Genomic DNA, 57,671 nt, shown 5'->3' with positions numbered 1-57,671 from the left:
CCTTGCGCTCCACGGCCCGCAGATCCCGCTCCTCCGGGTCGTACGTCAGCACATCCCCGCTGCCCAGATAGACCAGCTGGAGCCGGCGCGGGATCACCCCGCGCAGCCGCCACACCACCAGCGCGTAGAACTTCATCTGGAACAGGGCCTCGCCCGCGTACTGCGGCGCGGGGGCCTTGCCCGTCTTGTAGTCCACGATCCGCACATCACCGGTGGGAGCGATGTCGATCCGGTCGATGATTCCACGGAGCGTCAGCCCGGACTCGAGCTCCGTCTCCACGAACAGCTCGCGCTCCGCGGGCTCCAGACGGGTCGGATCCTCCAGCGAGAACCACTGCTCCACCAGCGTCTGGGCCCCCGTCAGCCACTCGGCCAGCCGGTCCGGCGCCGGAGTGCCGTCCTCCTCCTGGAACAGCTCCGCCAGCTCCGGCTTGGCCGCCAGCAGCCGCTCCCACTCGCCCGGCACCATCGACCGGGCCCGCGGCGCGGTGCGGTCGGCGGCCGGGGCGTCGAAGAGCCGCTCCAGCACCGCGTGCACCACCGTGCCGCGGGTGGCCGCCGCGCTGGGCTTCTCCGGCAGTTTGTCGATCACTCGGAAGCGGTACAGCAACGGGCACCGCATGAAATCGGCCGCCCGTGAGGGTGACAACGAGGCGGCGGGGCCGGACTTGGGCGGCCCGTCGGAGGGTTCGGCCTTCCCGGTGGTGGTTCCCGTGGTGGTTCCCATGGCGAAGACCCTACGACCCGCCACCGACAGCCGGACGCATACCATCGACGTTCGAGCCCCCGGCACTGCATGATCGTGGGGACCGTATCAAAAAGAGGGGTGCGAGCGAGCATCCGACGAGGGGACACCGTGGACAACAGCGGGCAGCGGCAGTCCGACAACGGGGAATCGGACCGCGCGACCGAGCCCGAGGGCGGCAAGCAGCCGCGCCCACGCGACGTGGGCGGCGGCTTTCTCATGGGCCGGCCCTTCGGCGTGCCCGTCTACGTCTCGCCCAGCTGGTTCCTGGTCGCCGCCCTCATCACCTGGGTCTTCGGCGGCCAGCTCGACCGGGTGCTGCCAGAACTCGGCGCCGCCCGCTATCTGGTCTCGCTCTTCTTCGCGGTGGCCTTCTACGCCTCGGTGCTGGTGCACGAGCTCGCCCACACCGTGGCCGCGCTCCGCTTCAAGCTGCCGGTGCGCCGGATCCAGCTCCAGTTCTTCGGCGGGGTCTCGGAGATCGAGAAGGAGACCGAGACCCCCGGCCGGGAGTTCGTGCTCGCCTTCGTCGGCCCGCTGCTCTCGCTCGTCCTGGCGGGCGTGTTCTACCTCGGCATGATGGTCGTGGAGCCCGACACGGTGCCCGGGGTGCTGCTGGCCGGGCTGATGATCTCCAACCTGATCGTGGCCGCGTTCAACCTGCTCCCCGGGCTGCCGCTGGACGGCGGGCGGATGCTGCGCGCCGTCGTCTGGAAGATCAGCGGCAGGCCCATGACCGGCACCGTCGCCGCGGCCTGGAGCGGCCGCGCGCTCGCCGTCGCGGTGCTGGTCGGACTGCCGCTGCTCACCCAGGCGGGCGGACTGGGCGAGGAGCCCAAGAGCTTCGGCAGCGTCGACTCGCTCACCGACGCGCTGCTGGCCGCCATACTCGCCGCGATCATCTGGACCGGCGCGGGCAACAGCCTGCGGATGGCCCGGCTGCGGGAGCGGCTGCCGGACCTGCGTGCCCGTACGCTCACCCGGCGCGCCGTCCCCGTGGCGGCCGACACCCCGCTCTCCGAGGCGCTGCGCCGGGCGAACGAGGCCGGGGCCCGGGCCCTGGTCGTGGTGGACGGCCACGGTGCCCCGACCGCCGTGGTGCGCGAGGCGGCCATCGTGGGCGTCCCCGAGCACCGCCGCCCCTGGGTCGCGGTCAGCGGTCTCGCCCAGGACCTCAAGGACGGTATGCGGGTCTCCGCCGAGCTCACCGGCGAGGAGCTGCTGGACACCCTGCGGGCCACCCCGGCCACCGAGTACCTGGTGGTCGAGGAGACCGGCGAGGTCTACGGGGTGCTCTCCACGGCCGATGTCGAGCGCGCCTTCGTGGCGGCCATGGCCAGGACCCCCTCCAGCCCCTCCTGAGGCCCCCGGGCGTGGTCCGGGCACGGCGAAGTGCCCGGTAGGCTGTTCACATGTCCGAACCGACCGGTGCCGCCCGCCGTCGCGGGCCCTTCCAGGTCGGGGACCAGGTCCAGCTCACCGACCCCAAGGGACGCCACTACACCTTCACGCTCGAATCCGGGAAGAACTTCCACACCCACAAGGGTTCCTTCCCCCATGACGAGCTGATCGGCGCCCCCGAGGGAACCGTCGTGCGTACCACGGGAAACGTCGCGTATCTCGCGCTGCGCCCCCTGCTCCCCGACTATGTCCTGTCCATGCCACGCGGTGCCGCCGTGGTCTACCCCAAGGACGCGGGGCAGATCCTGGCGATGGCCGACATCTTCCCCGGCGCACGTGTCGTCGAGGCGGGCGTCGGCTCCGGCTCGCTCTCCACCTTCCTGCTGCGGGCCATCGGCGACCAGGGCATGCTGCACTCCTACGAGCGCCGGGCCGACTTCGCCGAGATCGCCGCCCAGAACGTCGAGCGCTACTTCGGCGCCCCGCACCCCGCCTGGCGGCTCACCGTCGGCGACCTCCAGGACAACCTCAGCGACACCGACGTGGACCGCGTGATCCTGGACATGCTCGCCCCCTGGGAGTGCCTGGAGCCGGTGTCCAAGGCGCTCGTCCCCGGCGGCATCCTGTGCGCGTACGTCGCCACCACCACCCAGCTCGCCCGCACCGTGGAGGCCATCCGCGAGCACGGCACCTTCAATGAGCCGTCGGCCTGGGAGACCATGGTGCGCACCTGGCACGTGGAGGGCCTCGCGGTACGGCCCGACCACCGCATGATCGGCCACACCGGCTTCCTGCTCACCGCCCGCCGGCTCGCGGACGGCGTGGAGCCCCCGATGCGCCGCCGCAGGCCCGCCAAGGGCGCCTACGGCGAGGACTACGTGGGCTGGGGCACCGCCAAGGACTCCGGCACTGCCAAGGACTCCGGAGCCGCCGGGGACACCGGCACTGCCAAGGACGCGGGCGCTGTCAAGGACGCGGGCGCCGCCAAGGACACCGGCCAGGACGCCCCCTCCGGCGACGCCTGACGGCCGTCCGGGACCCGTCCGGCGGCCGTCTGAGGCCCGTCCGACGGAAACCGGCGCCGCAACGGCTCGGCGCGGCCACCGAATTCCCCGTGCTAGGGCGGTGGCCGCGCCCCTGTGAGATGTGGCACCATGCGGGTCATCTCCCGCCTCAGCCCCTCACATGGAGTCATCCCGCGTGCAGTCTCTGGGCCCGGATCTCGCGCACACCCAACCCCGTCCGGTGCACTGGGTGGCGACCGCGGCCGCCGTCGCCGCCGTCATCGCCGGAGGGTCGTTCTTCCAGCCCTCGGACGCCAAGGCCACCACGTCCACCACCGCCTCCGCGCCGGGCACCGGGGGGCTCCCGGCCGCCAAGGCGCCCGACCCCCGCGCCGCGGACTATCCGATGAACTGCGGACGGGCCCGGCCGGACGTCATCGACCGGGGCTCGGCGGACCTGGACGGGGACGGGCGGCCGGAGACCGTCGCCGTGGTGCGCTGCCCGACCGCCTTCGGCACCCCGCCCAGCGGCGTCTATGTGCTCTCCCGGCCGACCGGCCGCGCGGGCGCCGCGCCCCGTGTGGTGGCCACCTTCGTGGATCCGAAGGAAGGGATGAGCGTCAGCGATTTCGCGGTGCGCGGAAAGAAGGTTTCGGCCACGTTGCTGGGATACTCGTCGGCCAAGGTCCCGCGGTGCTGTCCGGATCTCCAGCGCAAGGTCAACTGGCAGTGGCGGGACGGAAAGTTCGTATTGAAGGCGCTGCCGGTTCCGGGGAGTGTGTGAGCGGTTACTCGCGGTGGGTCACTCCGCGTCGGGTCCGTAGACCTCGACCCGGTCCGTGACGCGGCGTACATGGATGCAGTCGCCGGGGCACTCCTTGGCGGAATCCCTGACCTCGGTGAGCAGGGCCAGGGGGACCGGGGTGGTCGCGCCCTTGTCCTGCAACAGCTCATCGTCGGCGCTCTTGACGTAGGCTAGACCGTCGATGTCGAGTTCGAAGACCTCGGGAGCGTACTGGGCACAGATGCCGTCCCCGGTGCACAGATCCTGGTCGATCCAGACCTCAAGACCGCCGAGCTCCTCGTTCCGCACGGTGTGCCGCCTCCTGTTCCTTCGATACGCGATTCAACAGTGTCTAAATATCGCCAACCCTGACGGGTGTTGACCGTGTCGACGATACAACCGCTCGCTTTCCGATGTTGTTGGGTGGGTATTCACCTGGCGTGAGGGAGTGCGCAAGGGTGAAGATCGGACACACGCCGACCGGGTTTGTGATCTAGGGGTTTCAACCCGCACCGGCCCAGGTAGGGTCAGGAAGCGTCCAGCTCCCCTTGGAGGAGGTGAGGACCGTGGCAGCCCACGACGACGACATCAACCGCGGCATCCGGCCGGGGCGGGGGTCTGACGACCCTGCCGGTCAGGTTGCCTATCTCGAGCAGGAAATCGCCGTCCTGCGCCGCAAGCTCGCCGACTCTCCGCGTCATACGAGGATTCTCGAAGAGCGGATCGTCGAGCTGCAGACCAATCTGGCGGGAGTCTCCGCACAGAACGAGCGGCTCGCGAACACACTCCGTGAGGCCCGCGACCAGATCGTGGCCCTCAAGGAGGAGGTCGACCGGCTCGCACAGCCGCCGGCCGGTTTCGGGGCCTTTCTACAGGCGAACGAGGACGGTACGGCGGACATCTTTACCGGGGGCCGTAAACTCCGGGTGAATGTCAGCCCAAGCGTCGAGCTCGACGACCTCAAGCGCGGCCAGGAGGTCATGCTCAACGAGGCGCTCAATGTGGTCGAGGCCATGGAGTTCGAGCGCGCCGGGGACATCGTCACCCTCAAGGAGGTCCTTGAGGACGGCGAGCGCGCCCTGGTGATCGGGCACACCGACGAGGAGCGGGTGGTGCGGCTGGCAGAGCCGCTGCTGAGCACCACCATCCGGCCCGGTGACGCCCTGCTGCTCGAGCCCCGGTCCGGCTATGTCTACGAGGTGGTACCGAAGAGCGAGGTCGAGGAGCTCGTCCTCGAAGAGGTCCCGGACATCGACTACAACAAGATCGGCGGTCTGGGAAACCAGATCGAGCTGATCCGCGACGCGGTCGAGCTCCCGTATCTCTACCCCGACCTCTTCAAGGAGCACGAACTGCGGCCGCCCAAGGGTGTGCTGCTGTACGGCCCGCCCGGCTGCGGTAAGACGCTGATCGCCAAGGCCGTGGCCAACTCCCTTGCCAAGAAGGTCGCCGAGGTGACCGGCAAGCCCGCGGGGAAGAGCTTCTTCCTCAACATCAAGGGCCCCGAGCTGCTCAACAAGTACGTCGGTGAGACGGAGCGGCACATCCGGCTGGTCTTCCAGCGGGCTCGGGAGAAGGCCAGCGAGGGCACGCCCGTCATCGTCTTCTTCGACGAGATGGACTCCCTCTTCCGCACCCGTGGCTCCGGGGTCAGCTCGGACGTGGAGAACACCATCGTCCCCCAGCTGCTCTCCGAGATCGACGGTGTGGAGGGCCTGGAGAACGTGATCGTCATCGGTGCCTCCAACCGCGAGGACATGATCGACCCCGCGATCCTGCGCCCCGGCCGCCTGGATGTGAAGATCAAGATCGAGCGTCCGGACGCCGAGGCCGCCAAGGACATCTTCTCGAAGTACCTGACGGAGTCCCTGCCCATCCACGGCGACGACCTCTCCGAGCACGGCGGGTCGCCCAAGGCCGCGATCGGCGGGATGATCCAGTCGGTGGTCGAGCAGATGTACACCGAGTCCGAGGAGAACCGCTTCCTGGAGGTCACCTACGCCAATGGCGACAAGGAAGTCCTCTACTTCAAGGACTTCAACTCCGGCGCCATGATCCAGAACATTGTGGACCGCGCCAAGAAGATGGCGATCAAGGACTTCCTGGACCACAACCAGAAGGGCCTTCGCGTCTCCCATCTGCTCGCCGCCTGCGTGGACGAGTTCAAGGAGAACGAGGACCTGCCCAACACCACGAACCCGGACGACTGGGCCCGGATCTCCGGTAAGAAGGGCGAGCGGATCGTGTACATCCGCACCCTGGTCACCGGAAAGCAGGGCGCGGACACCGGACGCTCCATCGACACGGTGGCGAACACCGGTCAGTACCTGTAACAGCGCGGTCCGGCTGCGGATGTCCTGGACGGGGCATCCGCAGCCGGATGCGCTTTTCGGACCGCATTCTTCGTATGAGTCCTACGAGCCCGACCGGAGCAATGACTGTAATGATCTCCGCAGCACCGCTTGGCCGTTCTAGGCTCTTCGGTACCGCAGTATCGCGGCACGGGGGATCGGGGGCCGCAGATGGACCGGGAGCGCAGCGGTACTTGAGCGCCGATCCCAGCCGGGGGCGGCGCGGGGCAAGGAGGGCCGCATGACCGTACGGCGCGTAATGGGAATCGAGACGGAGTACGGGATCTCCGTTCCGGGGCACCCGAACGCCAATGCCATGCTCACCTCATCCCAGGTCGTCAACGCCTACGCGGCGGCGATGCACCGGGCGCGCCGCGCCCGCTGGGACTTCGAGGAGGAGAACCCGCTGCGGGACGCCCGCGGATTCGACCTCGCGCGCGAGTCCGCCGACGCCAGTCAGCTCACGGACGAGGACATCGGCCTGGCCAATGTGATCCTCACCAATGGCGCTCGGCTCTATGTGGACCACGCCCACCCCGAGTACTCCGCCCCCGAGGTCACCAACCCCCGGGACGCGGTGCTGTGGGACAAGGCCGGCGAGCGCATCATGGCCGAGGCCGCGCTGCGCGCCGCCGAGCTGCCCGGTGGCCAGTCCATCCACCTCTACAAGAACAACACCGACAACAAGGGCGCCTCCTACGGCACGCATGAGAACTACCTGATGAAGCGGGAGACCGCCTTCTCGGACATCGTGCGCCACCTGACGCCCTTCTTCGTCTCCCGCCAGGTCGTCACGGGCGCGGGCCGCGTCGGCGTCGGCCAGGACGGCCATGAGCACGGCTTCCAGATCAGCCAGCGGGCGGACTACTTCGAGGTCGAGGTCGGCCTGGAGACCACCCTCAAGCGCCCGATCATCAACACCCGCGACGAGCCGCACGCCGACGCCGAGAAGTACCGCAGGCTCCACGTGATCATCGGCGACGCCAACCTCTCCGAGCTGTCGACCTACCTCAAGCTGGGCACCACCGCCCTGGTGCTGTCGATGATCGAGGACGGCTTTATCGCCGTGGACCTCGCGGTGGACCAGCCGGTGCGCACCCTGCACCAGGTCTCGCACGACCCGACGCTGCGCCGTCTCGTCACGCTGCGCAGCGGCCGTACGCTCACCGCGGTGCAGCTCCAGATGGAGTACTTCGAGCTGGCCCGGAAATACGTCGAGGACCGCTACGGGGCGGACGCCGACGAGCAGACCCGGGACGTCCTGGCCCGCTGGGAGGACGTGCTGAACCGGCTCGAGCGCGACCCCATGAGCCTGTCCGGCGAGCTGGACTGGATCGCCAAGCGGGAGCTGCTCGAGGGCTACCGCCGCCGCGACGCCCTGGAGTGGGACGCGGCCCGGCTCCACCTGGTGGACCTCCAGTACGCCGACGTACGCCCGGACAAGGGCCTGTACAACCGGCTGGTGGCCCGCGGCAAGATGAAGCGGCTGCTGGACGACCAGGACATCGCACGCGCCCAGAACAAGCCCCCGGAGGACACCCGCGCCTACTTCCGCGGCCGCTGCCTCGAGCAGTACGCGGACGACGTGGCCGCGGCCTCCTGGGACTCGGTGATCTTCGATCTGCCGGGCCGTGACTCTCTGCAACGGGTTCCCACCCTGGAGCCGCTGCGCGGCACCCGCAACCACGTCAAGGAGTTGCTGGACCGCTGCCGCACGGCCGAGGACCTGGTCCGGGTGCTGTCCGGAGGCTGAAATGCCCTTGGGCCGGGAATCATCGAGGTGGCCTCCGTGCGTTGTACCGAGTGGGAGGCCGATGTCGGACCCTGCTTGTAGGGTCTGATCTTGAGACCGATCGAATCAGCGGGCGAACCGAGCGGGGTGAGGGAAATGGCGACCAAGGACACCGGCGGCGGTCAGCAGAAGGCGTCGCGCTCGACCGAAGAGGTCGAGGAGCAGACGCAGGACGCGCAGGCCGCGGACGACCTCAAGGAGCGGCAGGAGAAGCTCTCGGACGACGTCGACTCCGTGCTGGACGAGATCGACGACGTGCTCGAGGAGAACGCGGAGGACTTCGTGCGGTCTTTCGTCCAGAAGGGCGGGCAGTAAGGCGCGTCTTCTCCGTCCTGCGTCCCCGCGGTGGGGACGCAGGACGGATGACTTCCATGGCCAGGGGTATGGTCCGTGCATCATTTCAAGATCTGGTGGAAGGAAACGTGTGGAAGCCAACACTCGTAGCACAGGGCGTCTGCCGGCTGCCTTCCTGACGCCCGGCTCCTCGTCGTTCATGGACTTCCTGGGCGAGCACTCGCCCGAGCTGCTCCCGGGGAACCGTCCGCTGCCCCCGGTGCAGGGCGCCATCGAGGCCCCCCACGGCACCACCATCGTGGCGGTGACCTTCGCCGGCGGCGTGGTGCTCGCCGGTGACCGCCGCGCCACCATGGGCAATGTCATCGCGCAGCGTGACATCGAGAAGGTCTTCCCCGCCGATGAGTTCTCGGCGGTCGGGATCGCGGGGACCGCCGGTATCGCGGTGGAGATGGTCAAGCTCTTCCAGCTGGAGCTGGAGCACTTCGAGAAGGTCGAGGGCACCGTGCTCTCGCTCGAGGGCAAGGCGAACAGGCTGTCGACCATGATCCGCGGCAACCTCGGCATGGCGATGCAGGGCCTCGCCGTGGTCCCGCTCTTCGCGGGGTGGGACGTCGACCGGGGGAAGGGCCGCATCTTCTCCTACGACGTGACCGGGGGGCGTTCGGAGGAGCGCGGCTTCGCCGCCACCGGCTCGGGCTCGATGTTCGCCCGGGGCGCGCTCAAGAAGCTCTATCGCGAGGACGCGACCGAGGAGCAGGCCGCCACGGCCGTGCTCCAGGCGCTCTATGACGCCGCCGACGACGATTCGGCCACCGGAGGGCCGGATCTCGCCCGCCGCATTTATCCGATCGTCACCTCCCTCACCGAGGACGGTTTCAAGAGGTTCGGCGAGGACGAGGTGTCCGAACTCGCCCGCGCCATCCATGAACGGCGCCTCGAAGAGCCGGACGGCCCCCGCGCCGCCCTGCTCTGATCAGGACGGCCCAACCGGAATGCATTCGCCGATGACAGAAGGGACGGACAGCCGGTGACGACGCCGTTCTATGTTTCTCCTCAGCAGGCCATGGCCGACCGCGCGGAATACGCCCGTAAGGGCATCGCGCGCGGCCGCAGCGTGGTCGTGCTCCAGTACGCCGACGGCATCGTCTTCGTTGCGGAGAACCCGTCCCGCGCGCTGCACAAGGTCAGCGAGATCTATGACCGGATCGCCTTCGCGGCGGTCGGTAAGTACAACGAATTCGAGAATCTGCGCATCGGCGGTGTCCGTTACGCCGATCTGCGTGGCTATACCTATGACCGCGAGGATGTCACGGCCCGCGGGCTGGCGAATGTCTACGCCCAGACCCTGGGCACGATCTTCTCCAGCGCCGCCGAGAAGCCGTACGAGGTCGAGCTGATCGTCGCCGAGGTCGGGGAGGGCCCCGAGGACGACCAGATCTACCGGCTTCCGCACGACGGCTCCATCGTGGACGAGCACGGCTCGGTCGCCGTCGGTGGCAACGCCGACCAGATCAGCAGCTACCTCGACCAGCGCCACCGGGACGGCATGACCCTTGCCGAGGCCCTCAAGCTGGCCGTCGACTCGCTCTCCCGTGACAACAACGGCGGGGAGCGCAGCCTCACCGCCGAGCAGCTCGAGGTCGCGGTCCTGGACCGCACCCGCCCCCAGAAGCGCAAGTTCAAGCGCGTCCTGGGCGGCCAGCTCTCCCGGCTCCTGGAGCCCGGAGAGGGCGGGGCCGACGCGGAGGCGTCGGCCGAGTCCCCGGAGGAGTCCTCCTCGGAGTCCGAGGACTGACCCACCCGCCACCGTTCTGTCGCTCCGCCACCGCCGCCCCGGCCCACCGGGGCGGCGGTGGCGTCTTGGGGCCGGGCCCGGGTCAGGACCGTGGGGGAGCGGCCGTGGAGCCTCGGGGGATCAGGTCGACGGGGAGCACGGTGTCCTGGGGCGTCTCGCCGTCCAGGAGCGTCATCAGGGCCCGCATACCCGCCGCGCCCACCGCCTCCGCCGGGAGCCGGACCGTGGTCAGCTCCGGCTCCACCGCCGTGGCCAGGGCCAGATCGTCGAAGCCGGTCACCGAGATGTCGTCCGGGATCCGCAGGCCCAGCCGCCGGGCCGCCTTGCAGGCGCCCGCGGCCAGGATGTCGTCGTCGCAGACGAGCGCGGTCGGCCGGGGCCCGGGGCGGGCCAGGACGCGCTCGGCGGCCCGGCGGCCCTCCTCGACGCTCAGCCCCGCCGGTTCGGCGCTCAGCCCGGCGCCCGGCACCCCGTCCACCGCCTCCGCCAGCGCCCGGGCGCGTACCCGGAAGGTCCAGGAGTCCACCGCCGCCGCGAGATGGGCCACCCGGCGGTGGCCGAGCCCCAGCAGATGCCCGGCCACCTGCCGCGCCCCGTCCGCGATGTCGAGGTTGACCGTGGCCGCCGCGGCCGCGTTGTCCGGGTCGCTGTCGAGCATCACCAGCGGCAGTCCGCCGCCGCGCACCGCGACCAGCGCGTCGGCCGCCATGGAGGAGGCGATTACCCCGTCCAGCGAGGCGCGCGCCGAGTCGAACGGATCCCGGGCCGGGCCCACGCCCTCGGGGGACGGATAGAGCACCACGCCGAAGCCGTGGTCGGCGGCGACCCGCTCGGCGCCGGTGTAGACGCGGGCGAAGAACTCGGTCGTGAGGGCGGGCACCACCAGCAGCACGGTCCTGGTGCGGCCCAGCCGGAGGCTGCGGGCCGCGAGGTTGGGGCGGTAGCCGAGATCCCGCGCGGCGGCGCGCACGGTCTCCACGGTGCGCTCGGATACCCGTCCGGGCCACTTCTCCCCGAGCACCAGGGAGACGGTCGCCTGGGACACGCCCGCCGCGCGCGCCACATCCCGGCTCGTCGCCCGTCCGGCCGCCGGTCGTCCCGCGCCCGCCCCGCCGCTGCCCTCGGCCGTTCCGCCACTGCCCGTGCCCGCCCCGCGGTTGCCCGTGCCCGTTCCGCTGCTGCCCGTGCCCGCCCCGCCGCTGCCCGTGCCCGCCCCGCGGTTGCCCGTGCCCGTTCCGCTGTTGCCCGCGCCTGCCCCGCCGCCGCCCGGAGCCGGCCCGCCGCCGCCCGGGTCCCCGCGCCGCGCGGACTCACCCGTCCGGCCGGTTCCCCGGGAACCTCTCCGGGGGGCCCCGCCCGCCGCGTGGGCGCGGTCCGCGCTCGCCACCATCGCCTCCGCTCCCCTCGGTCGCCGTACGGCCGGCCGCAGGTTTCATTTCCGGTCCGCGAGTGGACCCGCGGTGGCGGCCATGGTACGTATGACGCTGGACGTTATACGTACAACGTCATCCACGACCCGCGACGCGCTCGCGACAACGGACCGGAATCCACCGGAACCCGCAGGAAGGGGCAGGCAATGGCGGCTGGCTACGGGGAACTGCTGCGCACCCCACATGCGGCACGGCTGCTCACCGGCACGCTGCTGGGACGGCTTCCGAACGCCACCGCCGCCCTCGCCGTGCTGCTCTTCGCCCGCGCCGAGGGCGGCAGCTACGCCCTCGCCGGGGCGCTCTCGGCCGTCTACGGCGCGGCCAACGCGGTGGGCCAGCCGCTGCTGGGCCGGGCCGTGGACCGCCTCGGCCAGCCCCGGGTGATGCTCCCCGCCGCCGTGGCCTCGGCGCTCGGGATGGTCCTGTTCGCCGTCGTCGGAGTCGAGCCGCTGCCCGTGGCGTACGCGGCGATGCTGATCGCCGGGCTGTTCACCCCGCCGCTGGAGGGCGGGCTGCGGGCGCTGTGGCCCACCGTGCTGCGGCGCGAGGACCAGGTGCACGCGGCGTACGCGCTGGACGCCGTGGCCCAGGAGGTGATGTTCGCGGTCGGCCCGCTGCTGGTCACCCTGTCCGTGGCCGTGTGGTCGGAGGCGGCCGCGCTGCTGGTCATCAACGCCGTCGGGGTCGCGGGCGCGCTCTCCGTCGTGGTCTCGCGGCCCTCGCGGCAGTGGCGCTCCGCGCCGCGCGAGGCGCACTGGCTGGGCGCGCTGCGCTCGCCCGGGCTGCTGGTGCTGCTCGGCTCGTTCTTCTTCATCGGGCTCGCGCTCGGCGCGATCGCGGTGGCCGCGGTGGCGTACGCCGACGAGCACGGCGGCGGCGTGGTCTCCAGCGCGCTGCTCTCCGCCCTGGGCGTGGGTGCGCTGGTCGGCGGCGTCGTCTACGGCGGCCGCACCTGGCCCGGCGCGCCCGAGCGGCGGCTGCGGCTGCTCGTGGCCGCGCTGGCGCTGGGCTATCTGCCGCTGATACTGGTGCCGGGCGTCGCCGCGATGACCGTCCTCGCCGGGCTGGCGGGCGTGTTCCTCGCCCCGGCACTGGCCTGCGCCTTCGTCGTCGTGGACCGCCACGCGCCGTCCGGCACGGTCACCGAGGCGTTCTCCTGGCTGGTGACCACCTTCGTGGTGGGCAACGCGGTCGGCACCGCCGTGGCCGGGCCCGCCGTCCAGTTCGGCGGGGTGGCCCCCGGATTCGCGGTGCCCGCGGCCGGTGGCGCGGCCGCGCTGGCGGTGCTGCTGGCGGCCCAGCGGTTCCTCCTGGACGGGCCGCGGCCCGTCGTCCGGCCGGCCGCGTACCGAACACCGGATGAACCTCGTGCGGAAAATGATCGCAACCATGCCGCCGAACCCGGTTTCAGACCACGCCATCAGGCGTAATGTTCAGGCATGGACCGCCGCATTTTCGGGCTGGAGAACGAGTACGGCGTCACGTGCACATTCAGGGGACAGCGCCGGTTGTCTCCTGACGAAGTGGCGCGGTACCTCTTCCGCCGTGTCGTCTCCTGGGGCCGCAGCAGCAATGTCTTCCTGCGCAACGGCGCCCGCCTCTATCTCGACGTGGGCTCGCACCCGGAATACGCGACACCCGAGTGTGACAACGTGACCGAGCTGGTCACCCACGACAAAGCGGGCGAGCGCATTCTCGAAGGTCTGCTCGTGGACGCGGAGCGCCGCCTGCACGAGGAGGGAATCGCGGGCGACGTCTATCTCTTCAAGAACAACACCGACTCCGCGGGCAACTCCTACGGCTGCCACGAGAACTATCTGGTGGCACGGCACGGGGAGTTCTCCCGGCTCGCCGACATTCTCATCCCGTTCCTGGTGACGCGACAGCTCCTGTGCGGCGCGGGCAAGGTCCTCCAGACCCCCCGCGGCGCGGTCTACTGCGTCAGCCAGCGCGCCGAGCACATCTGGGAGGGCGTCAGCTCCGCCACCACCCGTTCCCGGCCGATCATCAACACCCGCGACGAACCCCACGCCGACGCCGAGCGCTACCGCCGGCTGCATGTCATCGTGGGCGACTCCAACATGTCCGAGACCACCATGCTGCTCAAGGTCGGCGCCACCGACCTGGTGCTCCGCATGATCGAGGCGGGCACGGTGATGCGCGACCTGACCCTGGAGAACCCCATCCGGGCGATCCGCGAGGTCAGCCACGACATCACCGGGCAGCGCAAGGTGCGGCTCGCCAGCGGGCGCGAGGCGTCCGCCCTGGAGGTGCAGCAGGAGTACTACGAGAAGGCCGTCGACTTCTGCGAGCGCCGGGGCATCCGCACCGGCATGGTCGAGCGCGTCCTCGAGCTGTGGGGCCGCACCCTCGACGCGATCCGCACCGAGGAGCTCGACCGGATCGGCACCGAAATCGACTGGGTGATGAAGTACCAGCTCATCGAGCAGTACCGGGCGAAGAACAACATCACCATGTCGCATCCCCGCATCGCCCAGATAGACCTCGCCTACCACGACATCCACCGCCGCCGTGGCCTCTACTACCTGCTGGAGAGGCGCGGCCAGGCGGCCCGGGTCTGCAACGACTTGAAAATCTTCGAGGGCAAGTCGGTGCCGCCGCAGACCACCCGCGCCCGGCTGCGCGGCGACTTCATCCGCCGGGCCCAGGAGCAGCGCCGCGACTTCACCGTCGACTGGGTGCATCTCAAGCTCAATGACCAGGCGCAGCGCACCGTGCTGTGCAAGGACCCCTTCCGCTCGGTCGACGACCGGGTGGAGAAGCTGATCGCCGGTATGTGACCGGCGTACGGCTTACCTTCCCCTCGGGCCCCGTGCGTTCTCCGGACGGGGCCCGAGTCACGTCGTAGAGTGGCGCGCACTGGCCATCTCAAGATCTACCTAACGAGGACTCCGTGCGTCGACGCTCCGTACTCCTTGCCGTGCCCGCGGGCCTGCTGACACTCGCGGGCTGCGGTGACGAAAAGTCAGGGTCCGACAAGACCAAGCCGTCCCAGGAGCCGACGAACCAGAGTCCCTCACCCGCCCCCAGCGGCAAGATCGTCTCCGGCCCGGTGCCGGCCATTACCGCGGGTAAGAAGTTCGGTGAGAAGCCGAAGGTCGCCAAGGGCTCGGGGAAGCCCCCGCAGAGTCTCGCGGTCAAGACGATCAGCCAGGGCGACGGCAAGAAGACGGTCAAGGGCGACTGGCTCCAGATCAACTACCTGGCGCAGATCTGGGACACCGGGAAGGTCATCGACAACACCTTCGACAAGAAGAAGACCGCCGCGTTCCCGATCGGCAAGGGCCAGGTCCTCCCGGGCTGGGACCAGGGACTGCTGGGCCGGAACCTCGGCAGCCGGCTGGAGCTGGCCGTCCCGCCCGCGTACGCCTACGGCAAGCAGGGCCAGCCGCAGGCCGGTATCAAGGGCACCGACACGCTGGTCTTCGTCATCGACCTCGTCGGCGCCTACAACGCCAAGAGCTCGGCCAAGGGCAGCAAGGTGGACCAGACCGACGCCGACCTGCCCAAGGTGTCCGCCAACACCGACGGCAAGGCGCCCACCATCACCGTTCCCAAGAAGTCCGCGCCGAAGAAGCTGGTCTCCGAGTACGTCATCGAGGGTGACGGCAAGGAGGTCAAGAAGACCGACGCGCTGCTCGTCCAGTACCGGGGGGTGCTGTGGGACGGCGGCAAGGAGTTCGACTCCACCTACAAGCGCGGCGAGCTCGCCCAGTTCTCGCTCCAGCAGGTCGTCAAGGGATGGTCGCAGGGGCTGACGGGGAAGAAGGTGGGCAGCCGGGTGCTGATCGTCGTGCCCCCGGACCTGGGCTACGGCAAGGCGGCCCAGAAGGGCATCCCCGCCAACTCCACGCTGGTGTTCTCCGTGGACATCCTGGCGGTTCTGTAGCCTGTGCGGGTTGCCCACCACGTCACAAGGAGCAATTTCGTGAGCATCGAGAAGCCCGAGGTCGACTTCCCGGGCGGCGAGCCGCCGGCCGAGCTGGAGATCAAGGAGATCTGGGAGGGCGACGGGCCCGTGGCCAAGGCCGGCGACAACATCGCCGTGCACTATGTGGGCGTCTCCTTCAGCACGGGTGAGGAGTTCGACGCGAGCTACAACCGCGGCACTCCGCTGCGGATCCAGCTCGGCGTGGGCCAGGTCATCTCCGGCTGGGACCAGGGCCTCCAGGGGATGAAGGTCGGCGGCCGCCGTCAGCTCATCGTCCCGCCGCACCTCGGCTACGGCGACCGGGGCGCCGGTGGTGGCCGGATCAAGCCGGGCGAGACGCTGATCTTCGTCTGCGACCTGATCTCGGTCTGAGACGGCCGTCCGTCGCGCCGAGGGCTCCTGCCGGTGAGCGGGGGCCCTCGGCTTTTGCCGCGCGTGCCGGTAGCGGTACGGTCACGTCGTTAAGGTCACAAAGAAAGGGCGTCGATGGCGATTGCCAAGGCCGAGCGGTTGATGAACCTGGCCCTGTGCCTGCTGGGAACGCGGCGTCCGCTGACCAAACGGGAGTTGCGGGGCTCCATAGAGGCGTACCTCCAGACCGACACGGCCAATGACGAAGCGTTCAACCGCATGTTCGAACGCGACAAGGACGATCTGCGTGAACTCGGCCTGATCATCGAGACGGTGGAGGGCCTCGACGGCGAGACCGGCTATCTCGCCCGCCGGGACAGCAACCGCCTCCCGCCGATCACCCTCGACGCCGAGGAGGCCGCCGCCCTCGGCCTCGCCGCCAAGGTCTGGCAGCAGGCCCGGCTCGCGGGAGCCGCAAGCGGCGCGTTGCAGAAGCTGCGCGCCGCCGGGATGCCGGTCGCCGAGGATCCGTACGACACGCCCGGTCACAGCGCGCTGGAGCCGCGTATCCCGGTCCATGAGAGCGCCTTCGAACCGCTGATGCTCGCCTGCCGCGACCGCCGCCCCGTCGTCTTCGACTACCGCAAGGCGAACGCCGCGCGCCCCGAGCAGCGGCAGGTCGAGCCCTGGACCCTGGAGTGCTGGCGCGGCCACTGGTATCTCGCCGGATGGGACCGTGACCGCGCCGCCGAGCGGGTCTTCCGGCTCTCCCGGATCACCGGCCGGGTCCGGCTGCGGTCCGGCGCGTTCACCGCCGAGGTGCCCGACCACGTCACCGTCCGGGAGACCGTGGAGAGCTGGGCGGGCGAGACGGCCAACGGCACCGCCCGGATCCGGCTGCGCTCGGGCCACGGCTATCCGCTGCGGGCCAAGGCGCTGTCCACCCGGGAGGCCGGCGACGGCTGGGACGAGCTGGAGATTCCGTACGGGCACGGCCTGGACGCCTGGCTCGTGGAGTTCGGCCCGGACGTGGTCGTACTGGCGCCCGAGGAGCTGCGGGCGGATGTCGTGGACCGGCTGCGCGCGGTCGCCAAGGGCTGAGGGGACGGATCTACTTCATCATGGCCGGAAACGCCATTGACCAGACCCGGCGGATGCTCTCCCTGGTGACGTATCTGCGCGAGCGCCCCGGCGCCCGCGTCGCCGACGTCGCCCGGGCCTTCGGCATCAGCGAGGACGAGCTGATCGCCGACCTGGATGTGCTGCCGCTGTGCGGCACCAGCTTCCGCGGCGGCGATCTGATGGACATCGACACCGACGGCGAGCGGATCTGGTGGCACAACCCCGATGACGTGGCCGAGCCGCTGCGGCTGGCCGCCGACGAGGCCACCGCGCTGCTGGTCGCCGCCCGCGCCGTCGCCACCCTCCCCGGGCTGCGCGAGGGCGACCGGGACGCGCTGCTGCGGGCCACCGCCAAGCTGGAGGCCGCGGCGGGCGAGGCGGCGGGCGCCAGCTCCCGGCTCTCGGTGATCTTCGAGTCGGAGGGCGGGGTCTTCGCCGACGTCGACCGCGCCATCTCCGAGCGCCGCAGGCTGTGGCTGCGCTACTACTCACCCGCGCGGGACGAGGTCACCGAGCGCGAGGTCGACCCGATCCGGCTCTTCGCCGTCGGCCGCACCTACATGGAGGCGTGGTGCCGCCTCTCCGAGGCGCGGCGGACCTTCCGGCTGGACCGGGTCGTCGAGATCAAGCTGCTGGACGACGCCTCCGATCCGCCGCCGATCGAGCTGCGCGACCTGTCGGAGCTGTCCTCCGCGCTGGTGCAGACCGGCGCCGAGGACCCCGAGGTGGTGGTCGAGGTCGGCCCCGGCGGGCGCTGGGTGGCCGAGTACTACCCGCACGACAGCGCCGATGAGCTGCCCGACGGCGGCCTCCGGATCACGCTGCGCGCGCCCGACCCCGGCTCGCTGCGGCGCCTGGCGCTGCGGCTGGGCAGGGACGGCAGGATCGTCTCGCCGCAGGAGCTGGCGGACAGTGCTCGGGACGCGGCGCGGCAGGCGCTCGCGGCGTACGGTGAGTGAAGGGAGGCACACAGTGACCGCACGGGGAAGTGCCACGTCGGTGATCTTCAAGGCGGCGTGCCCGCAGTGCCGCGGCCGGTTCGAGCTGGCCGCGGGCGCCCTGCGGCTGGCCATCGGGGCCAGCCACCGCACCACCTTCTACTCCTTCACCTGCCCCGACTGCGGCACCGCGGTGCGCAAACCGGCGGGGGAGCGGATCGTGGAGCTGCTCACCGGCGGCGGGGTGCGTACACTGCGGCTCCACTCCACCGTCTAGGCTCTGCCGCATGCTCTGGCCGATGCTCGCCCTCGCCCTCGCCTTCTGCGGAATCGCCGTTCTCGCCGTGCTCTCGGTGCGGGTCCACACGGAGGTCCGCAGGCTGGCCCGGCAGGTCTCGGCCAGCTCGGAGCGGATCACCCGGGCCGCGGAGGACCTGGAGCGGGCCTCGGCTCCGCTGGGGTCGACCGTCGACGCTCTGCGCCGGCAGTGAGGGGCCGCTCCGCGGCGGCGGTGACCGCTGCGGCTGATGGGCACTCTGCTGCCCCACGGCCAAGCGGGGTACGCTGACAATTCGTGGCCCCGGAAACGAGGCGGAGGGCCGCAACCCGGAGTCCGCACGGGGATTGCTTACGGTTTACCCCCGCGCGCTACGATCGCTGACAGCACGGCTGCCGGACACCTGTCCGACCGGTCGGGCAGCCCCACCCCCCAGCCGCCTCGGTGAGAAGGTAGACGCTTATGCTGTTCGGAAAGATCGGCGTTCCCGAGATTCTCCTCATCCTTGTCGTCGTGCTGCTGCTGTTCGGTGCCAAGAAGCTTCCGGACATGGCGCGCTCGCTGGGCAAGTCGGCCCGGATCCTCAAGAGCGAGGCGAAGGCCATGAAGTCGGACGGCCAGCAGCAGAGCGCGCCGGCCGACCCGCCCCACCCCGGTCAGGACGACGCCACTCACCGCACCATCCAGGCCGCGCCCGGAGACGTGACCAGCTCGCGCCCGGTGTCGGAGCCGAGCGACACCACCAAGCGCTGACCCAGGGCCACTTGAAGGCGGCGCGAAGGGCCGTCACCGGACGCACGAGATGAGGACGTGGGTTGCTCAAGTCTGCCCGCAAGAAGGAGAAGGACCCCGAGGGGCGGATGCCCCTCTCCGAGCACCTGCGTGAGCTGCGCAACCGGCTGCTCAAATCGGTCCTGGCGATCTGTGTGATCACGATCATCGCGATGTTCTACTACATGGACATCGCGAAGTTCCTGATGCGGCCGGTGCTGGACGCCGTCGGCTGTGGCGGGGTCTCGTTCTCCGACCTCACCGGCAAGGGAGGCGCGGGGGGCAAGGGTCACGACTGCGCCTACTTCACCGTGAACGGTCTGCTGTCGCCGTTCACGATCATGCTGAAGGTCTCCTTCACGACCGGTCTGGTGGTGGCCACTCCGGTCTGGCTCTACCAGCTGTGGGCCTTCCTCGCGCCCGGGCTGCACCGCAACGAGAAGAAGTACGGCCTGTTCTTCGTCGGGCTCGGCGTCCCGCTCTTCGTCGGCGGCGCGTACTTCGCGTACCTGATCCTGCCGACCAGCGCCAAGGTCCTCATCGGCTTCACCCCGGAGGGGGCCAACAACCTCCTCCCGCTGGACGACTTCCTCGATCTGCTGGCCCGGATGGTCGTCGTCTTCGGGCTCGCCTTCGAGCTTCCGCTGCTGCTGATCCTGCTGAACTTCACCGGCATCCTCAGCGGACGCCGGATGCTCGGCTGGTGGCGCGCCATGATCATGGGGATCACGGTCTTCGGCGCCATCGCCACTCCCAGCACCGACCCGATCGGCATGTTCGCCCTGGCCGGGCCGGTCGTCGTGCTCTACTTCGGCGCCGTCGGCGTCTCGCTGCTCAACGACCGGCGCAAGGCGCGCCGCCGGGAAGCCGACCCGGACTTCGGCCTGAGCGACGACGAGGCGTCCCAGCTGGATCTGACCCCCGAGGCCGTGGCCGCGCCCAGCGCCAGGCCGGAGCTCACCGACGGGGACGACTCCGGTCCCACTCGGCGCAACGGCTACGACGACGTCACATAGCCGTATCCGGCCGTCCGCCGCAGTGTCCGGCATCTCCGGCCGTACCCGGTCACACCCGCCCGCCTGTGGCCGCCCCTCGGGCGGCCCGGCGGGCGGCTTGCCGTGCGGCCCGGTCCGGCGGGCCGAACAAAGCCCCGACAAAGATCGCGTGCGCTGTCGGAGGTGGCCGGTAGGCTCGTAGATACGATGACCGACGAGCTATCTCCCGCCGAGCGCTATGCGGCGTCCCGCGCCCGGGCCGCCGAGCAGGCCACCGCGCTGGCCCCCTTCCGCGAGATGTACGACTTCGAGCTGGACCCGTTCCAGATCGAGGCGTGCAAGGCCCTGGAGAGCGGCAAGGGTGTGCTGGTCGCCGCTCCCACCGGCTCGGGCAAGACCATCGTGGGCGAGTTCGCCGTCCACCTGGCGCTGACCCAGGGCCGCAAGTGCTTCTACACCACGCCCATCAAGGCGCTGTCGAACCAGAAGTACACCGACCTGGTGAAGCGCTACGGCGCCGATCAGGTCGGCCTGCTCACCGGGGACAACAGCGTCAATTCCGAGGCCCCGGTGGTCGTGATGACCACCGAGGTGCTGCGGAACATGCTCTATGCCGGTTCCCAGTCGCTGCTCGGCCTCGGCTATGTGGTGATGGACGAGGTCCACTACCTCTCCGACCGGTTCCGCGGCGCGGTGTGGGAGGAGGTCATCATCCACCTCCCCGCGTCGGTGACGCTGGTGTCACTCTCCGCGACCGTCTCCAACGCCGAGGAGTTCGGCGACTGGCTGGACACCGTCCGCGGCGACACCGAGGTCATCGTCTCCGAGCACCGTCCGGTGCCGCTGTGGCAGCACGTGCTGGCCGGGCGCCGGATGTACGACCTGTTCGAGGAGAAGCACGGCCAGGACGGCGACCAGGGCGGGCGCCGCGAGGTCAACCCCGATCTGGTCCGGCTGGCCCGGATGGAGAACAGCCGCCCCTCCTTCGGCCGCGACAAGCGCCGCGGCCGCAATATGCGTGAGGCCGACCGGGAGCGCGAGCGCCGTCAGCGCAGCCGGATCTGGACCCCCGGCCGCCCCGAGGTGATCGACCGGCTCGATGCCGAGGGGCTGCTTCCGGCCATCACCTTCATCTTCAGCCGGGCCGGCTGCGAGGCCGCCGTCCAGCAGTGTCTCCACGCGGGGCTGCGGCTCAACGACGAGTCGGCGCGCTCCCGGGTGCGAGCCATCGTCGAGGAGCGCACCGCCGGGATCCCCGACGAAGACCTGCATGTGCTGGGGTACTTCGAATGGCTCGAGGGCCTGGAGCGGGGCATCGCGGCCCACCACGCCGGAATGCTCCCCACCTTCAAGGAAGTTGTCGAGGAGCTCTTCGTCCGCGGCCTGGTCAAGGCGGTCTTCGCCACCGAGACCCTCGCCCTCGGCATCAACATGCCCGCCCGCTCGGTGGTGCTGGAGAAGCTCGTCAAGTGGAACGGCGAGCAGCACGTCGACATCACCCCCGGGGAGTACACCCAGCTGACCGGCCGCGCCGGGCGGCGCGGTATCGACGTCGAGGGCCATGCGGTGGTGCTGTGGCAGCGCACCATGGACCCCGCGGCGCTCGCCGGGCTGGCCGGCACGCGTACGTATCCGCTGCGCTCCTCCTTCAAGCCGTCGTACAACATGGCGGTCAACCTGGTCTCCCAGTTCGGGCGGCACCGCTCGCGCGAGCTGCTGGAGACCTCCTTCGCGCAGTTCCAGGCCGACAAGGCGGTCGTCGGGATCTCCCGTCAGGTGCAGCGCAACGAGGAGGGCCTGGAGGGCTACCGCGCCTCCATGACCTGCCACCTCGGCGACTTCGACGAGTACGCGCGGCTGCGCCGCGAGCTGAAGGACCGCGAGACCGAGCTGGCCCGGCAGGGCGCGGCCCAGCGGCGCGCGGCCGCCGCGGTCGCCCTGGAGAAGCTGCGCCCCGGCGATGTCATCCATGTGCCCACCGGCAAGTTCGCCGGGCTCGCCCTGGTGCTGGACCCCGGGCTGCCCGCCGGGCGGGTGGGCGGCCACCGGGGCATGGAGTACCACGACGGGCCGCGGCCCCTGGTGCTCACCGCCGAGCGGCAGGTCAAGCGGCTGGCGTCGATCGACTTCCCGGTCCCGGTCGAGCCGCTGGACCGGATGCGGATCCCCAAGTCGTTCAATCCGCGCAGCCCCCAGTCGCGCCGCGATCTGGCCTCCGCGCTGCGCACCAAGGCGGGCCACCACGATATGCGGCGCCACCGCAAGGAGCGCTCGCCCGCCGCCGACGACACCGAGATCAGCAGGCTGCGCGCGGCCATCCGGGCCCACCCCTGCCACGGGTGCAGCGACCGCGAGGACCACGCCCGCTGGGGCGAGCGCTACCACCGGCTGCTGCGCGACACCCGGCAGCTGGAGCGGCGCATCGAGGGCCGTACGAACACCATCGCCCGCACCTTCGACCGGATCTGCTCCCTGCTGAGCGAGCTCGGTTATCTGCACGGCGACGAGGTCACGGCCGAGGGCAGACGGCTGGCGCGGCTGTACGGCGAGCTGGACCTGCTGGCCAGCGAGTGCCTGCGCGAGGGCGTCTGGGAGGGGCTGCCCCCGGCCGAGCTCGCGGCCTGTGCCTCCGCGCTCGTCTACGAGGCGCGGACGGCCGATGACGCGCTGCCGCCCAAGCTGCCCACGGGCCGCGCCAAGGACGCGCTCGGCGAGATGGTGCGCATATGGGGCCGGCTGGACGCCCTGGAGGAGGAGCACAAGATCAACCAGGCGGAGGGCGTCGGCCAGCGCGAGCCGGATCTGGGCTTCGCCTGGGCCGCCTACCGCTGGGCGTCCGGCCACGGGCTCGACGAGCTGCTGCGCGAAATCGACATGCCCGCCGGTGACTTCGTGCGCTGGACCAAGCAACTGATCGATGTGCTCGGCCAGATCGCCGCCGCGGCCCCCGAGGGCACGGTGGCGCGCAGCGCCCGCCGCGCGGTCGACGGGCTGCTGCGCGGAGTCGTGGCGTACTCCTCGGTCGGCTGAGCCCGTCGCCCACCGCGGTGGGCTCAGGCCGGATCGTAGGTGAAGGGGAGGGTGTTGCTGTTGCCCGCGGGGGTGTGGAGCTGAACGTTGACGGTTCCGGCCGCATGGGCCGGAGCCGTCGCCACGGCCAGGTTGTCCGAGAGGACGCTGAAGGAGGCCGGGACTCCGCCGAAGGTCACGGCGTCGGTGTAGGTGAGGTTGGAGCCGTTGATCGTGACCGAGTCGCCGCCCAGCGACGAACCCTCGTCCGGGATCAGCGAATTGATCACCGGGGCGCCGAGATAGGTGTAGTACGGGTTCCCCGGGCCCAGAGTGCTGGTGCCGCCCGGTGTGGTCACGGTGACCACGACCGTGCCGGTGCCGGGAGGAGCGGTCGCCGTCAGCTGGTTGTCGGAGATCACGGTGAAGCCGGTGGCGGGGCTGGGGCCGAAGTGGACGGCGCTCGCCAGGGCCAGGCCGCTGCCGGTGATGGTGACGGAGTTGCCGCCGGTGTCCGGACCGAACTGCGGGCTCACACCGGTGACGACCGGGGCGGCGACATAGATGTACGACAGCGGATTGCTGCTGCCCCCCGGCGTGGTGACGATCACGTTCACCACCGACGCCGGTCCCGCCGGCGCGCTGACGGTGATCTGGGTGGCGGTGTTGGTGAGGATGGTGGCGGGGGTGGCGCCGAAGAGGACTTGGGTGGCGCCGGTGAGGTTGGTGCCGGTGATGGTGACGGTGTTTCCGCCGGAGGTGGGGCCGGAGGCGGGGCTGAGGCTGGTGAGGGTGGGGGCGGAGACCGTGGTGTAGGTGTAGGGGAGTGAGTTGCTGGTGCCGCCCGGGGTGGTGACGGCGACATTGACGGTGCCGGTGCCCGCGGGCGCGGTGACGGTGATCTGGGTGGCGGTGTTGGTGAGGATCGTGGCCGGGGTGGCGCCGAAGAGGACTTGGGTGGCGCCGGCGAGGTTGGTGCCGGTGATGGTGACCGTATTGCCGCCGCCGGTGGGCCCCGAGGTCGGGGCGAGCGTGGTGAGCACCGGAGCCGCGACCGTCGTATAGGTGAAGAACACGTTCTGCGTGCTGGTGCCCGTCGGCCCCGTGACCGTGACCTTGACAGTGCCGCTTCCCGGCGGAGTCCTTGCCGTGATCTGTGTGTTGCTCACGACGACCACGTTGGTGGCGAGATTCGGACCGAACCTGACCACGGTGGCGCCGATGAAGCCGGAACCATTGATGGTGACAGGGGTGCCCCCGGCCGGATTGCCTTGTGCGGGGCTGACACTGGTCACTACGGGGGCCATGAGCCCTTCTCCTTCTTGAGCCGTGCGGACGGCCGTGCCCTGACCGGCGGGACGTCGGCCAGGGCACGGGGGATCGGAAATCACCGTGTGCCATGCGGGAGGGTGCTGGCCCGGGGGATGGCCGTGCGGGGCTTGCCCGCCCGCGGTCGGTGGATCAGGTGACGGTGAAGGTGGCGGGGCCGGATGTGCCACCACAGGTGGTGACCGTGAAGGCCCCGGCGCCCGCGGCTGCCGCGGCGGGCACCGCGGTGACGATGGACGTGGCGTCGATGGGGGTGAAGGCCAGGCCCGTGAAGGCGGTGGCCGCCGAGTCGGTGAACGTCACGTCGGTGATGCCGATGAGGCAGGTGGCGCCCGAGATGGTGGTCTCGGTCCCCGCCGGGCCCGTGGCAGGGGTCAGCGTGGCGGCGGCCAGGGACGGAGCGTTGTAGTAGTCGATCTGGGTGATCCCCGTGGTGCTTGCGCCGCCTGCTGTAGTGACCGTGACCTGCTGGGTGTCGAAGCAGCCGGCCGGGGTGTGGGCCGGAGCGGTGACGGTGACCGAGGTGTTGCTGCCGCCGGCGGCGAAGGCGACCGGAGTGAGCGCGCCCACGTTGACGGTGCCTCCGGCCGCGAAGCCGGTGCCGAAGACCGTGAGCGCACCACCGGTGGCGGGCAGGCAGGTCTCGCCCAGCCCGGTGGTCGTCGGCTTCACGATGACGAAGAACGGCACCGAGTTGGTCCTGGTTCCGTTCGACAGGTTGGTGCTGACCGAGACCTGGCCCGAGCACGGCGCGGAGGAGGGGACCACGAAGGTGACCAGGGTGTTGGAGACCGCCGTCGGGGTGACGACGGCGCCGCCGAAGTTCACCGAGACGGTCGTGCCCAGCGAGGTGCCGTTGATGTTGACGGTGGTGCCGACCGTGCCCTGACTGGGGGTGAGGGAGGTGATGGGCATGAGTTTTCTCCTGTTCGATCGTCTTGCTGTGGTCGGGTGTGCCGGGAGAGGCGGGATGGGCACGTGGCCGTTGCCCGCACCGGCTTCCGTCGCGCAGAGGGGTGGAAGGGGGGACGGACCCTCGGGGGCCTGGGACGCCATGGCCTTTCTGCGGGGACCGCATGACCGGTGATGGCGACTTGAGAGGGGATTCGACTCGTGCCCGGGTGCCGGCCGTAAGAGGGCGAGTCATGCATGGAACGGGTCGGCGCCGAGGCCACCGTGGTGCCGAAACTCTCGCTCGATGTGAGTCAACCAAAAGAGGGATAGGTGGGGAAGGTGCGAAAAAGGCTCGAACGGAGCTCATATGACGATATGTCAAGCCTTTACGGTGAACTCCCGCGAGCCGGAGTGCGCCCTCCGAGCCGCCGGATCGACGCCGGTCGCTCGGCCGCGCCCGCCGAGGCGGTACGCGCGGCGGCCCCGGCCGGATGTCGGCACACGCGCCAGGCCCCGGCCGGATGCTCCCGGCCGGGGCCTGCTGGTCGTACGCGCCGCGCTCTACGCGCCGCGCTCTACGCGCCGCGCTCTACGCGCCGCGCTCTACGCGCCGCGCTCTACGCGCCGCGCTCTACGCGCCGCGCTCTACGCGCCGCGCTCTACGCGCCGCGCTCTACGCGCCGCGCTCTACGCGCCGCGCTCTACGCGCCGCGCTCTACGCGCCGCGCTCTACGCGCCGCGCTCTACGCGGCGCCGATGCGGCGCCCTGCTGCGGGCCGCGTCGCCTGTGCGCCACGCCCTCTCCGCGCCGTGCCCCCTGCGCGCCGGGTCCTCTACGCGCCGCATTCCCTGCGGGCCCTGTCCCCTGCGGCGGCGCCGATGCGGCGCCCTGCGTGACGCCCTGCTGCGCGCCGCGTCCCCCACGCGGCGCCGGTGCGGTGCCCTTACGCGACGACTTCCGCGCGGCGACAGCCGCCTACGCGGCGGCCTCCCCGGGCCCCGCGCCCTCCTGCTCCGCCTCGACCTGCTGGTTCCACTCCCGCTTCGACGCCTGCCAGCCGTCCTCGTCATGGCCGCGCCGCCAGTACCCGGAGATGGACAGCCACTCGCGCGGGATCTGGCGCTCCAGGCGCAGATGGTGGCGGATCTCCTTCACGAAGCCCGCCTCGCCGTGGACGAAGGCGTGGATCTGCCCGGGCGGGAACTCCAGCCCCCGTACGGCCGCCACCAGCGCCTCGCCGACCGGCGCCGCGCCCCGGTGCAGCCAGTTCACCTGGACCCCCTCGGGCGCGGTGACCTTGAGCTCCTCCGTCGCGTCCGCCACCTCGATGAACACGTGCACCGGCACCTCGGGCGCACCGTCCGCCCGGCTGTCGGTCAGCCGCTCCAGCGCCGTGGCGATCGCGGGCAGCGCGCTCTCGTCGCCCGCGAGCAGATGCCAGTCGGCCTCGGCGCTGGGGGCGTACGCGCCGCCCGGCCCCATGAAGTGGATCTCCTCGCCCGGCTGGACCCGGGCGGCCCACGGCCCGGCCAGCCCTTCGTCGCCATGGGTCACGAAGTCCACCGTCAGCTCCCGGGCGGCCGGGTCCCACGCCCGTACCGTGTACGTCCGTGTGACCGGCCACTGCTCGCGCGGGAACTCGGCACGGATCCGCTCCAGGTCGAACGGCTCGGGGTAGACGGCGCCCCCGGTCGGGAAGAGCAGCTTGATGTAGTGATCGGTCCACTCGCCCGCATGGAAATCGGCGAGGCCGTCGCCGCCCAGGACGACCCGCACCATGTGCGGGGTCAGCCGGTCGGTGCGCACCACCTGTGCGCGATGCGGCGTGCGCGTCTTACGGGCCGGACGGTCCGCCATGGCGACCTCCCTGATCAACAAGAGTTAGGTTTACCTAACCTAACAGCTCATTCCTCAAGAGTGGACAGCAGCCTGCGCAAAGATCCGCCCAATCCCCAGCGCTCCGCCAGCGCCGCCACGGCTCCAGGGTCGCGCGGTGACCGCGGCAGCGTCGGGTCGAAGGCGGGAAGCGCCACGTCCGAGGCGACCCGGACCACCTTCGGGGCGACCTCGACATACGCCCGCGCCTCGGCCAGCCGCTTGCGCTGGGTGGGGGTCAGCTTGGCGGCGGGGTCGTCGACGGCGGCCATGATCCCGGCCAGGTCGCCATGGGCGGCCAGCAGCTTGGCCGCGGTCTTCTCGCCGACGCCGGGCACCCCCGGCAGCCCGTCGCTGGGGTCGCCGCGCAGCAGCGCCAGCTCCGCGTACCCCCGGCCGGTCACTCCGTACTTCTCACGGACGTAGGAGTCGTCGACGACCTGGAGGGTGCCCACGCCCTTGACGGGGTACAGCACCCGCACCCCGCGCGCGTCGTCCACCAGCTGGAACAGATCGCGGTCGCCGGTGACGATGTCGACCGGGCCGGCCGCCCGGCCGGTGAGGGTGCCGATCACATCGTCCGCCTCGTAGTGCGCGGCGCCGACCCGGGCGATGCCGATCGCGTCCAGCACCTCGTCGATCACCGGGACCTGCGGGGAGAGGGTGTCCGGCACCTCCTCCTGGTCCACCCCGGCCCCCTCCGGGGCCTCCTCGGCCACCCGGTGGGCCTTGTACGTGGGGATCAGGGCGACCCGCCAGGCCGGGCGCCAGTCGAAGTCCATGCAGGCCACCAGGTCGTCCGGGCGGTGGTCCTGGACGAGCCGGGCGATGAAGTCCAGGAGCCCGCGCACGGCGTTCACCGGCGTGCCGTCGGGGGCCCGGACGGAGTCAGGGACCCCGAAATAGGCTCGGAAGTAGAGGGAGGCGGTGTCGAGGAGCATCAGGCGTCGCGTCACGATCCCGACTATGCACTACCCCACTGACACCGATCCCGAGGATAATGTGAACTGGATCACCGTTTGGTTTACGCCAAATCGATCGGGGCAGGCGCGCCCCCGGAGCGAACCCGTTCAGTGATTCAACTTTTGCGGCGGTCAGCGGTCCGATGCCGTACCGCTCCACGACCCGCCGGCGGGGGTGGCGGGTCGCTTTTTGGTGCGATCTGAGAGGTACATGTGGCCAAATTGCGAGCCGAACACCTGTACAAGGTGTTCGGCAGACGACCCGATGAGGCGGTGGCGCGGCTGGAAGGCGGCGCGGACCGCGAAGAGCTCCGGGCGAACGGTACGACGGCGGCGGTCGTCGATGCCTCCTTCGCCGTCGAGGCGGGCCAGATCTTCGTCGTCATGGGTCTGTCCGGGTCCGGCAAGTCCACCCTGTTGCGGATGCTGAACGGGCTGTTGGAGCCGACCGCCGGGCGTGTGCTCTTCGACGACGACGACCTGACCGCGCTCTCTCCCAAGGGTCTGCGCGAGGTCCGGTCCCGCAAGATCAGCATGGTCTTCCAGCACTTCGCCCTCTTCCCGCACCGCAGCGTCCTGGAGAACGCCGCCTACGGCCTCGAGGTGCAGGCCGTGCCGCGCGAGGAGCGCGTCCGGCGCGCCACCGAGGCGCTGGAGCTGGTGGGCCTGGCGGGCTGGGAGAAGTCCTGGCCCGATGAGCTCTCCGGCGGTATGCAGCAGCGCGTCGGCCTCGCGCGGGCCCTGGCCACCAACGCCGACATGCTGCTGATGGACGAGTCCTTCAGCGCGCTGGACCCGCTGATCCGCCGCGATATGCAGGATCAGCTGCTCGAGCTCCAGAAGCGGCTCAAGAAGACCATTGTCTTCATCACCCACGACCTGAACGAGGCCATGCGGCTCGGCGACCGTATCGCCGTGATGCGCGACGGCCAGATCGTCCAGATCGGCACCGCCGAGGACATCCTGGTCACCCCCGCCAACGACTACGTCGCCTCCTTCACCCAGGACGTGGACCGCAGCCGGGTGCTGACCGCCGGCGCGATCATGTCCGAGCCGGAGGAGGTGCTGGGCACCAAGACCGACGACGGCACCACGCTGCGCACCGCGCAGGACGTGTTGGCCGCCGCCCCCGCCACCGTCACCGAGAGCACCCCGATCATCGAGCTGTTCCAGCCCTGCTCGCGCAGCGGAGTCGCGGTCGCCGTCACCGGCGACGACGGCGCGCTCACCGGCGTCGTCACCCGCGCCCGGCTGCTCGCCGCCCTCGGCGAGGCGGACGGTGGGCCCGACGGGGCCCAGTCGTCGTCCGGTGGCGCTCCGGACGCGCCCGAGACCACCAAGAAGGTGATCACCGGTGCCTAGGCTTCAGCTCGGCGACTGGATCAACTCCGGCGTCAACTGGCTCCGAGACAATCTGAGCTGGCTCTTCGACTTCATCTCCAGCGTCGTCCAGGGCATGTACGACGGGGTGAACACGGTGCTCAGCGGCCCCGAGCCGCTGCTGCTCGCGGGCATCCTGGCGCTGCTCGCCTGGTGGCTGCGCGGGCTGCTGCCCGCCGTGCTCGCCTTCCTGGGATTCGCCCTCATCGACTCGATCGAGTTGTGGGGCGAGGCGATGAACACCCTCGCACTGGTGCTGGTCGCCGGTGTGATCACCATCGTGTTCGCGGTGCCGTTCGGCATCTGGGCCTCGCGCAACCGCGCGGTGAGCGCCGTGATCCGTCCGGTGCTGGACTTCATGCAGACGATGCCCGCCTTCGTCTACCTGATCCCCGGCATCTTCTTCTTCGGCCTCGGGGTGGTCCCCGGTGTCGTCGCCACCGTCATCTTCTCGATGCCCCCGGGCGTCCGCATGACGGAACTGGGCATCCGGCAGGTGGACGCGGAGTTGGTCGAGGCGGCCGACGCCTTCGGCACCCATCCGCGCCGCACCCTGCTGCGCGTCCAGCTCCCGCTGGCCCTGCCCACCATCATGGCGGGCGTCAACCAGGTGATCATGCTGGCGCTGTCCATGGTCGTCATCGCCGGTATGGTCGGCGCCGAGGGCCTGGGCTCCACCGTCTTCCAGGCGATCAGCTCCGTCGACGTGGCCATGGGCTTCGAGGGCGGTATCGCGGTCGTCATCCTGGCCATGTACCTGGACCGGATGACCAGCGCGCTCAATCAGCGCGTCTCCCCGCTGGCTCGCCGCGCGCTGGCCAAGGAGAAGGCCAAGGCGCTCAGCGGCGTGAAGGTGCTGCACTGGCGCCCCGCGACCTCGGTCGCCATGGTCGGTGTGGTCGTCCTGGCGCTGGTCGCCGGCGGTATGAGCATGTTCGGCGGCGACGACGAGGGCCCCAAGGTCTCCGCCAACGTCGGCAAGGGCCAGTCGGTCAACATCGGCTACATCAACTGGGACGAGGGCGTCGCCTCCACCTTCCTGTGGAAGGAGCTCCTGGAGCAGCGCGGCTTCAAGCCCAAGGTGCAGTCGTACGACGTCGGCGCGCTGTACACCGGTATGGCCGCGGGCAACATCGACTTCGAGACGGACTCCTGGCTGCCCACCACCCACGCCTCGTACTGGTCGAAGTACAAGAGCAAGCTGGAGAACCTGGGCTCCTGGTACGGCCCCACCTCCCTGGAGGTCGCGGTCCCCTCGTACGTCAAGGACGTCAAGACCCTGGAGGACCTCGAGAAGAAGTCCAGCACCTTCAAGAAGAAGATCGTGGGCATCGAGCCCGGTGCCGGTGAGATGAAGCTGATGCAGGACAAGGTCATGCCGGGCTATGGGCTGAACAAGAACTTCAGCCTGGTCAAGGGCTCCACCGCGGCCATGCTCTCGCAGCTGGACCGCTCCTACGCCAAGAAGGAGCCGATCGCGGTCACCCTGTGGTCCCCGCACTGGGCGTACGACAAGTACAAGCTCACCAAGCTGAAGGACCCCAAGGGCGCCTTCGGCAAGGGCGACCACATCGACTCCCTCGCGCGCAAGGGCTTCTCCAAGGAGAACCCGCAGGTCGCCAAGTGGATCAAGAACTTCAAGCTGGACGAGAAGCAGCTCACCAGCCTGGAGTCGGCCATCCAGGACGCCGGTAAGGGCAAGGAGCAGCAGGGCGTGCGCGCCTGGCTGAAGCAGAACCCGGGCATGGCCAACAAGCTCGCCCCGGTGCCCGGCGGCGCCGACCAGAAGGGCAAGGACGCGGGCGCCGCGCCGATGATCGGCTACTTCCCGTGGGACGAGGACATCGCCACCACCTACCTGTGGAAGAACGTCCTCGAGCGGCGCGGCTACAAGCCGGAGATCAAGCAGTACGACGTCGGCTCGATGTTCACCGGCATGAGCACCGGACAGGTCGACGTCGAGTTCGACGGCTGGCTACCGGTCGCCCAGAAGCAGTACTGGGACAGATACAAGAAGAACCTGGTCGACGTCGGGTCGTGGTACGACAAGACCTCCCTGGAGATCGCGGTGCCGTCCTACGTCAAGGACGTGAAGTCGCTCGCCGACCTCAAGGGGAAGGCCGGAACCTTCGACGGCAAGATCGTCGGTATCGAGCCCGGCACCGGCGAGATGAAGCTCCTGAAGGGCAAGGTGCTCAAGGAGTACGGCCTGGACAAGGAGTACAAGGTCAGCGACGGCTCCTCGCCGGCGATGCTGGCCGAGCTGGAACGCTCGTACGCCAAGAAGGAGCCGGTGGCCGTGGTCCTGTGGACCCCGCACTGGGCCTACAGCAAGTACAAGCTGACCAAGCTCGCCGACCCGAAGAAGGCGTTCGGGGCCAGCAACCAGCTCCACACCCTCGCCAACAAGTCCTTCCCGAAGAAGTTCCCCGAGTTCAACGGGTGGCTGAAGAAGTGGCACATGACCGAGAAGGAGCTGGCGACCCTGGAGCAGGCCATCCAGGACGCCGGTAAGGGCAACGAGGAGAAGGGCGTCCAGAAGTGGATGGACGCCCACCCCGGCATCGTCGACAAGATGGCGCCGGTGACTTCCTGACCCACCGTCCGCACCACGCACACCGCGGCCCGGAGCGCATGCTCCGGGCCGCGGTGCTGTGTCGCCCCGTCCTGCGGGCGATGTGCCGCGCCGGGCGCCGTGCCGTGCCGTGCTGGAGCGGCCGGACGCCGCCGAAGGGCCCGTCGCCCCGTACGGTGGAGCGATGAGCTCTCGCACTCCCGTACGGCGCGTGGTGTCCCTCGTGCCCTCGCTCACCGAGGCCGTCGCCGCCACCGCGCCGGAGCTGCTCTCCGGGGCGACCGACTGGTGCACCCATCCGCCCGGCCTCACCGTGGAGCGGATCGGCGGCACCAAGAACCCCGACACCGCCCGGATCGCCGCCCTCGCCCCCGATCTGGTGATCGCCAACGAGGAGGAGAACCGCCCCTCCGACCTCGCCGCGCTGCGCGCCGCGGGTCTCGAGGTCCTGGTGACCGAAGTGCGCACCCTGGAGCAGGCGTTCACCGAGCTGGAGCGGGTCCTGGTGCGCGGCTGCGGACTGGCCCGGCCCGGCTGGCTGGACGCGGCCGAGGCCGCCTGGGCGGACGTACGCACCGGGGGCCCGGTGCGGCACGCCGTCGTACCGGTGTGGCGGCGTCCGTGGATGGTGCTGGGCCGGGACACCTTCGCCGGCGACGTCCTGGCCCGGCTGGGCGTACGGCACCTCTACAGCGGGCATCCCGAGCGCTACCCCCGGATCCCGATCCAGGAGCTGACGGCGCGCGGGGCGGATCTGGTGGTGCTGCCCGACGAGCCGTACCGCTTCACGGCCGACGACGGCCCCGAGGCGTTCCCGGGCCTCCCGGCGGCCCTGGTCAGCGGCCGTCACCTCACCTGGTACGGCCCCTCGCTCGCGGAGGCGCCCGCCGCCCTCACGGCCGTGCTGTCGGCGGCGCGCTGACCGTACGAGGGCCGGCGCGGTCCGGGGGAGACGCTCCGGCCCACCCACCCTCGCCGGCCCGGGACCAACTCACCGAACACCTTCACCGGAACAGTTTCACCGGAACGCTTTCAACGGAGGACCGTTGCTGAACGTCATCGCCGTACCCATGGCGCCCGAGGCGGCCCGAGCGGTCCGCGACCGCCCCGACGCGCTGATCGCCGCCCCGCTCCCGGACGACGCAGAGGTGCGGGGCGACTGGATCAGCGCGCCCGGCGCACACGGCGGCGCGGTGATCTATGCGCACGGCGGCGGGTTCGCCCACACGATGCCCGAGGCCGAGCGGGTGATGGCCTACCGGCTGTCGAAGGCGACCGGACGCCCGGCCCTGCGGGTGGACTACCGGCTGGCGCCCGAACACCCGTATCCCGCGGCGCTCGAGGACCTGCTGGCCGCCTGGCGCGCTGTGCTGGACGAGGGCGTCCCGCCCGCCGAGGTCGTTCTCGCCGGGGAGTCGGCCGGCGCCACGCTGGTGCTCTCCGCCCTGCTGGAGATCGAGCGGACCGGCGGTCCGCGGCCCGGTGCCGCGATCGCGGTCTCACCCATCACCGACTTCGCCCTTACGGGTGCGTCGATCGCCGCCAACGACGGTAAGGACGTACTGAGCCGGGCCGCGCTCGGTTCCATAAGCGCCCAGTACCTGGCCGGCGCGTCCGCCGGCCACGCCCCGCAGTCACCGCTGTACGGGGACCCGCGCGGGCTGCCGCCGCTGCTGATCGCCGCGGGCACGGACGAGGTGCTCCTGGACGACGCCCGCCGCTTCGCAGAGGCGGCCGACGCCGCCGGGGTGAGCGTGCGTCTGGAGGAGTACGAGGGCATGCCGCACGCCTTCCACCTGTCCGAGCCGGGCGAGGTGCTGCTGGACCGGATCGGCCGGTGGCTCGCCGACCCGGTCCGCGTCTTCACCGTCAGCGCCCCGGACGCGGGCCCCTACGCGCTCACCGGCGGCCCCGACGGCGCCCTGTGGTTCACGCTTGTCCACCAGGGCGCGATCGGCCGCAGGGACGCCGACGGCCGGATCACCGTCCACTCCGTCGGAGCCAAGCCGACGGTGATCGCCCAAGGGCCCGAGGGCGCCCTGTGGTTCAGCGAGTACGGCACCCATCGCATCGGCCGGATCGCGGTGGACGGCACGGTCTCCTCCTTCGCCCCGCCGACCGCCGACGGCGGCCCGTACGGGATCGCCGCGGGCCCGGACGGGGCCATATGGTTCACGCTGTCGGCCGCCGACCGCATCGGGCGGATCACCATGGACGGCGACATCACCGAGTACCCCGCGCCCGGAGCCTTCCCGTCCGCCATGGTGGCGGGGCCAGACGGCGCGATGTGGTTCACCCTCAACCAGGGCAACGCCATCGGCCGGATCACCATGGACGGCCGGACGACCGCCCACCCCCTGCCGACCGAGGCCGCCGCGCCGGTGGGCCTGGCCCAGGGGCCGGACGGCGCCCTGTGGTTCACCGAGATCGGCGCGGGGCAGATCGGCCGCATCACGGTGGACGGCACCGTCACCGAGTACCCGCTGCCCGACCGCCAGGCCCGGCCGCACGCCGTCACCGGCGGTCCGGACGGGGCGCTGTGGTTCACCGAATGGGGCCGCGGCGGAGTCGGGCGCATCACCACGGACGGCCGGATCACGGCGTACGACCTGCCCCGGGCCGACTGCGAACCGCACGGCATCGCCGCGCACGACGGCGCGCTGTGGTGCGCCCTGGAGACGGGAGCCCTGGCCAGGATCGACGTCCCCCGTTGACCTGCCGAGCGGGGGGCGGGCCGGGGGCCGAAGCCTCCGCCCCACCCCCATCACCCTCAGCCGTCCACCGAGCAGCAGGAGTCGCGCCGCAGCAGCCGTCCCACCTCCAGCCACTCATCCGCCGACTTCCCGTGCGGTGCGGCCGCGGCACCGGCCCCCGGGAAGGACTCGACCAGCTCGCGCTGCTCGTACGGCACCCCGCCCCGCAGCACCGACACCGTCCGTACCAGCGTGTCGAAGTCCGTGAAGGGATCGCCGTCCACGACGGTCAGGTCCGCCAGCTTGCCGACCTCCAGGGTGCCCAGGTCGCGGTCGGCGCCGAAGGCCCGCGCCGGGAGGACGGTCGCCGTGCGCAGCGCCTCCTCCGGCGACAGCCCGAACCGGTGCAGGGCGCGCAGCGCCATGTGCAGATGGAGGCCCACCGGCACCAGCGGCTGGTCCGTCCCCAGGGCCACCACCCCGCCCCCGGCGAGGATCCGCTGGTAGACCCCGATCTCTCTGCGCAGCGTGTTCAGCTGGTCCACGGTCGGGGGCGCCCCGGCGAGCTGCCGTACGAGCGCGGTGTCCCACGGCGGCATCAGCCGGGTGACCCGCTCGTCCTCGGCCAGCGAGGGGTCCGCCCCGACCAGGGGCGAGGCCGTGAACGGCGTGGCGATGAGCCGGAAGTCGGAGGTCGCGGTGTAGATCTCCGTCAGGTCCTGCTGGGAGTGCCCGGTCGCCGTCGTGGCGTGGCCGTACTCCAGCCGCTGGGTGGCCTGTAGATGCGTCGTCAGGTCCTGTCCGAGCTGTATGCCGGGTGAGCACAGATGGCTGCCGGTACGCACGCCGAGCCGCTCATGCGCGAACCGGGCCGCCTCCTCCATGATCCAACCCGGTGCGCGCACATAGGTCTTGACGAAGTCCCAGTCGAGCGCGGCACCGCGCGCCAGGGAGCGCCGCAGCCCGTCGCGGGTGCGATGCGCCCGTCCCATGCTGTACGCGACGCGCGGCCCGTCCAGCAGCTCACCGGTGGCCAGCAGCCGCGGCCCGGCCAGGGCGCCCGCCGCGACGGCCTCCCTGAGGCGCGCCTGCTCATAGGCGAACCCGCCGAGGGAGACCGCGGTGGTGATGCCGTACGCGAGCTGGAGGGCGGTCTGACGGCCGCCATAGGTGTACTGCCAGGGGTGGGTATGGGCGTCCCACAGCCCGGGGATGACGGTGCGGCCGGAGGCGTCGACGCGCCGCTTCGCGGGCCGCCCGGCCCGGTGCGCCGCCACCGCGGCGATGCGTCCGCCGCGCACCACGATGTCCACGTCCTCGCGTACCGTGCCGCCCTTACGGCCGTCACGACCGGTGCCGCCGCCCTCGCCGCCGGTGCCGTCCCAGAACCGCCCGGCGTGGACGACAGTGTCCGCGGGGCGTGGCCGCCGGTGGTCCAGCGGGATACGGACCGTACGGGCGGTGCCGCTCTTGACGTCCAGCAGCCGCAGGCGGCCCGCCGACAGATACAGGACGCTGCGGGAGTCCCCGGACCAGGAGGGGTGATCGGCGGCCTCGTCGGTCAGCCGGCGCGGCGCGCCGTCGGGGGTGCCGTCCGCCCTTACCGGCAGCAGCCACAGGGCGGACTCGACGATGAGCGCCATATGGCGGCCATCGGGAGACCAGACCGGTCCGGAGTCATAGCGGTCGGAGAGGGAGGTGTGCGGGGCGACGGCGTGCTGCCTGGCCGCACCCGTGCTGACGTCGATCACCCGGATCAGGTTGTAGCCCTCGCGGAACCGCTGGTTCAGCCGATTGCGATCGCACAGGGCGACATAGCGCCCATCGGGCGACCAGCTCGGCCGGCCGGGCAGCCCTCCGGCGCCCATCGGCGCGGCGAGCACCCGTTCCGTACCGGCGTCGAGATCGCGCAGGACCAGGTTTCCCGACATGTCGACACTGACGAGCCGCTTGCCGTCGGGGGAGAGCGCCGGATGCACCCGGCCGCCGGAGGCCAGCACGGTCTCCTCGCCCGAGGCGAGGTCCCGGCGGCGCACGGCCAGCAGCCCGTCGCGGTCGTCGGCGTACACCAGGGCGCGCCCGTCGGGCGTCCAGGTGGGAGCCAGCAGATACCGGGTGGGGGCCGCCCGCACGACCCGGCGCGGGGCCCGGCCGCCGGAGACATCGGCGACCCAGAGGGAGTTGAGGGCGGCGAAGGCCACCTTACGGCCGTCGGGGGAGAGCGCGGGCAGATGCAGCCCGCGCACCGGCCGCACCCCGCCACCGTCGAAGTCGTACCGCTTGACGCGATAGCGGGGCCGGTCGACGGGGAGGGTGGCGGAGAAGGGGATCTCCTCGTACGCAAGCGCCTTACGGTCGGCATCCTCACCGGCGCGCCCGGCCCGGGTGGTGCCCTCACCCCCGGCGGCGGCGCTCTCACTCTCGGCGTCTCCGCCGGCGCCGGACCGCGTCGCCGAGGGCATCCGGAACACCCGGAACCGCCCGTCCACGGTGAGCAGCAGCTCGTCCCGTGACACCCAACGGGGCGGAACGGGCTGCACATCGCCCGTGACCGCCACCGCCTCCCCGTTCACGACCAGCGTGCAGGAGGCGGCGGGAGCGGCCGTGGTGCGCAGATAGGCGAGCTGGCCGCCCGCCGACACGGACGGCGTCATCACCTGGGCGTCGGCGGTGGGATCGGTGCGCTCGACCGTGACCGGTCCGGTGCCGTCGGCCCGTACGGAGGCGACGGTGCGGGCGTTCAGCGTCGTCCCGGCGGGCGCGCCGCGTACGAACAGCACCCGCTCGCCGTCCGCGGACCAGGTGGGGTCGAAGTCCTCCCAGGCCCCGCCCTGGAGCGGCCCGTCCTGGCCGTCCACCCCCGTGAGCCGGGTGAGCTCGCCGCTGGCGATCTCCAGCACCCAGATCCGGTACGGGCTGCCCGCCACGGGGTCGCCGCCGCGCTCGGAGGCGAAGGCGATCCGGGTGCCGTCGGGCGACCAGGCCGGACCGCGGTCGTCCCACGGACCGTCCGTTCGCTGCCGCAAACCGGAGCCGTCGGGGTGCAGTGTCCAGATATGGAATCCGCCGCCCCGGTAGGCGCAGACGGCCAGCAGCCTTCCGTCGGGGGAGTACACCGGCCGGGTGGGCTCCAGATCGGCCGGTGTGAGCGCGACGGCCTCGCCGCCCTTGCGGGCGACCGACCACAGGACGTTCTGGACCTCGGCGATCAGGCGGTCGCCGGACGGGGAGAGGGTCGCCGCGCCGTTGGTGGCGGCGGTGAAGGAGAGCGAGCCCACCCGGGCCGGCGCGGCGGCGGCCGTCTCGAGGGGCAGGGTGGCGGCCGTGGCGGCCGTGGCGGCGGCGGTTCCCACGGCGGCGGCCTGGAGAAAACGCCGCCGTGACAGGGCGAAGACGTCCGCTGAGGCGGGTGAACCGGAAGAGTCCGCCGAATCAGGGGAGTTGGGCGGCCCGGAAGTGCCTTCCGAACCGGGGGAGTTGGGCGAGCTGGTGGAGAGCGAAGCGTCGTGCGAGTCCAACGGTCCTCCTGGAACACGGGAGTTGCATGGATCGGCAGTCGATACGCGGTACCAAGCGCTTGATCGTTTCACACCCCGCGCCCCGGAGGACAGGACCGCGTCGATGCCCTTGGCTAGCGGGCCCGGCAAAGGGAGAGTGGGCTTCCGTTCGCACCAGATCCATTCGACCGGATCGATGCACACCGGATCGATCGGAGCAAGGAGATGAGACGGCATGCCCGACGGCGGTATCACCCACCGCACCGACCATCTGCCCATGCCCGACGGCGTGCGGGTCGTGACCTACAGCTGGCTGCCGGAGAACGGCACCGTGCGCGCGATCGTCCAGATCGCCCACGGCGCCGCGGAGCACGCCCGGCGCTACGACCGGTTCGCCCGCTTCCTCGCCGCCCACGGCTATGCGGTGGTCGCCTCGGACCACCGCGGCCACGGGGCCACCGCCGATTCGACGGGCGGCTTCGGCGTCGTGGGCGAGGAGGGCGACGGCTGGCGGGCGATCGTCTCGGACCTGCGCACCATCGGCGACCGCGCGCGGGCCGCGCACCCCCGTGCGCCCCTGGTCCTGCTCGGCCACAGCATGGGCTCGATGCTGGCCCGCGACTGCGCCCAGGAGTACGGCGAGGAGCTGGCCGGGCTGATCCTCTCCGGCACCTTCCGCTCACTCCCGGGGACCGAGACCGAGGAGGCGCTGGCGGGCATCGCGCAGGAGATCGCGGAACGGGGCCGGAACGGACAGTCCACCTTCACCCCGACCCTCTTCGCCTCGTTCAACGACCCGTACGAGCACCTCCAGGACCGGACGGGCTTCGAGTGGCTCTCGCGCGACGCGGCGGAGGTGGCCACGTACGCGGCGGACGAGCGGTGCGGCTTCGCGTTCAGTGCCGGGCTGTCCCAGGACTGGGTCCGTGGCGTCCGTAAGATCAACGACCCGCGCCACCAGGCCCGCATCCCGGCCGCGCTGCCGGTGCATGTGGTGGTGGGCACCGAGGACCCGTGCAACCAGGGGATGACGCTCGTCTACGAACTCCTGGAGGACTTCCGCTACGGCGGCACGCGCGAGCTGACCTGGAAGGGATACCCCGGGGCCCGGCACGAGATCCTGAACGAGACCAACCGGGACGAGGTCCAGCAGGACCTGCTGACGTGGCTGGAGAAGCACATCTGAACCACCGGCCTGGCACGGGCCCTCACCGCAGGAAGGCGGAGATCCGCTCGCGCAACGCCCCCGGATCCAGCCCCTGCCCCGCGAGATGCTCGTCGATCGTGCCGTAGCGGCGCAGCTCGCGCCGGGGAATACCCAGGCCGAGCACCCGGTACGGGCGATCGGCGAGCGCGTCGTTCACGGCGGCGGTCGAGGTACCCGCGAGATACGGCTCGACCAGCACGACATCGACATCGACATCGACGCCGCCGACCGCCGCCTCGGCGGTGGCACGCACCGCCCGCGCGTCGAAGGGCCGCACAGTCGTGGCGTAGAGCACGGTGACGTCCAGCCCCTCGACGGCCGTAAGGACGCCATCGAGCATCGGCCCGACCGCGATGACCACACCGCGTCGCCCTTCCCGTACGGTCAGGAAGCGGCCGGGGACGATGTCCCGCGGGGCGGAGTTGGAGTGCGCCGACAGCCGTACGTACACCGAGTCGTCACCGGCGGCGGCCGCGTCCCGCAGCAGGGTCTCGGCCTCGTCCGGATGGCCGGGCACATGGACGGTCCAGCCGTCGAGCGTGTCCAGCAGGGCCACATCGCCGGGCGCCATATGGGTGTAGCCGCCCGCCGGCCAGTCGTACGAACCGGCCGCGCTCACCAGCACCCCGCCCACGCCCTGATGCCCGAAGTCCAGCTTGACCTGCTCAAAGGGCCGCTCGACCAGAAAGCTGGCGAAGGTGTGCAGAATCGGCCGCATCCCGGTCAGAGCCAGTCCACCGCCGACGCCGACCAGCAACTGCTCGCGGATGCCGACATTGATCACCCGGTCGGGATGCGCCCGGGCCGCGTCCGTGAAGCCGTCCTTACCGATCTCGGCGAGCACGACGGCCAGCCGGGGATCGTCGTCCAGAAGACGGGAGACGACGGAGGCGAAACGCTCACGCATGGTGTCCATAAGAACAGCCCCTCTCACACTGGATCTCACACTTGAATCGCACTCGCCCCTGGAATCGCATCAGACCTTTCCCTCGACCCGGGCCACCACGACATGCGGCCGCCCCGGGTGCGGCGCGGTGTACGCCTCGTACAGCGCCTGGTGATCACGCCCGTCGACGGTCGCCGTGGACCACCCCGCGGCCTCGAAGCGCGCGGCGATGCCCCCGGGCCGCTTGTGACTGGCGGAGGCGTTGTCGACGACGACCGCATGCAGCCGCTCCAGCCCCACGGCCCCGGCGTACGCGATCGCCTCGTGATTGCTGCCCTCGTCCAGCTCGGCGTCCCCGATGAGCACCCACACCGCGGCCCCGGAGAGCCCCTGCGCCCGCAACCCGAGCGCACTCCCCACGGCCAACGGCAACCCATGCCCGAGCGACCCACTGCTGATCTCGACCCCCGGCACCAGCACCCGATCCGGATGGTGCCCCAGCGGCGAGTCATACGCCCCGAACCCCGCCAGCAGCGACTCGGGAAAGAACCCCTTGGCGGCAAGCACGGCGTAGTACGCCATCGGCCCATGCCCCTTGGACAGCAAAAACCGATCCCGCTCCGGCGCCTCCGCGCCCTCCGCCGAAACCCGCAGCACACGGTCGTAAAGCACCCAGACCACATCCAGCGTCGAGGTGGCAGCCGGCCCGTGCTTCTCGTCCCCGGTCATCAGACTCATCAGCCGAGGAAGATCGTCGTACCCATACCCGGTGTGAACGTCGGTGAACGTCATGCCGCGAGCGTGCAACTTAAACCAAACTTCAAGTCAAGCCCCGCCCGAACCACCCTGCCTGCTCCCCGGTAACAATGTGCGATGCCCCGACCCCACAAGGTAAACACCCCAGCTGGTCCCGCCGGACTCCCGATCTTCACCCGGGGTGGCAGCGACCACCCCCTGAAGTGCGGTATTGTTCTTCATGCGCGGTCGGCGAGGGAAAGCCCAAGCCGAACGAGCACCGGGACGTGGCGCAGCTTGGTAGCGCACTTGACTGGGGGTCAAGGGGTCGCAGGTTCAAATCCTGTCGTCCCGACCGGCGTTTTCGCAGGTCGGAGGCCGTTTCTGCGGGTAGCGGAGGCGGCCTTAACCGTTTCCGGGCTGGGAGCAATGGGGAGCCCTCTGGGAGCCCTCGTGCTCCCAACTCGCAGACGTGTCAACGATGCCCGATTCGTCCGTCACCCGATCCGGTAGACGTGCGGTGCCGTACCGCGCCCCTGTGCGCCGTCGTCAACCGCAGGCCCCTGACGTCACCCGATCGATTCGGATGTCTTCTGCATCGAGAGATATAAGGACCCCTTGTCGGCTCTCGACCCCCTTTCGGGGTGGGAGCACGATGTCGTGCTCCCCATGCGACAGGGGGAAGCTATGGGCTGAGGGCCTCGGTATGTGTGTTTCCGCAGGCAGTCGGTGCTCGGGTGTCCCGGCCGCAGGTATCTACCGTGTCAAGACGAGGTAATGCCCCTTGGCGTGTGCCGGCAGACGGGGCACTCCCAGGGCGTGAGCGCCCTATCGGGCTCTGTAGCGCCGTAGCGAGACGGTCGGCAGGTGCCCTTGCGCGCAAAATAGTGTGCCAAGCGCTGCTGGGCTGGCCTGAAGGGTGTCTTTATTGCTGTACGGTCGTTGACCTGGGGCTTTGTGATCGTCCGCGTATGGGCATGATCAGTGATCGTGGGTGTGCGACTGCTCTACCTGACCTTCTGCCGACTACTGGGCTGCTTCCTTTTGCTGGGCCGATCGACCGCCGCGAACAACGCCGAGATCCTTGCCCTTCGTCATGAGGTCGCTGTGCTTCGTCGGCAGGTCCAGCGGCCGCGGCTCTCATGGGGCTGATCGTGCCGTGCTCTCCGCTCTCGCACGGCACCTGCCACCCGCCTTACGTCGCCATCGACTGGTCACCCCGGGCCCCCTGCTGACCTGGCACCGGCGTTTGGTGCGCTGGAAGTGGCGCCAAACACCGGTCAGGCCCGGTCGGCCACCGTTGCAGGAAGAGACAGTTGCGCTCATCCAGCGCCTGGCGAGAGAGGACCCGACCTGGGGGTATGTCAGGATCCAAGGTGAGTTGCCTCGGCTTGGTCAACGGGTCGCCGCTGAGACTATCCGACGCGTTCTGCGCCGCTCCGGTCTACCGCCCGCACCGCAGCGAGCAAGCCAGCAGACCTGGCGTTCCTTCCTCCGTTCACAGGCTCACACGCTGCTCGCTTGCGATTCCATGCACGTGGAGACCGTCTTCCTCAAGCGTGTCTATGTCTTCTTCGTCATGGAGATCGCCACCCGGCGCGTTCACGTCCTGGGTGTCACCGCCCACCCGACCGGCGCATGGGTCATCACCCAACTTGCCCGCAATCTGCTCATGGACCTCGGCGACAGCGCTGGGTGCTTCCGGTTCCTCATCCGTGACCGGGACAGCAAGTTTACCGCCGTGTTCGACGCTGTCTTCGCCGGCAATGGCACAGCCGTCATCCCGACCCCGCCGCAAAGCCCCCGGTCAAACGCGTTCGCGGAACGATGGATACGCACAGCCTGCGCCGAATGCACCGACCGACTCCTCATCACCGGCGAACGACACCTCCGTGCCGTCCTCACCACGTACGCCGAGCACTACAACACCGGACGGGCCCACCGCAGCCTCGACCTACGAGCCCCAGACGACCACCCGAACGTCATCCCTCTACCCGCCGCCACGGTCAGACGCCGCCAGATACTTGGCGGACTGCTCAACGAATACCACACCATGCCACCCCGGCCTCACCATCCACAGGAAACACCCAGCTCAGCAGCCTGATCGGAATATTGACACCCTTCAGGTCGAGGGCGACGACGGCGAGGTTGGCCAGGCTGCGTTTGACGTGTGCCCACACGCCCTCGACGGGGTTCAGATCGGGCGAGTACGCAGGAAGCAGGAACACCGTCAGCCACTCACGTTCGGCAATCAGCTCCTGCATCGTCTTGGAGACGTGGGTGTTGAGCCGGTCCCATACGAGCACGATGGGTGCCTTCACCAGCTGGTGGACGCCGTCCAGAAGGGCGATGTAGTCGCGCTCGCTGATGCTGCGTCGCGTGCCCTTGCCCGCGGGGTGAGTGAGCAGGCGGTGGCACAGCCGGGTGCGGGAGCCCGGGCGCCAGGCGATCAGCCCGGCCACCGACAGGCGCCCATAGCGTCGTCCACTGACGGTGACGACCGGGGTGTGGCCTCGCCGGCCCCAGGTGCGTCCTTTGGGCGGTCTGCGGGTGAAGCCGGCCTCATCCTCAAAGCAGATGTAGCCCCTGCAGGCCGCCCGGGCCCTTTTACCTCCACCCAGGTCGCCTCCTTCCAGTCGGCCACGGCCTGCTCGTCGCGCTCGGCCACCTGGCGTGCGGGCATCTGCGGAGTGAAACCGAGCCGGCGCATCAGCCTCGTTGCGCCCGAGACGCTGTAGGAGACGTGGAACTTCCTGCCGATCAGCGTGGCCACCCGTGCAGCCGTCCACACCTGGTCCTCCGTCCAGCCGTGCGCGGCCGGCCCCTGCTCGAGATACCCGGCGAGCTTCTCCAGACAGCGCGGAGACAGGCGACACCGGCCCCCGCTCGGCCCTCGCGAAAGCAGCGCGTCGGCACCACCTTGCCGCCACAACTGCTGCCACTGGTAGGCCGACTTCACACTCACACGCAGATGCCGGGCCACCTCGGGCGGTTTGACCTGCTGAGCGAACAGCTCCGCCGCCTGTATCCGCACCTTTCGATCGTTCGCGCCGTTGGGTTCTCGGCGACCGGTGACCGGCCGTCCACCCCCTTCCGGTCAAGGATGGGGGCAGCTGCTGCCGGACGGCTCGCGGGCCGCGGTGTCCCGGTCAGCGCCGGGCGCCGGTGACCTGGCTCGACGGCACGTCCCCCGAAGGCGGCTGCTGGTGTGGTTGAAGCGTCATCTGGTCCCTCAGGTGCCCCAGGCGGGGCGTTCGCGTCGGTGACGGGCTGCCGGGTCCGAAAGGGCTGGGCTGTCTGAAAGAGGGCTCATCGGGTTGCGCTCGTGCTCGCCCATCCGGAATCTTCAACTCTTGAAGACCCAAAGGTGCGTTGCGGGGGAATACCTTCAACTACATGTACACACCCGGTCAGCGAAACGAGGAAGAAATGATGCGGAGTCGGATCAAATGGAGCGCGGTGTCCGCAGGAGCCGTCATGGCATTGATTCTTCCGCTCGGTCTGTCCGTGCCGGCCGCCGCCGGAGACCGGACATCCGGGCCGACCCTGGCCTGCGTGGCGATGTACGAGAGCTGGCGATACACCAATGCCGCCAACAACTGCACGGACACCGTGAGTGTGATGGTCGTCTACCAGGACGGCGCGACCGGCCTGTGCTCCACGCTTCCGCCGGGCGCGTACAGCACGGTCGGGGAGGGATACCTCGGCCAGCACGGTCACCCCGACCACCTGGCGGTCTGCGAGCCGTCCTGAGTCCGATGCGCCGGATCACGAAGACTGTTCGTCCCACCGCCGGTCGGTGCGCGGCACTGTCTCCAGGTCGCCGAGCCGGGTTCGGCCAGCACTGCGGCCACACTCAGCTGCAAGGTTCTCCGTGCCCCTCACGGTATCCGAACGGGCGAGCAGGGCAAGCCATCGTAAGGTCCGGCAGACGAGCGGGTATACCAGCCGTATCACCACGGCCGGTATGCCGTCCCAGAACGACGGCGGCATCTCGCCAACCGCCTCGGGTCTGGCCACGTTCGGTAGAGGCACTTTGAGGCAGGGGCTTGGGCGGCGGGTCCTCTCCGCCCGCGGGGAAAGCATGCCGCTCCCGACCGCCGCCGTGGGGTCGTCGAGCTGTGAGTGGTTCAGCACCTAACTCGCGGCCGGACCCACCGCGCTGGGGCTCCGCTCGCTGTGAGCCGAGCCGGGTACTGGATCAGTGGGGTCAGCGCCGAGTCCGACGATCTGGTTGTCTTGGTCCACATGTACGATCTGTGGACGCAAGCGTTTGGCCTCGGCGTCCTCGACCTGGGCATAACTGATCAGGATGACGAGGTCACCAGGGTGCACCAGATGTGCTGCCGCTCCGTTGATACCGATGACACCCGAACCGCGGCGCCCCTCGATGACATAGGTCTCAAGTCGGGCCCCGTTGGTGATGTCCACGATATGAACCAGCTCGCCGGGAAGTAGATCAGCTGCGTCTATAAGGTCGGCGTCGACCGTTACCGATCCCACATAGTGCAGGTCGGCCTCGGTCACTGTAGCCCGGTGAATCTTGGATTTGAGCATGGTGCGCAACATGCTGCCACCTTTCCGGAATGTGCGTGGTCGCGCCCCCTGACGGAGTTCGCGCCGGTGGCTCGATGATAAACCGACTCGATAGCCGTTGAAAGGCCGGGATTAATATCCGGACCTGCTCACTTTTTCTGTTCGGAAAAGCGTCGTTGCAGGTCGTGGACAGTCTGGCGGGATCGGCGGGCGCGCTGGGGGCATTGCCCCGCTGATCGCAGGTGATCGGTGATCGGCTCCTTGATGAGTGCCCCGTGAGCGGTAATAGCGACGAGGATGGTGTCGCCGGGCTGATGACGACTTGGATGAGGATCCTGGACGCCGGCGCGGGCTGCGGGACCGTCAGCCGGTTGCTTGCCGACCAGGTGGGCGCGCAGGGCGAGGTGGTGGCCCGCGACCTTCACACCTGCTTTTGCGGGAGGGTGACTGCGCACGGCTGACGGTCGTCGAGTGCGACCTTGCGGCACCTCCGTCACTCGGTAGGTTCGACCTCGTGCATGTGCGTTTCACCCTCTCCCACATGCGCGACCGTGACGCGGTGCTGTCTTCGCTCGTTGGTGCGCCCCGGCGGCCGGCTGGTGATCAGCGACGGTGCGGACGTCGCGACCTCGCTGTCCCCCAACCGACGCGTTCAGCACCGCCATGCTGGCCCAGTGGAACTATCTGTATCAGAGCATCGGCAGCGAGAAGCTGTACGGGTTGTCCTGCCCGGAGCTGATGAAACAGCGCGGGCTCGCCGGACCTGTGCGGCCTCTCGGTAGGGATGGCCACGACCTGTGGTTGGGTCCCGCCGGATGGTCTCTGCCGATGAGAGCAGGGGGCCGCGCCACCGGCCTGCCGCAGGCACGGGCTTCAGGGCGGCGGACGTCGGTTTCCGTCCGAGGCGATCCGGGAGGTGATGGTGATCGTCGGCCTGGACGCACAGGGCATACTCCAGTCGGTGTCCAGCCGTAACGACCACGACCTCGCTGGGCGCAGCTGGAGGCGTTCGGCCTCGCCGATGACTTTGTCGTGCAGGAGATCGGTCACGACGCTCACCGACCGCTTCGGAACGCATGGTGCCGTGGGTGTGCTGCTGCTCGAGGAGCACCGGGAGGCATGGCACCTCATGCTGCTCGCCACCTCGTGGCGGGTGGTGGCGTTCGGCGCCGGGCCCGGCTCGTCGCTCCGGACCTCACCGACCGTCGGGCACCGGCCCCCATGGGCCTCCCGATTGAGGGCGACGCACCGGGATCGGGCCCGGGCTCCGGCCGACCGATCCCGATGGCGGTCACCTCCGGCGGACCAGAGTGATGCCGTCGGCCATCGGGAGCATGCTCACGTCCCCCCCCGGCTGGTCGTCCCGGATCATGGCATTGACCTCACAAACACCGGCGGTGTCCGAGTGACCAGTCTTCCATGGCGCGGGAGAGCACGAGCCATGCATAGAGTGCTGTAGCCGGTAACGGCACCGATCTCCAACACATCCGCAACACCGGTCGCCGCAGCCAGAAACGCGAGGCGGTCAGCTGGCGCAGATCACGCAGAAGCACCGACGTACAGGAGGCCCCTCGTTGATGCACCATAACGCTCCAGTGCCCGGCGCTGCGCCGGTGGGTCAGTCTCCCAGCCCGGCGTCCCGGGCCAGCAGGGCGGCCTGTACCCGGTTCTCGCAGTTCAGCTTGGCCAGGATCCGGCTCACATACGTCTTGACCGTTGCCTCGCTCATGTGGAGTCGCTTGCCGGCGTCCGCGTTGGAGAGGCCCTCGCCGAGAAGGGCCAGGACCTCCAGCTCGCGACCGGCCAGTTTCTCCAATCGGCGCTGGGCCTGCTCGGCACGGAGCGCGGTCTGACCAGAGGTCAAGGAATTCACGACGTGGCGGGTGGCGCTCGGCGATAGGTACGCCTCCCCTGCCGCGGCGGCCCGCACCGCGCGGATGAGTTCCACGGGCGCCGAGTCCTTGAGCAGAAAGCCCGCGCTGCCCTCGGCCAGCGCGCGCAACACGTTTTGCTGCGCACCGAACGTGGTGAGGATCAGCACACGTGTGTCGGGGACGGTCCGGTGCAGTTCGGCCAGAGCCGTCAGTCCGTCCATTCCCGGCATCTGAATGTCGAGCAGCACCACGTCCACCCGCCGAGCCCGGGCCAGCGCGATCGCCTCGTGGCCGTTGGTCGCCTCCCCGACCACATCGACGTCGTCGGCCGAGGTGAGGATCATCTTGATGCCCGCCCGAATGAGCGGTTCGTCATCCGTGACGAGAACCCTGATCACGGCTCTCCCGCGCTGTTCCGGGCGGTCATCCCTGCGGCCATCCTGCCCCCGATCTCGCTCATCTCCTGACCGTGAAGGACTTCTTCTCGACCAGCTTGCCGCCCTTGAAGCAGAACCGGAAAACCGGCTCCTCATCAGATTCACCGCCGGTCTCCGTGGACATCAGCGTGAGGCACTTGGCTCCCTTGGGCTCAGGCGGAGCACCCTTGTCCAGTCCGAAGGCCAAAAACGACTTCCCGCTGGGCAGCGTCTCGCGCACCTCGGCTTCGGACTGGCCCACCGTCACCGCACGATACTGCTTGGGCTCGATCATCGCCTTGTCTGATTCGCGTGCCAGGAAGAAACCGATGGCGACGAGGGCGATCCCCAGCAACAGGATGACCGCTGCCGTGACTCCGCAGCCGATTGCTATGCCGCCTACCTTCTTGTTCCTGCTCATTGCCTTGACCAGCTCCTTCGGCAGCCCGTTCCGGTGAGTGACCGGAGCACCATCCCCCGCGGAGTCGGCCGGGATCTGCTCCCGAAAGTCGTCTGTGGGATCGACAAACGATGTCTCCATGTCGCCCTGTGAGAGGCTTGGGGCGCCGCCCTCCGACGGGGCGTACGGCAGCAAGCCCGCCAGCCGGAAGCCGCCGTTCGCCGTGGGCCCCTCGTGCACCATGCCTCCGATGAGCCGGGTCCGCTCCTTGAGCCCGGTCAGGCCCTGACCGCCGCTCACCACACTCCGGCCGGTGCCCGGCGTTTCGATGGTGGGGCCGTTCGCGACCTCCACCACCAGCGCATCCGGCTCATACCGGAGCTCGATGGTGATCCAGGCGCCTGGGGCGTGTTTGTGGGCGTTGGTCAGGCCCTCCTGAGCGATGCGGTACACCGCGTGATCGGCGGCTGGGGCGAGTGGGCGCGGCTCGCCGGAGCGCCGCAGCTCCACGTCAGCACCCGCGCTCCGGGACGCCTCCACCAGGCCCTCGACGCCGGCCAGCCCTCGCGAGGGCGCTGTGCCCGCCTCTACGTCCCTGTCCTGAGGAGTGTGGGAGGCGCCCCCTTGGCCGGGACACTCGGCGGGATCTCGCAACAGCCCCACTACTTCGCGCAGTTCGTGCATCGCGGCCACTGATGCCTCGCGCAGTACGCCTACCGTCTCACGCTGCCGCTCGGTCAGTTTCCGGTCCACCTCCAGCGCGCCTGCGTGTACCGAGATGAGAGTGAGCTGATGGCCGAGGCTGTCGTGCATGTCCTGTGCGATGCGCTGGCGCTCTCGCATCCGGGCCTGTCCGGCGATCATCGCCCGTTCGCGTAGTACCTGGGCGTCGTACTCCTGGAGGGTGTCCGCCAGTGTGCGACGCTGCGACCAATAGCGGCTGATGAGGCCGGGTACGACCGTCTTGACCAGCAGCCATGGGGCGGCGAAGGCAAAGGCCAGCGGTGAACTGGGCGCGTCCCACACGACGGACAGGCCGAGGCTGACGGCATACGTGGCGGCGAAGGTGCCGACCGCCTTGCCGAAGCCGTCGATCCGGAGCCCGGCTGACCAGGCGGCGACGAGGACCAGCGGGCTGAGGCCGGCGAACTCGGCCATTCCCATGGCGGTCACCAGAAGTACGGTCGAGGGAAGGACCCGGCGCAGCGGTGACAGCGCCGCAGCGGCCAGAGCCACTGCGGCGATCCGTACGGTGCTGCCTTCGGCCAGGGACTCGGCAACCGCGGCCAGCAGCCCGAGCACCGCACTGAGCAGCGATTCGCGCACGATGCGCCAGGGAGTCCACATACCGGGCGTGAAGAGTGCCTTGCCCGGGCCGGTCAGCCGGTGGGGCGCCGAGCGTAGCCACGCCCCTGCCCCGGACGCGTGGTGAGCCGATGCCACAGGGTCCGTAGTTTCCACACGAGTCACGTGGCCACACTAGGCAGCCGCAGCCGGACACCACGCCTGCCGTTGGTCGCGGCAGCCATCGACGAAAGTCACACCGGCGTCCTTGCCGTCGCGTCGCCTCGTCACAGCGCCGCCCGCATCTCCGGGTCTAGGTGGAAGAGTTCGGGCTCCGTGCGCGCTCGGTACAGCTCCCAGTAGGATTCGGCGATCACATCGGGATGGGACCGTGGTCCGCCCTTGCCGATCCAGGCGGCGATCGCGATGTGTGCGGCGTACACGCCCTTTGGCGCGAGCGCTGCGTTCAGGTTGAGGACCCAGTTGCGCAACGCGCCGCTCGCGGCCGCGATATTGGCGAACGGTGGGTGGACGACCGGGCCGGACGATGCGCCGGTGGTGACCAGGATGGTGCCTTCGCCGCGGTCGAGCATGTCCGGCAGCACCTGGCGAATCGCGGTGATCCCGCCGTACAGGTGGTACTCGATCTGCGGTTGCACGGCTTCGACCGTGAGGTCCAGCGCGTCGACGGGGGCCAGCGGGCCGGACTGCGGATCGGCGGGCGCGGGGGAGTACTCCAGGACGTCGATGGGACCGAACCGTTCCTTGGCCGCGTCGAATGCGCGGGTCAGGGCGGGCCGGTTGGTCACATCGGCCGCGAAGCCCGCGGCCTCGATCCCGTCGGCCGCCAGTTCGCCGGCGAGCCGGTCAAGCTTTTTCTGATCGCGGGAGAAGAGCGCGACGCGGAAATTCTCCGCACCGAACCTCTTGGCGATCGACAGCCCCAGGCCGGGGCCTGCTCCGACTATGGCAAGGGTAGGCATTGGTGCTCCTTGGAAGTTGGACGCCGACCGGCCAAGCGGCGGGCGCCCGGGAGATGTGATGATCGGCCGCCGCAGAGGGCACGCAGGCCACCGCGGCTGAACAGCTGGTACGTCACCGAAGCTTCTAGGTGACTTACGCGTGGGTAAGCGATTCTGCTTACGCCAAGGTAAGCTTTCTCGAGGAGGTGGTCAAATGACCGGCACAACGGACGGGCGGCGCACCGATACGAGACAGCGCATCCATCAGGTCGCCCTCGATGTGTTCTCCGAACGTGGCTACGAGAAGGCGACACTGCGGGAGATCGCCGAGCGACTGGAGGTCACCCGGCCAGCGCTCTACTACCACTACAAGAGCAAAGAAGACATCCTCGCCAGTATCCACCGGGACCTGGCATCGTCCATCGACGACATCATCGACTGGGCCTGTTCCCGCCCGGCCGACCTGCGGACGCGCAGAGAGGTCCTGCACCGGCTCTCAGCGCTCATGGCCGGCCCGTGGGGCCAGTTCACCCGCTTCGCGCAGGAGAACGAGGCCGCGATGCGCGACCTCGCGGCAGCCTCCGAATTCGTCGAGCGTATGGAGTCGCTCGCCGAACTGCTCCGCCCTTCGGACACGGTGCGGGGTCGCATGAGGGCTCGGCTCGCCCTCAGCGCCTTGTTCATGGCAGGCTCCCGGGCCGAGCAACTTGGTGGCACGGACCAGGCGCGCTCCGCCGCCGCGCTCGAGACGGCCGACGAGTTGGTAGCCGATGGGTGACTGCGCTGCCACGCTTGTCACCGCCGCGTGGGGGCGGTTGCCCATAACCGTCCCCACGCGCCCGCGTTCACCTCTCGACGGGCGTGAAACGGGAGGTCTGCCGATGGATCAGTCCCTCATAGATCAAGAAGGTATCGATGCCATCCGTCACCGATACGGAATGGGCGTCCATCTGCCACTCCAGAAGCAGCAGGTCCGACGACTCGGTCACCGAGAGCGTGGCGTAGCGAGCACCGGGCAGAGCCGCGCCGTTCTCGGCGAAGGCATCGCGAATGGCTTCCTGGCCGGCGACCACCTTGCCGGGAAGGACGACGATCGCGTCCTCGGCGTAGTCGGCGGCGATGCGGTCGGCCTCGCCGCTGTTGAGCGCGGCCAGATGGTTCCCGAGCACCTCGCGCGGGCTGCGGCTGTTCACAGAGGTTCCCTTCCTTTCCCCGCTGATCGTTATCCGTCGCATCAGGCGATGACGCTGTGGACCAACTGGCCGCCATCGATGCGGACGGTGTCTCCGGTGATCCATCCCGCCGCGTCCGAGGCCAGGAATGCCACGAGCTTGGCCACGTCGGACGGGATGCCGAGCCGACCGAGCGGATAGCGCTTGACGACTTCGGCTTCCCGGCCGCTGTAGAGGGGTTCGGCGAACACGGTCTTCACCACGGCCGGCGCCACCGCGTTGACGCGCACCTTCGGTCCCAGTTGGTAGGCCAGCTCTTCGGTCAGCCGGGACAGCGCCAACTTGCTGGCGCCGTAGACGCCGATGTCGCCGGTCGCGCGCAGAGCGGCTGTCGAACTCATGTTGACGATGGCGCCCCCGTGCTCGGACATCCAGGAGTGCCAGGCAAGTTGGGTGAAGCCCAGTGCCGCGGTGACGTTCACGTCGAAGGTCTGACGCACCTCGTCGAGATCCGCCTCCACGAGCGGGCCGAACAGTGAATTGATTCCCGCGTTGTTGACCAGCACGTCCAGACTGCCGAACTGCTCGATCGTTCGCTTTACCGCTTCGGCGCGAGACTCGATGTCTCCCGCGTCACCGGGTACGGCAAGGACACGGTCACGTTCCACACCGGTTTCCACAGCCAACTCGTCAGCGGTGGACCGCAAAGCGGCGGCGTCACGAGCGGTGATCGTGACTGAAGCTCCCCGATTGAGGAGCTCATGGGCGATCGCTCGTCCAATCCCCCTGCTAGCGGCCGTAACCACGGCGGTCTGTCCAGCGAAATCTTGGTTCACAACAACTCCTGAGAAGTGATCGAGAACGGCATCGGCCAGCGAGCCTGCTAGGCGCAGACCGCGATGACCCGCGAGCACACGGTCGAGCGAGACCGCATGAGCGCCAGGCCGTCCAGACATGTCGAGTGTGCGCGCGGCAGCGCGGACCAGCCTGCCGCTGTCAGCGGCACCTTCCACCGGGGCCGGACGACGCACCCCCGGGAATGCCCGGGTGCCGCCGGCAGCGGCAGGCCCGGCTGCGTCGTCCCCGCTACCTTGGCGCCATGCATGTCGAACTCGGAGCCTTCCTCAAGGCACGCCGTTCCCGCACACAACCCGCCGCAGTCGGCATCAGCACCTACGGCGAGCGACGCAGGGTCCCAGGCCTGCGCCGGGATGAGGTGGCCGCCCTGGCCGGACTCAGCGAGTCGTACTACCGCGACCTCGAGCAGGGCGCTGCTCTCAACGCCTCACCTCAAGTCCTTGACGCGCTGGCACGTGTCTTCCAACTCACGCCCCAGGAGCATGAACACATGAGGCTTCTGGCTGAACCCGCGCCGCGCCCTATGAGTAGAAGCCGCACCCGAGATCAGGAGATGGCGCCGGAGGCACAGGGCCTCATCGAGATGATCTCGGGGCCCGTACTCGTGATTGACGTCGCCGCTGACATCCTTGCGTGGAACCCTCTGGCCCACGCCCTGTTTGCCGGACACCTTGATATGCACGCCCCGGAACACCCGCAGGAACGGCCCAACTTGGCACGGCTCATCGTTCTGGATCCGGTGAGCCGCTCGCTCTTCGCGGACTGGGAGGCGAAGGTGCGTGACGTCGCGGCTCACCTCAGACTGTCCGCAGGTACCTGGCCCGAATACCCCCGACTCGTGCCGCTGATCGGCGAACTTAGCATCAGGAGTGAGGAGTTCGCGACGGCCTGGGCAGGGCATGAGGTGAGCACATGCGGACTGGAACCGTTCTGCCTCAACCACCCTGTGGCAGGAGCCTTGACAGTGGAGCAACACACCATGGTCTCTCCGTCGGTACCGGACCAGACCTACATGATGTTCGGCACTCGCAAGGGATCACCGTCGGAGACGGCACTGGCAAGGCTCGCGACGCTTGTCGACGAAGGCCAGGCGACAGCCGCGCGAGCCGCCGTGAAAGGGCTGATTGACGAGGGGAAGGCGTAGCCCTGGCCGCTCAGCGGGTGATGGCGCCGTGGTCTTTGGCTTGGCGGGCACCAGCGGCTGCTCGGGGCCGGGTCACCCGGAGGCCAACTTCTATCCACATTCGGTGGGACCAAGCCAGGCGCGCCGCCAGACCTGGTCCACTGATCCCACACCTGTTGCGGCGAACATGCAGCGCAGGCGCTTGACCACTATTCGTGCAGGAGGCATGCGACATGGCGGAGCCGAGGATCTTCACCTCGCTCGATCAACTCCGGTCCGTGATCGGTGAGGAGCTCGGCCCCAGCGGCTGGCTGGAGATCGATCAGAAGCGGATCGACCTGTTCGCTGATGCGACCGACCAACGCCACTGGATGCATGTGGACCAAGAGAAGGCCGCAGCCGGTCCCTTCGGATCGACGGTCGCACACGGCTATCTGACGCTGTCGCTGTTGCCTTCCTTCTACCCGATGCTGTTCCTGGTGGACGGCGTGGACATGGGGATCAACTACGGGGTGAACAGGGTTCGATTCCCTTCCCCTGTCCCGACCGGCTCTCGGCTGCGCGCCACCGCCCGCATCACCGAGGTCACGGACGTGCCGGGCGGCGCCCAGGTGACCACCGTGGTGACGGTCGAGCGCCAGGGCGGCGACAAGCCGGTGTGCGTGGCCGAATCGATCAACCGCTACTACGCTTGAAGCATTGGCGCTGGTGACTGCGCCCGTGCGATCGAAGGCCAAAGGCGGCCCAGCGGGGGCTGGCTGGTTGAGGCGGTGCCGGGGGTATCCGGCGCCACGGACGGGCCAGGCGCGGCTTATGACCATGCTCATCGACCAGAGGCATTGTCTCGGTACCGTTGGATTCGGGCCAGCTGAAGACGACCTGCCGCTTGTCCAAGCACCCTCGCCCCCGTCGGAAGGCCGGCCACGTGAACATGAGTGGCCGTCAGTCCGTTTGCTGGTGTCCTGTCAGATAGCGGCGGAAGCAGCTGGATCCGGCAGGCGTCGGGCCGGGGTGTCATCGCGAGTGGGTGGCTCCGTAGCGAAGCCCGTCGAACAGAAGGTCGACCACCGCGTGTGCTCCTGCTTCCCATTCAGGCTGGCCGTGTGAGGCGCAAACGCCGCCCATCGTTCGGAAGACGGTCTCTGGTGCGATGTCTTCGCGGATCGCGCGTGTCGCGGCCGCGGCGGTCATAAGGGATGCGATCGCGTCGACCATCTGCGACCGGGCTCGCGCGAACACCGGCGATCCGCTCGTCATGATGGTCCCCAGTGTGACGGCCATGCCACGGCTGGCGGCGGCGTGGCGGATGAACCGCCGGAGGAACTCATGGAGGGCTTCATCCGGGGCGAGGGTGTCCAGCAGGTGTGCTGCCGTACCGCAGAGGTCGTCCACTCGCTGGCCGTATACGGCCTCGATGAGGGCTTCACGGGTTTCGAAGTGGCGGTAAAACGTGCCGACCCCGACCCCCGCTCTGCGGGCGATCTCCTCGATGCGGATGTCCATCTCGCCCTCGGTGAACGCCTCGCGTGCTGCCGCGATGAGCGCGTTGCGATTGCGTAGGGCATGGGCGCGCAGCGGTTTGCCTGCCGCGGATTGCGGCGGTGGTCCCGGGTCCGCGCTGCTTGCGTTCAACTCGGGTCTCCTCCTCACGCGCGTCGGTGGTTTTCACCGGCGCTACGGCCAAAGTCTGCCTCACTGGAAATCGGAATCTGCTTCCGGTATCCTCCCGGAAGCAGATTCCGGTTTCTCTGCGAGCCTACAGGACGCAACTTGCCTGATGGTTTCGTCACCCATGTCCTGGGCCGTGCTTCCCCGGGTGTCGCCCCGAGAGGACCACGGCCCCATCAGGTGAGGCCCCCGATCTGCTCCCCTACGACACCTGTAAGGACCTCTATGCACTACACAACGCTCGGCCGACGCACCGGTCTGCGCGTCTCCCAGTACGCGCTCGGCACCGCCAACTTCGGCACCGCCCCAGGCATCAGCGCGGGCCGAGAGCAGTCCGCCGCGATCTTCGATGCTTTCGCCGAGGCCGGTGGCACCTTCATCGACAGCGCGGACCACTACCAGGGCGGGGAGGCCGAATCCCTGCTCGGCGAGTTGCTCGCCGCTGACCGCGACCATTTCGTACTCGCCACCAAATACACCTGTGGAGCGGCCGAAGGCCGTCACATCAACGCGACCGGCAACAGCCGCAAGACGATGGTCCGCTCGCTGGAGGCGAGCCTGAAGCGGCTCAGGACCGACTACGTCGATGTGTACTGGGCCCATTTGCCCGACGCCATCACTCCGGTGGAGGAGATCGTCGCGGCCTTCGACGACCTGGTGCGCGCCGGGAAGATCTTGCACGGCGGCCTGTCCAACTTTCCCGCTTGGCGGATCGCCGCCGCCGCGGCCATCGCCGAGAGGCACCACAGGGCCCCGATCATCGGGTTCCAGAACGAGTACAGTCTCGCCGAGCGCACCGCCGAACGCGAACTGCTGCCCATGGCCGAGGCGTTCGGCTTCGGCGCCGTGCTCTACTCGCCGCTGGCCGGTGGCCTGCTGACCGGTAAGTACCGTCACGGCGGGGAGGGCCGCCTCACCACACGGGGTGGTGGCGTGGCCGCCGAGGACAGCGCGCACAAGACCGCGATCCTCGACACGGTCCTGGCCGTCGCCGAGGAGGTCCAGGCCAGTGCCGCCCAGGTGTCGGTGGCCTGGCTGCGCGCCCGAGCCGCCCGCTCCGCCACCGCTCTCATCCCCGTCATCGGCCCACGCACCATGGAACAGATGGGCGACTATCTCGCCGCGCTCGACCTCGACCTCACCTACGACCAGTACGAGAGGCTGGAGAAGGTCAGCGCGGTCCCACTCGGCAGCCCGCACGAGACGGCCGCCCGTGCCCTGACCGCCGGCTTCGCCGGCGACCCCGAGCGCATCGACAGCCACCCCATCCCCGTGATCTGACCACGGGCCCACCCCTCGCGCCCGGCCGGTTGTAACCCGTCACTGCTGGCCGTGACACAGCGCATCCCGCGGACAGGCCGGTAGGGCTCCACCTCGACCCGCCCACCGATCCCCTCCGATCCGCACGGACATCATCGCAAGCACCGGCTCGGCGTCGGACCCGCCGTTCCGCACGGCGGGCATGGCTCTCGACGTCACCGGCTCGCCTTCACGGCGACACCGCACACTGACCGCGCCCCTGATGTCCCCCACTCACTGAGGAGCGAAATGACCGACACAGTCGCACCGACCACAGACGAGGCATCCGGGCAGCACCCGGAGTATCCGATGCCCAGGGCGGCCAGATGCCCGTTCGCCCCGCCCCCGGCGATGACGACCCTGCAAGCGGAGAAGCCGATCTCGAAGGTACGGCTCTGGGACGGCAGCAGCCCTTGGCTCGTCGCACGCCACGCCGATCAGCGGGCCCTCCTCGGCGATCCCCGGATCAGCTCCGATGGCTTGCTGCCCGGCTTTCCTCACCAGTCTCCCGGCGCCCGCGAGGCCATCGCGCGGCAGCGGACCTTCGTCAACATGGACGATCCCGAACACGCCCGGATCCGCCGGATGGTCACCGCGCCGTTCGCGATCAAGCGTGTCGAAGCCATGCGGCCCGCCATTCAAAAGATCACCGACGATCTGATGGACGAGATGCTGGCCGGGCCGAAGCCGGCCGATCTGGTCGACGCGCTCGCCTTACCCGTGCCGTCGCTGGTGATCTGCGAGCTCCTCGGAGTGCCCTACGAGGAACACCAAATCTTCCAGCACCACAGCAAGATCCTGGTCAACCGTACGTCGTCGGCCGAGGACGTGGGCGAGGCCGTCACCGCGCTCCTCGACTACCTCGACGACCTGCTTACCGCCAAACTCGCCCGACCTGCCGACGACATGCTCTCCCAACTGGCAGCCCGCGTGAAAGCCGGCGAACTGACCCGGCGTGACGCCGCCGGAATGGGGATGCTGCTGCTGAGCGCCGGTCACGAAACCACCGCCAACATGATCGCTCTCGGCAC

The 57,671-nt window shown here is 69.8% G+C and carries 49 protein-coding genes, 1 tRNA gene and 4 pseudogenes (2 of these 54 cut by a window edge); 35 read left to right on the top strand and 19 right to left on the bottom strand.

All coding sequences use genetic code 11. The features are described 5' to 3' along the window. Positions 1-727: the 5' portion of a RecB family exonuclease gene (locus ACT2CW_RS27860; RefSeq protein WP_414084590.1), read on the bottom strand. The gene continues 179 nt to the left of window position 1, outside the view; 727 of the gene's 906 nt are visible here — the first part of the coding sequence; its start codon is at positions 725-727; the stop codon falls past the left edge of the window. Between the two features lie 129 nt (positions 728-856). Here ACT2CW_RS27860 and ACT2CW_RS27855 point away from each other — a divergent pair, with 129 nt between their 5' ends. The 3 genes from ACT2CW_RS27855 (at position 857) to ACT2CW_RS27845 (ending at position 3,934) form a co-directional block, all read left to right on the top strand. After that, entirely contained in the window at positions 857-2,107 is a 1,251-nt protein-coding gene (locus ACT2CW_RS27855; protein ID WP_445518600.1) for a site-2 protease family protein, read from the top strand. A 50-nt stretch (positions 2,108-2,157) separates the two neighbouring features. Next, positions 2,158-3,171, top strand: coding sequence for a tRNA (adenine-N1)-methyltransferase (locus ACT2CW_RS27850; protein WP_445518599.1), 1,014 nt, complete (start codon positions 2,158-2,160; stop codon positions 3,169-3,171). A 160-nt stretch (positions 3,172-3,331) separates the two neighbouring features. Then, positions 3,332-3,934 carry a hypothetical protein gene (locus tag ACT2CW_RS27845; protein ID WP_445518598.1) on the top strand — a complete coding sequence of 201 codons (603 nt, stop codon included), beginning with the start codon at positions 3,332-3,334 and terminating at the stop codon, positions 3,932-3,934. An 18-nt stretch (positions 3,935-3,952) separates the two neighbouring features. On the opposite strand, the gene ACT2CW_RS27840 is transcribed toward ACT2CW_RS27845, so the two are convergent. Continuing rightward, positions 3,953-4,243 (bottom strand): ferredoxin, encoded by a 291-nt coding sequence (locus ACT2CW_RS27840; RefSeq protein WP_037956463.1) that lies wholly within the window; start codon positions 4,241-4,243, stop codon positions 3,953-3,955. Between the two features lie 257 nt (positions 4,244-4,500). Here ACT2CW_RS27840 and arc point away from each other — a divergent pair, with 257 nt between their 5' ends. The 5 genes from arc (at position 4,501) to prcA (ending at position 10,169) form a co-directional block, all read left to right on the top strand. After that, a complete protein-coding gene (arc, locus tag ACT2CW_RS27835; protein ID WP_164426307.1) occupies positions 4,501-6,267 on the top strand; it encodes a proteasome ATPase in 1,767 nt (588 codons plus the stop codon). A gap of 259 nt (positions 6,268-6,526) precedes the next feature. Continuing rightward, positions 6,527-8,038, top strand: a complete 1,512-nt coding sequence (gene dop / locus ACT2CW_RS27830) for a depupylase/deamidase Dop (protein ID WP_445518597.1) — start codon at positions 6,527-6,529, stop codon at positions 8,036-8,038. 135 nt (positions 8,039-8,173) lie between these two features. Further along, on the top strand, positions 8,174-8,392 hold the full coding sequence (locus tag ACT2CW_RS27825) for a ubiquitin-like protein Pup (RefSeq protein ID WP_020872584.1): 219 nt from the start codon (positions 8,174-8,176) through the stop codon (positions 8,390-8,392). 109 nt (positions 8,393-8,501) lie between these two features. Then, positions 8,502-9,347 carry a proteasome subunit beta gene (gene prcB / locus ACT2CW_RS27820; protein ID WP_445518596.1) on the top strand — a complete coding sequence of 282 codons (846 nt, stop codon included), beginning with the start codon at positions 8,502-8,504 and terminating at the stop codon, positions 9,345-9,347. A 54-nt stretch (positions 9,348-9,401) separates the two neighbouring features. After that, the gene (gene prcA, locus ACT2CW_RS27815) at positions 9,402-10,169 is read left to right on the top strand and encodes a proteasome subunit alpha (protein WP_086879700.1); all 768 of its coding nucleotides are present in this window, start codon (positions 9,402-9,404) and stop codon (positions 10,167-10,169) included. Positions 10,170-10,251: 82 nt separating this feature from the next. Here prcA and ACT2CW_RS27810 read toward each other — a convergent pair whose 3' ends face one another. After that, on the bottom strand, positions 10,252-11,232 hold the full coding sequence (locus ACT2CW_RS27810; RefSeq protein ID WP_445518742.1) for a LacI family DNA-binding transcriptional regulator: 981 nt from the start codon (positions 11,230-11,232) through the stop codon (positions 10,252-10,254). 513 nt (positions 11,233-11,745) lie between these two features. Between ACT2CW_RS27810 and ACT2CW_RS27805 the strand changes: the two genes are divergently transcribed. The 11 genes from ACT2CW_RS27805 to ACT2CW_RS27755 all read left to right on the top strand — a co-directional run bounded on the left by ACT2CW_RS27805 (position 11,746) and on the right by ACT2CW_RS27755 (position 23,035). Next, on the top strand, positions 11,746-13,029 hold the full coding sequence (locus ACT2CW_RS27805; RefSeq protein ID WP_445518595.1) for an MFS transporter: 1,284 nt from the start codon (positions 11,746-11,748) through the stop codon (positions 13,027-13,029). 9 nt (positions 13,030-13,038) lie between these two features. Beyond that, positions 13,039-14,400, top strand: a complete 1,362-nt coding sequence (gene pafA, locus ACT2CW_RS27800) for a Pup--protein ligase (RefSeq protein WP_037956452.1) — start codon at positions 13,039-13,041, stop codon at positions 14,398-14,400. 113 nt (positions 14,401-14,513) lie between these two features. Next, positions 14,514-15,509 (top strand): FKBP-type peptidyl-prolyl cis-trans isomerase, encoded by a 996-nt coding sequence (locus tag ACT2CW_RS27795; protein ID WP_164426313.1) that lies wholly within the window; start codon positions 14,514-14,516, stop codon positions 15,507-15,509. A 39-nt stretch (positions 15,510-15,548) separates the two neighbouring features. Continuing rightward, on the top strand, positions 15,549-15,923 hold the full coding sequence (locus ACT2CW_RS27790; protein ID WP_037956446.1) for an FKBP-type peptidyl-prolyl cis-trans isomerase: 375 nt from the start codon (positions 15,549-15,551) through the stop codon (positions 15,921-15,923). Positions 15,924-16,037: 114 nt separating this feature from the next. Next, a complete protein-coding gene (locus tag ACT2CW_RS27785) occupies positions 16,038-17,003 on the top strand; it encodes a helix-turn-helix transcriptional regulator (protein WP_086883549.1) in 966 nt (321 codons plus the stop codon). Between the two features lie 20 nt (positions 17,004-17,023). After that, positions 17,024-17,983 (top strand): helix-turn-helix transcriptional regulator, encoded by a 960-nt coding sequence (locus ACT2CW_RS27780; RefSeq protein WP_037956441.1) that lies wholly within the window; start codon positions 17,024-17,026, stop codon positions 17,981-17,983. A 13-nt stretch (positions 17,984-17,996) separates the two neighbouring features. Next, a complete protein-coding gene (locus ACT2CW_RS27775; protein WP_037956439.1) occupies positions 17,997-18,239 on the top strand; it encodes a hypothetical protein in 243 nt (80 codons plus the stop codon). Positions 18,240-18,249: 10 nt separating this feature from the next. Continuing rightward, positions 18,250-18,453, top strand: coding sequence for a hypothetical protein (locus ACT2CW_RS27770; RefSeq protein WP_138911464.1), 204 nt, complete (start codon positions 18,250-18,252; stop codon positions 18,451-18,453). A gap of 251 nt (positions 18,454-18,704) precedes the next feature. Further along, the gene (gene tatA, locus ACT2CW_RS27765; RefSeq protein ID WP_037956547.1) at positions 18,705-18,992 is read left to right on the top strand and encodes a Sec-independent protein translocase subunit TatA; all 288 of its coding nucleotides are present in this window, start codon (positions 18,705-18,707) and stop codon (positions 18,990-18,992) included. A gap of 62 nt (positions 18,993-19,054) precedes the next feature. Further along, positions 19,055-20,026 carry a twin-arginine translocase subunit TatC gene (gene tatC, locus ACT2CW_RS27760; protein ID WP_086883546.1) on the top strand — a complete coding sequence of 324 codons (972 nt, stop codon included), beginning with the start codon at positions 19,055-19,057 and terminating at the stop codon, positions 20,024-20,026. Between the two features lie 186 nt (positions 20,027-20,212). After that, complete coding sequence (locus tag ACT2CW_RS27755) at positions 20,213-23,035, top strand: DEAD/DEAH box helicase (protein WP_445518594.1); 2,823 nt, start codon at positions 20,213-20,215, stop codon at positions 23,033-23,035. 23 nt (positions 23,036-23,058) lie between these two features. Here the strand turns inward: ACT2CW_RS27755 and ACT2CW_RS27750 are convergent, their stop codons facing one another. The 4 genes from ACT2CW_RS27750 to ACT2CW_RS27735 form a co-directional block, all read right to left on the bottom strand. Further along, entirely contained in the window at positions 23,059-24,321 is a 1,263-nt protein-coding gene (locus ACT2CW_RS27750) for an IPT/TIG domain-containing protein (protein WP_445518593.1), read from the bottom strand. Positions 24,322-24,475: 154 nt separating this feature from the next. Continuing rightward, complete coding sequence (locus tag ACT2CW_RS27745; RefSeq protein ID WP_445518592.1) at positions 24,476-25,258, bottom strand: IPT/TIG domain-containing protein; 783 nt, start codon at positions 25,256-25,258, stop codon at positions 24,476-24,478. A 955-nt stretch (positions 25,259-26,213) separates the two neighbouring features. Then, positions 26,214-27,095, bottom strand: coding sequence for a siderophore-interacting protein (locus ACT2CW_RS27740; protein ID WP_445518591.1), 882 nt, complete (start codon positions 27,093-27,095; stop codon positions 26,214-26,216). Positions 27,096-27,142: 47 nt separating this feature from the next. Continuing rightward, a complete protein-coding gene (locus tag ACT2CW_RS27735; protein WP_445518741.1) occupies positions 27,143-28,054 on the bottom strand; it encodes a 5'-3' exonuclease in 912 nt (303 codons plus the stop codon). A 234-nt stretch (positions 28,055-28,288) separates the two neighbouring features. Between ACT2CW_RS27735 and ACT2CW_RS27730 the strand changes: the two genes are divergently transcribed. From ACT2CW_RS27730 to ACT2CW_RS27710, 5 genes and pseudogenes are all read left to right on the top strand, one after another. Then, the gene (locus ACT2CW_RS27730) at positions 28,289-29,437 is read left to right on the top strand and encodes a quaternary amine ABC transporter ATP-binding protein (protein WP_445518590.1); all 1,149 of its coding nucleotides are present in this window, start codon (positions 28,289-28,291) and stop codon (positions 29,435-29,437) included. After that, positions 29,430-32,051: an ABC transporter permease/substrate binding protein gene (locus tag ACT2CW_RS27725; protein ID WP_445518589.1), complete on the top strand. Its 2,622-nt coding sequence runs from the start codon at positions 29,430-29,432 to the stop codon at positions 32,049-32,051. Before ACT2CW_RS27730 ends, ACT2CW_RS27725 begins: the two co-directional genes overlap by 8 nt. A gap of 163 nt (positions 32,052-32,214) precedes the next feature. Beyond that, on the top strand, positions 32,215-32,952 hold the full coding sequence (locus ACT2CW_RS27720) for a helical backbone metal receptor (RefSeq protein WP_445518588.1): 738 nt from the start codon (positions 32,215-32,217) through the stop codon (positions 32,950-32,952). 148 nt (positions 32,953-33,100) lie between these two features. Next, a pseudogene (locus ACT2CW_RS27715) lies at positions 33,101-33,814 on the top strand (alpha/beta hydrolase); the annotation flags it as partial. A gap of 33 nt (positions 33,815-33,847) precedes the next feature. Continuing rightward, positions 33,848-34,744 carry a Vgb family protein gene (locus ACT2CW_RS27710; protein WP_445518740.1) on the top strand — a complete coding sequence of 299 codons (897 nt, stop codon included), beginning with the start codon at positions 33,848-33,850 and terminating at the stop codon, positions 34,742-34,744. 56 nt (positions 34,745-34,800) lie between these two features. On the opposite strand, the gene ACT2CW_RS27705 is transcribed toward ACT2CW_RS27710, so the two are convergent. Further along, complete coding sequence (locus ACT2CW_RS27705; protein ID WP_445518739.1) at positions 34,801-38,109, bottom strand: amidohydrolase family protein; 3,309 nt, start codon at positions 38,107-38,109, stop codon at positions 34,801-34,803. A gap of 346 nt (positions 38,110-38,455) precedes the next feature. Between ACT2CW_RS27705 and ACT2CW_RS27700 the strand changes: the two genes are divergently transcribed. After that, entirely contained in the window at positions 38,456-39,406 is a 951-nt protein-coding gene (locus tag ACT2CW_RS27700; RefSeq protein ID WP_445518587.1) for an alpha/beta fold hydrolase, read from the top strand. Between the two features lie 22 nt (positions 39,407-39,428). Here ACT2CW_RS27700 and ACT2CW_RS27695 read toward each other — a convergent pair whose 3' ends face one another. Both ACT2CW_RS27695 and ACT2CW_RS27690 read right to left on the bottom strand, forming a co-directional pair. Then, positions 39,429-40,343 (bottom strand): transketolase family protein, encoded by a 915-nt coding sequence (locus tag ACT2CW_RS27695; protein WP_445518586.1) that lies wholly within the window; start codon positions 40,341-40,343, stop codon positions 39,429-39,431. A 60-nt stretch (positions 40,344-40,403) separates the two neighbouring features. Beyond that, positions 40,404-41,105, bottom strand: coding sequence for a transketolase (locus tag ACT2CW_RS27690; RefSeq protein ID WP_445518585.1), 702 nt, complete (start codon positions 41,103-41,105; stop codon positions 40,404-40,406). 224 nt (positions 41,106-41,329) lie between these two features. Here ACT2CW_RS27690 and ACT2CW_RS27685 point away from each other — a divergent pair. Next, positions 41,330-41,403: transfer RNA gene (locus ACT2CW_RS27685), tRNA-Pro, on the top strand. 1,176 nt (positions 41,404-42,579) lie between these two features. Beyond that, the gene (locus tag ACT2CW_RS27680; RefSeq protein ID WP_206311553.1) at positions 42,580-43,152 is read left to right on the top strand and encodes an integrase core domain-containing protein; all 573 of its coding nucleotides are present in this window, start codon (positions 42,580-42,582) and stop codon (positions 43,150-43,152) included. A 22-nt stretch (positions 43,153-43,174) separates the two neighbouring features. Here ACT2CW_RS27680 and ACT2CW_RS27675 read toward each other — a convergent pair. Then, positions 43,175-44,142 (bottom strand): annotated as a pseudogene (locus tag ACT2CW_RS27675) (IS630 family transposase); the annotation flags it as partial. A gap of 383 nt (positions 44,143-44,525) precedes the next feature. On the opposite strand from ACT2CW_RS27675, the gene ACT2CW_RS27670 reads away from it, so the two are divergent. Next, a complete protein-coding gene (locus ACT2CW_RS27670) occupies positions 44,526-44,801 on the top strand; it encodes a hypothetical protein (RefSeq protein WP_171072362.1) in 276 nt (91 codons plus the stop codon). Between the two features lie 384 nt (positions 44,802-45,185). Here the strand turns inward: ACT2CW_RS27670 and panD are convergent, their stop codons facing one another. Then, complete coding sequence (panD, locus tag ACT2CW_RS27665; RefSeq protein WP_138911541.1) at positions 45,186-45,617, bottom strand: aspartate 1-decarboxylase; 432 nt, start codon at positions 45,615-45,617, stop codon at positions 45,186-45,188. A gap of 242 nt (positions 45,618-45,859) precedes the next feature. Between panD and ACT2CW_RS27660 the strand changes: the two genes are divergently transcribed. Both ACT2CW_RS27660 and ACT2CW_RS27655 read left to right on the top strand, forming a co-directional pair. After that, complete coding sequence (locus tag ACT2CW_RS27660; protein ID WP_138911542.1) at positions 45,860-46,045, top strand: hypothetical protein; 186 nt, start codon at positions 45,860-45,862, stop codon at positions 46,043-46,045. 584 nt (positions 46,046-46,629) lie between these two features. Further along, positions 46,630-46,758, top strand: a pseudogene (locus ACT2CW_RS27655) (HAD-IIIC family phosphatase); the annotation flags it as partial. Positions 46,759-46,988: 230 nt separating this feature from the next. Here ACT2CW_RS27655 and ACT2CW_RS27650 read toward each other — a convergent pair. The 4 genes and pseudogenes from ACT2CW_RS27650 to ACT2CW_RS27635 all read right to left on the bottom strand — a co-directional run. Then, positions 46,989-47,105, bottom strand: a pseudogene (locus ACT2CW_RS27650) (SAM-dependent methyltransferase); the annotation flags it as partial. Between the two features lie 97 nt (positions 47,106-47,202). Further along, positions 47,203-47,856: a response regulator transcription factor gene (locus tag ACT2CW_RS27645; protein ID WP_445518584.1), complete on the bottom strand. Its 654-nt coding sequence runs from the start codon at positions 47,854-47,856 to the stop codon at positions 47,203-47,205. Positions 47,857-47,914: 58 nt separating this feature from the next. Further along, a complete protein-coding gene (locus tag ACT2CW_RS27640) occupies positions 47,915-49,621 on the bottom strand; it encodes a sensor histidine kinase (protein WP_138911544.1) in 1,707 nt (568 codons plus the stop codon). A gap of 224 nt (positions 49,622-49,845) precedes the next feature. Further along, the gene (locus ACT2CW_RS27635; RefSeq protein ID WP_138911545.1) at positions 49,846-50,541 is read right to left on the bottom strand and encodes an SDR family NAD(P)-dependent oxidoreductase; all 696 of its coding nucleotides are present in this window, start codon (positions 50,539-50,541) and stop codon (positions 49,846-49,848) included. Positions 50,542-50,734: 193 nt separating this feature from the next. Here ACT2CW_RS27635 and ACT2CW_RS27630 point away from each other — a divergent pair, with 193 nt between their 5' ends. Further along, positions 50,735-51,298, top strand: coding sequence for a TetR/AcrR family transcriptional regulator (locus ACT2CW_RS27630; protein WP_037959172.1), 564 nt, complete (start codon positions 50,735-50,737; stop codon positions 51,296-51,298). A gap of 67 nt (positions 51,299-51,365) precedes the next feature. On the opposite strand, the gene ACT2CW_RS27625 is transcribed toward ACT2CW_RS27630, so the two are convergent. Both ACT2CW_RS27625 and ACT2CW_RS27620 read right to left on the bottom strand, forming a co-directional pair. Beyond that, positions 51,366-51,713 (bottom strand): nuclear transport factor 2 family protein, encoded by a 348-nt coding sequence (locus ACT2CW_RS27625; RefSeq protein WP_037959171.1) that lies wholly within the window; start codon positions 51,711-51,713, stop codon positions 51,366-51,368. A gap of 41 nt (positions 51,714-51,754) precedes the next feature. Further along, entirely contained in the window at positions 51,755-52,528 is a 774-nt protein-coding gene (locus tag ACT2CW_RS27620) for an SDR family oxidoreductase (RefSeq protein WP_240812572.1), read from the bottom strand. A gap of 263 nt (positions 52,529-52,791) precedes the next feature. On the opposite strand from ACT2CW_RS27620, the gene ACT2CW_RS27615 reads away from it, so the two are divergent. Then, the gene (locus ACT2CW_RS27615) at positions 52,792-53,694 is read left to right on the top strand and encodes a helix-turn-helix transcriptional regulator (RefSeq protein WP_171072364.1); all 903 of its coding nucleotides are present in this window, start codon (positions 52,792-52,794) and stop codon (positions 53,692-53,694) included. A gap of 212 nt (positions 53,695-53,906) precedes the next feature. Next, on the top strand, positions 53,907-54,368 hold the full coding sequence (locus ACT2CW_RS27610; protein ID WP_037959165.1) for a MaoC family dehydratase: 462 nt from the start codon (positions 53,907-53,909) through the stop codon (positions 54,366-54,368). Between the two features lie 319 nt (positions 54,369-54,687). On the opposite strand, the gene ACT2CW_RS27605 is transcribed toward ACT2CW_RS27610, so the two are convergent. Next, positions 54,688-55,305, bottom strand: a complete 618-nt coding sequence (locus ACT2CW_RS27605) for a TetR/AcrR family transcriptional regulator (RefSeq protein ID WP_240812573.1) — start codon at positions 55,303-55,305, stop codon at positions 54,688-54,690. A 261-nt stretch (positions 55,306-55,566) separates the two neighbouring features. Between ACT2CW_RS27605 and ACT2CW_RS27600 the strand changes: the two genes are divergently transcribed. Together ACT2CW_RS27600 and ACT2CW_RS27595 are read left to right on the top strand one after the other, a co-directional pair. Next, a complete protein-coding gene (locus ACT2CW_RS27600; protein WP_138911548.1) occupies positions 55,567-56,622 on the top strand; it encodes an aldo/keto reductase in 1,056 nt (351 codons plus the stop codon). A 267-nt stretch (positions 56,623-56,889) separates the two neighbouring features. After that, a protein-coding gene (locus ACT2CW_RS27595; protein WP_138911549.1) for a cytochrome P450 crosses the window boundary here: on the top strand, positions 56,890-57,671 show its 5' portion. It continues 457 nt past the right edge of the window; the window shows 782 of its 1,239 coding nt (coding positions 1-782); it begins with the start codon at positions 56,890-56,892; its stop codon lies beyond the right edge, outside the window.

It is taken from the genome of Streptomyces sp. NEAU-174, from assembly GCF_052665095.1.
Note: the sequence above shows the minus strand (reverse complement) of the source record. Positions and strands in the feature narration are given on the sequence as shown.

Coding starts and splice junctions, on each gene's coding strand:
- ACT2CW_RS27850 (WP_445518599.1), top strand. CDS start 2,158: ATGTCCGAACCGACCGGTGCCGCCCGCCGTCGCGGGCCCTTCCAGGTC.
- ACT2CW_RS27845 (WP_445518598.1), top strand. CDS start 3,332: ATGGAGTCATCCCGCGTGCAGTCTCTGGGCCCGGATCTCGCGCACACC.
- dop (WP_445518597.1), top strand. CDS start 6,527: ATGACCGTACGGCGCGTAATGGGAATCGAGACGGAGTACGGGATCTCC.
- ACT2CW_RS27825 (WP_020872584.1), top strand. CDS start 8,174: ATGGCGACCAAGGACACCGGCGGCGGTCAGCAGAAGGCGTCGCGCTCG.
- ACT2CW_RS27805 (WP_445518595.1), top strand. CDS start 11,746: ATGGCGGCTGGCTACGGGGAACTGCTGCGCACCCCACATGCGGCACGG.
- pafA (WP_037956452.1), top strand. CDS start 13,039: ATGGACCGCCGCATTTTCGGGCTGGAGAACGAGTACGGCGTCACGTGC.
- ACT2CW_RS27785 (WP_086883549.1), top strand. CDS start 16,038: ATGGCGATTGCCAAGGCCGAGCGGTTGATGAACCTGGCCCTGTGCCTG.
- ACT2CW_RS27780 (WP_037956441.1), top strand. CDS start 17,024: ATGGCCGGAAACGCCATTGACCAGACCCGGCGGATGCTCTCCCTGGTG.
- ACT2CW_RS27770 (WP_138911464.1), top strand. CDS start 18,250: ATGCTCTGGCCGATGCTCGCCCTCGCCCTCGCCTTCTGCGGAATCGCC.
- ACT2CW_RS27755 (WP_445518594.1), top strand. CDS start 20,213: ATGACCGACGAGCTATCTCCCGCCGAGCGCTATGCGGCGTCCCGCGCC.
- ACT2CW_RS27750 (WP_445518593.1), bottom strand. CDS start 24,321: ATGGCCCCCGTAGTGACCAGTGTCAGCCCCGCACAAGGCAATCCGGCC.
- ACT2CW_RS27745 (WP_445518592.1), bottom strand. CDS start 25,258: ATGCCCATCACCTCCCTCACCCCCAGTCAGGGCACGGTCGGCACCACC.
- ACT2CW_RS27740 (WP_445518591.1), bottom strand. CDS start 27,095: ATGGCGGACCGTCCGGCCCGTAAGACGCGCACGCCGCATCGCGCACAG.
- ACT2CW_RS27735 (WP_445518741.1), bottom strand. CDS start 28,054: ATGCTCCTCGACACCGCCTCCCTCTACTTCCGAGCCTATTTCGGGGTC.
- ACT2CW_RS27720 (WP_445518588.1), top strand. CDS start 32,215: ATGAGCTCTCGCACTCCCGTACGGCGCGTGGTGTCCCTCGTGCCCTCG.
- ACT2CW_RS27700 (WP_445518587.1), top strand. CDS start 38,456: ATGCCCGACGGCGGTATCACCCACCGCACCGACCATCTGCCCATGCCC.
- ACT2CW_RS27695 (WP_445518586.1), bottom strand. CDS start 40,343: ATGGACACCATGCGTGAGCGTTTCGCCTCCGTCGTCTCCCGTCTTCTG.
- ACT2CW_RS27690 (WP_445518585.1), bottom strand. CDS start 41,105: ATGACGTTCACCGACGTTCACACCGGGTATGGGTACGACGATCTTCCT.
- ACT2CW_RS27680 (WP_206311553.1), top strand. CDS start 42,580: ATGCACGTGGAGACCGTCTTCCTCAAGCGTGTCTATGTCTTCTTCGTC.
- ACT2CW_RS27670 (WP_171072362.1), top strand. CDS start 44,526: ATGGCATTGATTCTTCCGCTCGGTCTGTCCGTGCCGGCCGCCGCCGGA.
- panD (WP_138911541.1), bottom strand. CDS start 45,617: ATGTTGCGCACCATGCTCAAATCCAAGATTCACCGGGCTACAGTGACC.
- ACT2CW_RS27640 (WP_138911544.1), bottom strand. CDS start 49,621: ATGTGGACTCCCTGGCGCATCGTGCGCGAATCGCTGCTCAGTGCGGTG.
- ACT2CW_RS27635 (WP_138911545.1), bottom strand. CDS start 50,541: ATGCCTACCCTTGCCATAGTCGGAGCAGGCCCCGGCCTGGGGCTGTCG.
- ACT2CW_RS27630 (WP_037959172.1), top strand. CDS start 50,735: ATGACCGGCACAACGGACGGGCGGCGCACCGATACGAGACAGCGCATC.
- ACT2CW_RS27615 (WP_171072364.1), top strand. CDS start 52,792: ATGCATGTCGAACTCGGAGCCTTCCTCAAGGCACGCCGTTCCCGCACA.
- ACT2CW_RS27610 (WP_037959165.1), top strand. CDS start 53,907: ATGGCGGAGCCGAGGATCTTCACCTCGCTCGATCAACTCCGGTCCGTG.
- ACT2CW_RS27600 (WP_138911548.1), top strand. CDS start 55,567: ATGCACTACACAACGCTCGGCCGACGCACCGGTCTGCGCGTCTCCCAG.